Source organism: Acidovorax facilis, from assembly GCF_023913775.1.
Lineage (GTDB): Bacteria > Pseudomonadota > Gammaproteobacteria > Burkholderiales > Burkholderiaceae_C > Acidovorax > Acidovorax facilis.
Map to the genome: position 1 here is coordinate 1 of NZ_JAMXAX010000020.1, position 56,221 is coordinate 56,221.

At 65.6% G+C, this 56,221-nt stretch carries 52 protein-coding genes, 1 other RNA gene and 2 pseudogenes (1 of these 55 cut by a window edge); 28 read left to right on the forward strand and 27 right to left on the reverse strand.

Features of this window, described 5'->3' with window-relative positions; all coding sequences use genetic code 11:
* Positions 1-429 (forward strand): annotated as a pseudogene (locus NFX52_RS08815) (DUF1631 family protein); the annotation flags it as partial.
* A gap of 249 nt (positions 430-678) precedes the next feature.
* Here NFX52_RS08815 and NFX52_RS08820 read toward each other — a convergent pair.
* The 3 genes from NFX52_RS08820 to NFX52_RS08830 all read right to left on the reverse strand — a co-directional run bounded on the left by NFX52_RS08820 (position 679) and on the right by NFX52_RS08830 (position 3,280).
* Positions 679-2,106: a sensor histidine kinase gene (locus NFX52_RS08820; RefSeq protein WP_055398173.1), complete on the reverse strand. Its 1,428-nt coding sequence runs from the start codon at positions 2,104-2,106 to the stop codon at positions 679-681.
* Positions 2,103-2,777 (reverse strand): response regulator transcription factor, encoded by a 675-nt coding sequence (locus NFX52_RS08825; RefSeq protein ID WP_055398174.1) that lies wholly within the window; start codon positions 2,775-2,777, stop codon positions 2,103-2,105. Before NFX52_RS08825 ends, NFX52_RS08820 begins: the two co-directional genes overlap by 4 nt.
* Positions 2,778-2,902: 125 nt before the next feature.
* Positions 2,903-3,280 (reverse strand): PepSY domain-containing protein, encoded by a 378-nt coding sequence (locus NFX52_RS08830; RefSeq protein WP_055398255.1) that lies wholly within the window; start codon positions 3,278-3,280, stop codon positions 2,903-2,905.
* Positions 3,281-3,397: 117 nt separating this feature from the next.
* Here NFX52_RS08830 and NFX52_RS08835 point away from each other — a divergent pair, with 117 nt between their 5' ends.
* The 5 genes from NFX52_RS08835 to NFX52_RS08855 all read left to right on the forward strand — a co-directional run bounded on the left by NFX52_RS08835 (position 3,398) and on the right by NFX52_RS08855 (position 7,956).
* Complete coding sequence (locus NFX52_RS08835) at positions 3,398-3,811, forward strand: DUF1924 domain-containing protein (RefSeq protein ID WP_055398175.1); 414 nt, start codon at positions 3,398-3,400, stop codon at positions 3,809-3,811.
* 11 nt (positions 3,812-3,822) lie between these two features.
* A complete protein-coding gene (locus NFX52_RS08840) occupies positions 3,823-4,347 on the forward strand; it encodes a diheme cytochrome c (RefSeq protein ID WP_055398256.1) in 525 nt (174 codons plus the stop codon).
* Positions 4,348-4,363: 16 nt separating this feature from the next.
* Positions 4,364-5,128 carry a cytochrome b/b6 domain-containing protein gene (locus tag NFX52_RS08845; protein WP_055398176.1) on the forward strand — a complete coding sequence of 255 codons (765 nt, stop codon included), beginning with the start codon at positions 4,364-4,366 and terminating at the stop codon, positions 5,126-5,128.
* Positions 5,129-5,159: 31 nt separating this feature from the next.
* Positions 5,160-5,324 carry a rubredoxin gene (locus tag NFX52_RS08850; protein WP_055398177.1) on the forward strand — a complete coding sequence of 55 codons (165 nt, stop codon included), beginning with the start codon at positions 5,160-5,162 and terminating at the stop codon, positions 5,322-5,324.
* Positions 5,325-5,424: 100 nt separating this feature from the next.
* On the forward strand, positions 5,425-7,956 hold the full coding sequence (locus tag NFX52_RS08855; RefSeq protein ID WP_055398178.1) for a cation-translocating P-type ATPase: 2,532 nt from the start codon (positions 5,425-5,427) through the stop codon (positions 7,954-7,956).
* Here the strand turns inward: NFX52_RS08855 and NFX52_RS08860 are convergent.
* Positions 7,953-8,573 (reverse strand): TetR/AcrR family transcriptional regulator, encoded by a 621-nt coding sequence (locus NFX52_RS08860; protein WP_055398179.1) that lies wholly within the window; start codon positions 8,571-8,573, stop codon positions 7,953-7,955. The genes NFX52_RS08855 and NFX52_RS08860 overlap by 4 nt on opposite strands.
* A gap of 136 nt (positions 8,574-8,709) precedes the next feature.
* On the opposite strand from NFX52_RS08860, the gene NFX52_RS08865 reads away from it, so the two are divergent.
* Positions 8,710-9,531, forward strand: coding sequence for a metal-dependent hydrolase (locus NFX52_RS08865; RefSeq protein ID WP_055398180.1), 822 nt, complete (start codon positions 8,710-8,712; stop codon positions 9,529-9,531).
* 22 nt (positions 9,532-9,553) lie between these two features.
* On the opposite strand, the gene NFX52_RS08870 is transcribed toward NFX52_RS08865, so the two are convergent.
* Both NFX52_RS08870 and NFX52_RS08875 read right to left on the reverse strand, forming a co-directional pair.
* On the reverse strand, positions 9,554-10,435 hold the full coding sequence (locus NFX52_RS08870) for a bile acid:sodium symporter family protein (RefSeq protein WP_055398181.1): 882 nt from the start codon (positions 10,433-10,435) through the stop codon (positions 9,554-9,556).
* A 16-nt stretch (positions 10,436-10,451) separates the two neighbouring features.
* A complete protein-coding gene (locus NFX52_RS08875) occupies positions 10,452-10,976 on the reverse strand; it encodes an Mpo1 family 2-hydroxy fatty acid dioxygenase (RefSeq protein WP_055398182.1) in 525 nt (174 codons plus the stop codon).
* A 133-nt stretch (positions 10,977-11,109) separates the two neighbouring features.
* Between NFX52_RS08875 and NFX52_RS08880 the strand changes: the two genes are divergently transcribed.
* The 7 genes from NFX52_RS08880 to NFX52_RS08905 all read left to right on the forward strand — a co-directional run bounded on the left by NFX52_RS08880 (position 11,110) and on the right by NFX52_RS08905 (position 16,930).
* Entirely contained in the window at positions 11,110-11,814 is a 705-nt protein-coding gene (locus NFX52_RS08880; RefSeq protein WP_055398183.1) for a Crp/Fnr family transcriptional regulator, read from the forward strand.
* A 104-nt stretch (positions 11,815-11,918) separates the two neighbouring features.
* Complete coding sequence (locus tag NFX52_RS08885) at positions 11,919-13,352, forward strand: aldehyde dehydrogenase family protein (protein ID WP_207401949.1); 1,434 nt, start codon at positions 11,919-11,921, stop codon at positions 13,350-13,352.
* Between the two features lie 89 nt (positions 13,353-13,441).
* Entirely contained in the window at positions 13,442-14,068 is a 627-nt protein-coding gene (locus NFX52_RS08890; RefSeq protein WP_055398184.1) for a DUF2889 domain-containing protein, read from the forward strand.
* Positions 14,069-14,127: 59 nt separating this feature from the next.
* Positions 14,128-14,889 carry an SDR family oxidoreductase gene (locus NFX52_RS08895; RefSeq protein ID WP_055398185.1) on the forward strand — a complete coding sequence of 254 codons (762 nt, stop codon included), beginning with the start codon at positions 14,128-14,130 and terminating at the stop codon, positions 14,887-14,889.
* A gap of 116 nt (positions 14,890-15,005) precedes the next feature.
* Entirely contained in the window at positions 15,006-15,131 is a 126-nt protein-coding gene (locus NFX52_RS30860; protein WP_255572555.1) for a hypothetical protein, read from the forward strand.
* Positions 15,132-15,248: 117 nt separating this feature from the next.
* Positions 15,249-16,253: a hypothetical protein gene (locus tag NFX52_RS08900; RefSeq protein ID WP_082437435.1), complete on the forward strand. Its 1,005-nt coding sequence runs from the start codon at positions 15,249-15,251 to the stop codon at positions 16,251-16,253.
* Positions 16,250-16,930 (forward strand): hypothetical protein, encoded by a 681-nt coding sequence (locus NFX52_RS08905; RefSeq protein ID WP_082437436.1) that lies wholly within the window; start codon positions 16,250-16,252, stop codon positions 16,928-16,930. Before NFX52_RS08900 ends, NFX52_RS08905 begins: the two co-directional genes overlap by 4 nt.
* Before the next feature lie 28 nt (positions 16,931-16,958).
* On the opposite strand, the gene NFX52_RS31080 is transcribed toward NFX52_RS08905, so the two are convergent.
* Complete coding sequence (locus tag NFX52_RS31080) at positions 16,959-17,468, reverse strand: type IV pili methyl-accepting chemotaxis transducer N-terminal domain-containing protein (RefSeq protein WP_252635610.1); 510 nt, start codon at positions 17,466-17,468, stop codon at positions 16,959-16,961.
* 512 nt (positions 17,469-17,980) lie between these two features.
* Here NFX52_RS31080 and moaA point away from each other — a divergent pair.
* From moaA to NFX52_RS08940, 6 genes are all read left to right on the forward strand, one after another.
* Positions 17,981-19,120, forward strand: a complete 1,140-nt coding sequence (gene moaA / locus NFX52_RS08915; protein ID WP_055398187.1) for a GTP 3',8-cyclase MoaA — start codon at positions 17,981-17,983, stop codon at positions 19,118-19,120.
* A 61-nt stretch (positions 19,121-19,181) separates the two neighbouring features.
* A complete protein-coding gene (locus NFX52_RS08920) occupies positions 19,182-19,556 on the forward strand; it encodes a nucleotidyltransferase domain-containing protein (protein WP_162239769.1) in 375 nt (124 codons plus the stop codon).
* Positions 19,557-19,582: 26 nt separating this feature from the next.
* Positions 19,583-20,221: a molybdenum cofactor guanylyltransferase MobA gene (gene mobA, locus NFX52_RS08925; protein ID WP_055398188.1), complete on the forward strand. Its 639-nt coding sequence runs from the start codon at positions 19,583-19,585 to the stop codon at positions 20,219-20,221.
* Between the two features lie 15 nt (positions 20,222-20,236).
* Entirely contained in the window at positions 20,237-20,782 is a 546-nt protein-coding gene (locus NFX52_RS08930) for a GNAT family N-acetyltransferase (protein WP_055398189.1), read from the forward strand.
* Between the two features lie 19 nt (positions 20,783-20,801).
* The gene (gene moeA, locus NFX52_RS08935) at positions 20,802-22,160 is read left to right on the forward strand and encodes a molybdopterin molybdotransferase MoeA (RefSeq protein WP_055398190.1); all 1,359 of its coding nucleotides are present in this window, start codon (positions 20,802-20,804) and stop codon (positions 22,158-22,160) included.
* A 165-nt stretch (positions 22,161-22,325) separates the two neighbouring features.
* Entirely contained in the window at positions 22,326-22,658 is a 333-nt protein-coding gene (locus NFX52_RS08940; RefSeq protein WP_055398191.1) for a thioredoxin family protein, read from the forward strand.
* Positions 22,659-22,743: 85 nt separating this feature from the next.
* Here NFX52_RS08940 and NFX52_RS08945 read toward each other — a convergent pair whose 3' ends face one another.
* The 4 genes and pseudogenes from NFX52_RS08945 to NFX52_RS08960 form a co-directional block, all read right to left on the reverse strand.
* Complete coding sequence (locus tag NFX52_RS08945; protein WP_252635611.1) at positions 22,744-25,902, reverse strand: efflux RND transporter permease subunit; 3,159 nt, start codon at positions 25,900-25,902, stop codon at positions 22,744-22,746.
* Between the two features lie 22 nt (positions 25,903-25,924).
* Positions 25,925-27,385 (reverse strand): efflux RND transporter periplasmic adaptor subunit, encoded by a 1,461-nt coding sequence (locus tag NFX52_RS08950; protein WP_055398193.1) that lies wholly within the window; start codon positions 27,383-27,385, stop codon positions 25,925-25,927.
* Between the two features lie 203 nt (positions 27,386-27,588).
* The gene (gene rnhA / locus NFX52_RS08955; protein ID WP_055398194.1) at positions 27,589-28,038 is read right to left on the reverse strand and encodes a ribonuclease HI; all 450 of its coding nucleotides are present in this window, start codon (positions 28,036-28,038) and stop codon (positions 27,589-27,591) included.
* Positions 28,035-28,884 (reverse strand): annotated as a pseudogene (locus NFX52_RS08960) (class I SAM-dependent methyltransferase). The gene rnhA and the pseudogene NFX52_RS08960 overlap by 4 nt, the downstream one beginning before the upstream one ends.
* A 19-nt stretch (positions 28,885-28,903) precedes the next feature.
* Between NFX52_RS08960 and gloB the strand changes: the two are divergent.
* Positions 28,904-29,680, forward strand: a complete 777-nt coding sequence (gene gloB / locus NFX52_RS08965) for a hydroxyacylglutathione hydrolase (RefSeq protein WP_055398196.1) — start codon at positions 28,904-28,906, stop codon at positions 29,678-29,680.
* Positions 29,677-31,197, forward strand: a complete 1,521-nt coding sequence (locus tag NFX52_RS08970; RefSeq protein WP_055398197.1) for a transglycosylase SLT domain-containing protein — start codon at positions 29,677-29,679, stop codon at positions 31,195-31,197. The genes gloB and NFX52_RS08970 overlap by 4 nt, the downstream gene beginning before the upstream one ends.
* 51 nt (positions 31,198-31,248) lie before the next feature.
* Here NFX52_RS08970 and NFX52_RS08975 read toward each other — a convergent pair whose 3' ends face one another.
* From NFX52_RS08975 to dnaX, 6 genes are all read right to left on the reverse strand, one after another.
* On the reverse strand, positions 31,249-31,401 hold the full coding sequence (locus NFX52_RS08975; RefSeq protein ID WP_082437438.1) for a DUF3096 domain-containing protein: 153 nt from the start codon (positions 31,399-31,401) through the stop codon (positions 31,249-31,251).
* A 201-nt stretch (positions 31,402-31,602) separates the two neighbouring features.
* Positions 31,603-32,658, reverse strand: a complete 1,056-nt coding sequence (locus NFX52_RS08980; RefSeq protein WP_055398198.1) for an ABC transporter substrate-binding protein — start codon at positions 32,656-32,658, stop codon at positions 31,603-31,605.
* A gap of 188 nt (positions 32,659-32,846) precedes the next feature.
* Positions 32,847-33,272, reverse strand: coding sequence for an MAPEG family protein (locus tag NFX52_RS08985; protein ID WP_055398199.1), 426 nt, complete (start codon positions 33,270-33,272; stop codon positions 32,847-32,849).
* Between the two features lie 99 nt (positions 33,273-33,371).
* Positions 33,372-33,962 (reverse strand): recombination mediator RecR, encoded by a 591-nt coding sequence (gene recR / locus NFX52_RS08990; protein ID WP_055398200.1) that lies wholly within the window; start codon positions 33,960-33,962, stop codon positions 33,372-33,374.
* Positions 33,963-34,210: 248 nt separating this feature from the next.
* Positions 34,211-34,543 (reverse strand): YbaB/EbfC family nucleoid-associated protein, encoded by a 333-nt coding sequence (locus NFX52_RS08995; protein ID WP_055398201.1) that lies wholly within the window; start codon positions 34,541-34,543, stop codon positions 34,211-34,213.
* Positions 34,544-34,773: 230 nt separating this feature from the next.
* Positions 34,774-36,786 carry a DNA polymerase III subunit gamma/tau gene (dnaX, locus tag NFX52_RS09000; RefSeq protein WP_252635612.1) on the reverse strand — a complete coding sequence of 671 codons (2,013 nt, stop codon included), beginning with the start codon at positions 36,784-36,786 and terminating at the stop codon, positions 34,774-34,776.
* Between the two features lie 98 nt (positions 36,787-36,884).
* Between dnaX and ffs the strand changes: the two genes are divergently transcribed.
* Positions 36,885-36,981: signal recognition particle sRNA small type (gene ffs, locus NFX52_RS09005), an RNA gene on the forward strand.
* Positions 36,982-37,105: 124 nt separating this feature from the next.
* Here ffs and NFX52_RS09010 read toward each other — a convergent pair.
* The 3 genes from NFX52_RS09010 to NFX52_RS09020 are packed head-to-tail and all read right to left on the reverse strand — an operon-like array spanning position 37,106 to position 44,616.
* The gene (locus NFX52_RS09010; RefSeq protein WP_369801347.1) at positions 37,106-38,476 is read right to left on the reverse strand and encodes a TIGR03862 family flavoprotein; all 1,371 of its coding nucleotides are present in this window, start codon (positions 38,474-38,476) and stop codon (positions 37,106-37,108) included.
* 57 nt (positions 38,477-38,533) lie between these two features.
* Positions 38,534-42,013: a UvrD-helicase domain-containing protein gene (locus NFX52_RS09015; RefSeq protein ID WP_055398203.1), complete on the reverse strand. Its 3,480-nt coding sequence runs from the start codon at positions 42,011-42,013 to the stop codon at positions 38,534-38,536.
* Entirely contained in the window at positions 42,010-44,616 is a 2,607-nt protein-coding gene (locus NFX52_RS09020) for a PD-(D/E)XK nuclease family protein (RefSeq protein WP_055398204.1), read from the reverse strand. The genes NFX52_RS09015 and NFX52_RS09020 overlap by 4 nt, the downstream gene beginning before the upstream one ends.
* A gap of 109 nt (positions 44,617-44,725) precedes the next feature.
* Here NFX52_RS09020 and trxA point away from each other — a divergent pair, with 109 nt between their 5' ends.
* The 5 genes from trxA to NFX52_RS09045 all read left to right on the forward strand — a co-directional run bounded on the left by trxA (position 44,726) and on the right by NFX52_RS09045 (position 50,317).
* The gene (gene trxA / locus NFX52_RS09025; RefSeq protein ID WP_008906761.1) at positions 44,726-45,058 is read left to right on the forward strand and encodes a thioredoxin TrxA; all 333 of its coding nucleotides are present in this window, start codon (positions 44,726-44,728) and stop codon (positions 45,056-45,058) included.
* Positions 45,059-45,319: 261 nt separating this feature from the next.
* Positions 45,320-46,582, forward strand: a complete 1,263-nt coding sequence (gene rho, locus NFX52_RS09030; protein WP_055398205.1) for a transcription termination factor Rho — start codon at positions 45,320-45,322, stop codon at positions 46,580-46,582.
* A gap of 273 nt (positions 46,583-46,855) precedes the next feature.
* A complete protein-coding gene (locus NFX52_RS09035; RefSeq protein ID WP_008906759.1) occupies positions 46,856-47,110 on the forward strand; it encodes a type B 50S ribosomal protein L31 in 255 nt (84 codons plus the stop codon).
* 106 nt (positions 47,111-47,216) lie between these two features.
* Positions 47,217-48,917, forward strand: coding sequence for a hypothetical protein (locus tag NFX52_RS09040; RefSeq protein ID WP_055398206.1), 1,701 nt, complete (start codon positions 47,217-47,219; stop codon positions 48,915-48,917).
* Positions 48,918-48,949: 32 nt separating this feature from the next.
* Entirely contained in the window at positions 48,950-50,317 is a 1,368-nt protein-coding gene (locus NFX52_RS09045; protein WP_055398207.1) for an MATE family efflux transporter, read from the forward strand.
* Here the strand turns inward: NFX52_RS09045 and phoR are convergent.
* From phoR to pstS, 7 genes are all read right to left on the reverse strand, one after another.
* Entirely contained in the window at positions 50,271-51,614 is a 1,344-nt protein-coding gene (gene phoR / locus NFX52_RS09050; RefSeq protein WP_055398208.1) for a phosphate regulon sensor histidine kinase PhoR, read from the reverse strand. The two genes, NFX52_RS09045 and phoR, sit on opposite strands and share 47 nt — an antisense overlap.
* Before the next feature lie 117 nt (positions 51,615-51,731).
* On the reverse strand, positions 51,732-52,439 hold the full coding sequence (phoB, locus tag NFX52_RS09055) for a phosphate regulon transcriptional regulator PhoB (RefSeq protein WP_029412769.1): 708 nt from the start codon (positions 52,437-52,439) through the stop codon (positions 51,732-51,734).
* 21 nt (positions 52,440-52,460) lie between these two features.
* Positions 52,461-53,162 (reverse strand): phosphate signaling complex protein PhoU, encoded by a 702-nt coding sequence (gene phoU, locus NFX52_RS09060; RefSeq protein WP_055398209.1) that lies wholly within the window; start codon positions 53,160-53,162, stop codon positions 52,461-52,463.
* An 11-nt stretch (positions 53,163-53,173) separates the two neighbouring features.
* On the reverse strand, positions 53,174-53,956 hold the full coding sequence (gene pstB / locus NFX52_RS09065; RefSeq protein WP_055398210.1) for a phosphate ABC transporter ATP-binding protein PstB: 783 nt from the start codon (positions 53,954-53,956) through the stop codon (positions 53,174-53,176).
* A 57-nt stretch (positions 53,957-54,013) separates the two neighbouring features.
* Entirely contained in the window at positions 54,014-54,868 is an 855-nt protein-coding gene (gene pstA / locus NFX52_RS09070) for a phosphate ABC transporter permease PstA (RefSeq protein ID WP_055398211.1), read from the reverse strand.
* A 42-nt stretch (positions 54,869-54,910) separates the two neighbouring features.
* On the reverse strand, positions 54,911-55,900 hold the full coding sequence (gene pstC, locus NFX52_RS09075; protein WP_228897760.1) for a phosphate ABC transporter permease subunit PstC: 990 nt from the start codon (positions 55,898-55,900) through the stop codon (positions 54,911-54,913).
* Between the two features lie 111 nt (positions 55,901-56,011).
* Positions 56,012-56,221, reverse strand: partial view of a phosphate ABC transporter substrate-binding protein PstS gene (pstS, locus tag NFX52_RS09080; RefSeq protein ID WP_055398213.1) — the final stretch only. The gene runs 813 nt beyond the window's last position; 210 of the gene's 1,023 nt are visible here — the last part of the coding sequence; the start codon falls outside the window, past its right edge; the stop codon is at positions 56,012-56,014.

The window sequence follows — 56,221 nt, forward strand, 5'->3', positions numbered from 1 at the left end:
CTGGAGGATGACGATCCGTGGGTCGCCCCGTCCGAGGCCAAGGAATCCGGCTATGTGGACATCTCACAGTCCCCGGTATCGGAGAGCGCCGAGCTTGTGCCCGAATCCACCAGCACCACCAACGGCCTGGCCACTTTGCCCCACCTGGCCTCAAGCGCGCCCTTGGCCCCATTGGCTGTTGGGACCTGGGTCAACCTGCAAGTGGCAGGCCAGTGGGAACGCACCCAGCTGTCCTGGATCGGCTCGCAAGGCCAGCTTTTCCTCTTCACCAGTGCCTCGGGCCGGACCCAATCGATGACCCTGCGGCTGCTGGAGCGGCTCTTCCACCAGGGCGCCGTGCAGGTGTTGACCGAGCAGACCGTGGTGGACGGCGCCCTGGATGCCGTGGCCCAGGCGGCCATGCGCAACAGCGTGGAGAGCAGGCTATGAATTTACTCCTAAAAACATAGCTTATAACGCTTGATGGATAAGCGCTAGAGCCCATTTTCAATCAAAACTAATATCCCATCTCCTTGGCCATCCGGCCAAGGCCCGCCACCTTCGCGGCACACCCTGGTGTTCCCCGGGTAGTCAAACTCCAACGGGGGTGCTACGCTGGGGGCGTCCAGTCCAAGGCTTTGCGACATTCGAGAGATTGAAGGGATTTGTCAGGGCCTTAGCCCGCTTCGGCGGGCTTTTTTACGCCGTCTCGAGCGCCGCGGGTAACACAAGCACCACCCGCAGGCCGCCCAGGTCGGCAGGCTCCAGATCCAGCCGCCCGCCGTACAGGGCCGCCAAGTCCTGCACGATGGCCAGGCCCAGCCCCGTGCCCGGCACCGTTTCGTCCAGCCGCACGCCACGCTCCACCGCCTGCGCACGCTGTGCCGCACCGATGCCGGGGCCGTCGTCCTCGACACTGACGACCATCTGGGGCGGCTGCCCGCCAAGGACCTGCGCTTGCAAGCGCACGGTGGACTGCGCCCATTTGCAGGCGTTGTCCAGCAGGTTGCCCAGCATTTCCTGCAGGTCCTGCGCTTCGCCCGCAAAGAACAGCGGGGCATCGGGCAGCGCCACCGTGATGTCCACCCCGCGCCCGGCATGCACCTTGTTCATCACGCGCACCAGTCCGCCCACCACCGGCTCCAGCGCCGTGCGCTGGCCGGGCAGGTGTGCCGATGCAGCCACGCGGGATCGCGCCAGGTGCCAGTCGATGTGGCGCCGCGCCACCTGCACCTGCTCGCGCACCGATGCAGCCAGCGCTGCGCCATCACGGGGTGCTGGCGCGCAGGCCGCGTTCTCCAGCACCGAAAGCGGGGTTTTCAAGGCATGCGCCAGATTGCCTGCCTGGGTGCGCGCGCGCTCCACCACTTCGGCATTGCGGGCCAGCACGGCGTTGAAGTCATCCACCAGTGGCTGCATCTCGGCAGGGTATGCGCCCTGCAACCGTGTGGTGCGTGCCTGCTGCACATCCTGCAAGCCCCGCTGCAGCGCCTGCAAGGGCTTGAGCCCTACGGCCACCTGGGCCCAGGCGGCTGCGGCCAGCAGCACCAGCAGGGCCGCCAGCGACAGCGCCAGTACGCGCGTGAACTGCGCGGTGGCCGCTTGGGTGGCCTGCAGATCGGCCGCCACGATCAGCCGCCAGCGTGCCGCATCCGTGCCCTCGGCACGCACGGTGCGCTCCAGCACCAGCAAGGGCGCGCCCTGCGGGCCTGCCACTTCGTGCACATGCACGGCACCGTCAGCCAGCGCATCCACCTGCAGGGTCAGGCTGGTGTCCCACAACGAGCGCGAGCGCAGCACCCCCGCTCGGCCGCGCCCATCGGGCGCCATGGCGTCCACCTGCCAGTACAGGCCCGAATAGGGTTTGAGCCAGCGCGGGTCCGACAGCGCCTGGGCAGCTATCCCCGGCTGGCCCTGGGCATCAAACTCCAGCCGCGCCGTGACCTGGTCCAGCTGCTGCACAAGGGCCGCCTCGAACTGGCGCTGCACATGCTCGCGGAACAGCCCACTCAGCACCAGGCCCGCCAGCACCACCGCCACCGTCAGCCCCGCCACGGTCACGGCCAGTAGCCGAAACCGCAGGGAACGTGACCAGTGCAAACCGCCGCGGTTCGCGCCCCGGTTCATGGCGGCACCAGGCGGTAGCCCATGCCACGCACCGTCTCGATACGAGCGGCGTGGACCGAAGCCGACTGCAGCTTCTTGCGCAGGCGCCCCACAAACACTTCGATGGTGTTGGAGTCCCGGTCAAAGTCCTGCGCGTAGATGTGTTCGGTCAGCTCGGCACGTGACACCAACACGCCAGGCCGGTGCATGAGGTAGTCGAGCACCTTGTACTCGTGCGCCGTGAGCGCCACGGGCTGTCCTGCGCAGGTCATGCGGCCGCTGCGGGTGTCCAGCGACCAGTCGCCACACTGCAGCACCGCAGACGCCTGCCCGCTGGCGCGGCGGATCAGCGCACGCAGGCGTGCCAGCAACTCTTCGAGGTGAAAGGGCTTGGTCAGGTAGTCATCGGCACCCGCATCAATGCCCGCCACCTTCTCGTGCCAGTTGTCCCGCGCGGTGAGGATCAGCACCGGCATGTTGCGCCCCTCGGCCCGCCAGCGCTTGAGCACCGTGAGCCCATCCACCACCGGCAAGCCCAGGTCCAGCACCACGGCATCCACAGCCTCGGTGTCGCCCAGAAACTGCGCGTCGCGCCCGTTGTCGGCCTCGTCCACGGTGTATCCCGCGCCTTGCAGCGCGGTGCGCAACTGGGTGCGCAGCTGCGTGTCGTCTTCTACGAGGAGGATGCGCATGGGCTATAGAACCTGTTCAGTGTCTTTTTAGGGTCGCACAAGTACCTTGCCCGAAGGGTTGGAGCGAAATCGGGCGATTGGAAGCCTCGTCTGCTTGCATGGGCACGAGCCCACGCAGGGCAGTCTTAGCGGTGTTCTCGGCCGGTACGTTGATCGTCGCGCGATTTGACGCGCAGCACCTCGGCCGTGCGTGCATCGAGCTTGACCTTGGTCAACTGCCCCGCAGGTGTGAGCAGCTTGATCTCGTAAATCCAGCGATCCCGCTCCTGCTCCAGCTCCACTTCGAGCACCTGGCCGGGCACTTCGCGCTGCAGGCGCTCCAGCACTGCAGGCAGCGGCAGCACCTGGCCCGCCTGCACGGCCTGCCGGGCGCGGTCGTGGTCGTCCTTGCCGCTGGCCAGGGCGTTTGGCGTGATTACCGCTGCCGCCCACAGCAGACAAGCCGCCGCGCCCCAGCGCATGGCGTGGCAGCGCTCTGAAGCATGGTGGGGGGAAAAAAACATGGGTGCATTGTCCCGCGCAGTGTCTGAACGGCCGATGAACAGCCCTTTCACGCGCCGTTCAGGCTGGGGTTTCAACAATGGCTGCATAGGACAACCAACACCCACAAGGACACCACGATGACAACCGTTCGCACCCTGGCCCTGGCTGCACTGTGCCTTTGGGCCGCAGCCAGCCCCAGCCACGCCGCCGACACCACCGCCGCCCAGCAGCTCGCGCACTGGAGCGCACAGGCAGGCAGCCCCGGCAACGCCGACAAGGGCAAGGTGTTCTTCACCACCCGGCACGGCGGCGAGTGGTCTTGCGCATCCTGCCACGGCACGCCGCCCACCGCGCAGGGCAAACACGCCAGCACCGGCAAGTCGATAGCGCCCCTGGCCCCTGCCTTCAACCCCAAGGCATTCACCGACACCGCCAAGGTGGACAAGTGGTTCCGCCGCAACTGCAACGACGTGCTGAGCCGCGAATGCACGGCCATGGAAAAGGCCGATGTGTTGGCCTACGTTAGCGCCTTCAACGCACTCAAGCCTTGAATCTCAACACCATGAAAAAACTTGCCCCCATTCGCCCCGCCGCCATGGCCGCAGCACTGTGCATGCTGGCCCTGCAGGCGCTCCCCAGCGCCCATGCAGACAGCGGGCGCGCCATGCCCCGCAACGTGCCTAGCGCCTACACGCAGGAATGCGCCGCCTGCCACACCGCCTACCCACCCGGGCTGCTGCCCGCCGCGTCGTGGAACCGCGTGATGACGGGGCTCGACAAGCACTATGGCACCGACGCATCGCTGGACGCGGCCACCGTGCGCCAGCTCAACCAGTGGCTGCAGTCCCACGCCGGCACCTACAAGCGCGTGAGCGAAGAGCCTCCCGAGGACCGCATCACCCGCTCGGCCTGGTTTGAGCGCAAACACCGAAAGATCGAGCCCGCCGCCTGGAAGCTTGCCAGCGTGAAAAGCGCCGCCAACTGCGCGGCCTGCCACACGGGTGCCGACCAAGGGCAATTTGACGACCACGACCTGCGCATGCCCGCGGGGCTGGATGCCCGATCACGCCGCGCCTGGAACGACTGAACCCAAGGAAAACACAATGCAAACCACCCCCTCCTTCGACCCGGTCAGCGCCACAGCGCAGCCAGCGACTGCCCAAACGCCCAGCCGCCGGGTCACCGACGCGCCCACGCGCATGTTCCACTGGCTGTTTGCGCTCTGCTTTGTGGGCGCCTACGCCACGACCGATGGCGAGCACTGGCGGCTGCTGCACGTCACGTTGGGCTACACCATGGCGGGCCTGCTGGGCTTTCGCGTGCTGTACGGAATCTTTGGCCCTCGCACTTCGGGCCTGGGCCTGCTGTGGCGCAAGCTGGCCGGGGCTCCCGCATGGCTGCGCACCCTGTCCCAAGCACGCTCTGCCAGCCAGGTGAGCCAGGTGAACTGGCGCCAGGGGCAAAACCTGCTGATGGCACTGGCGGTGCTGCTGCTGCTGGTCCTGGTCGTTCCTATCACCTTGAGCGGCTATGCCACCTACAACGATTGGGGCGACGTGTTGGGTGGCGACTGGATCGAAGAAGTGCACGAGTTCTTCGGAGAAGCCATGCTGTTTGTCGTGCTGGCCCACCTCGCATTGATTGCCAGCCTGAGCATGCTGCGGCGCAAGAATCAGGCGCTGCCCATGGTGACCGGGCGCGTGGAAGGCCCAGGGCCCAACCTGGTGCAGAAAAACCGCACCTGGCTGGCGGCCGCGCTGCTGCTGGCAGTGCTGGCCTTTGGCGCATGGGAGTGGCAGCAATCGCCCAATGGTTTGATTGCCAGCGGCACGACGAGCGAGCGCAGCAGACACCACGATGACGACTGAAGCCCATCAAAACAACTTTCAGGATCAACCCATGAAAATCTATATGTGCGTGGTCTGCGGCTGGATCTATGACGAAGCTGCAGGCTTGCCCGATGAGGGCATTGCGCCAGGCACCCTGTGGGCCGATGTGCCCGACGATTGGCGGTGCCCTGAGTGCAATGTGGGCAAGGCAGACTTTGTGCTGTGCGAGGTGTGAGTTGCAAGGTGTGATCTGGGAAACATCAGCACCAGCGCACGGACACTTTCACCGATCAAAGGTATAAGAAAGATCGTCTCAAGACTCCCCACGCCCCCAGATGCCTGCACAACCCCCACCGACTGGCCTTGACCCGGCCGTTGCCGCCCAACGCCTGCGTGAAGAAGGCCCCAACGAACTGGGCATCAGCCAGCGCCGCACGCTGCGCGACATGGCCTGGGACGTGGTGCGCGAGCCCATGTTCTTGCTGCTGCTGGGTGCAGGCGGCATCTACCTGGCGATGGGCGACGCGCACGAGGCCCTGATCCTGCTGGGGTTTGTGGTGATCATCATGACCATTACGGTGCTGCAGGAGCGCCGCACCGACAACACCCTCAACGCCCTGCGCGACCTCTCCAGCCCCCGCGCGCTGGCGCTGCGAGGCGGCACCATGGTGCGCATCGCAGGCCGCGATGTGGTGCGCGAGGACCTGCTGATGATTGCCGAGGGCGACCGCATCCCGGCTGACGGCACCCTGCTGCAGGCGCACGAGCTGGCCACCAACGAATCGATGCTGACCGGTGAATCCGAGCCCGTGGCCAAGCAGATTGCCGACAAGGTATTTGCAGGTACGCTGGTGGTCAGCGGCCAGGGCCTGCTGCAGGTGACGGCCGTGGGGCGCCACACCGAGCTGGGGCGCATTGGCCAGTCGCTCGACACCATTGCGCTGCAGGCCTCGCCTTTGCGTGAAGAAATGGCACGGCTCACCCACAAGCTCGTGCTGATCGGCCTGTCGCTGTGCGTGCTGCTGGTGGCCCTGTTCTGGGCACTGCGCGGCGACGCGTTGCAAGCAGTGCTGGCAGGCATCACCCTGGCCATGGGCATCCTGCCGCAAGAGCTTCCGGTGATCATGATCGTCTTCCTGGCCCTGGCTGCACGGCGGCTGGCGGCGCAGCAGGTATTGACGCGGCGGCTCAACGCCATCGAAACGCTGGGGCAGACCACAGTGCTGTGCGTGGACAAGACCGGCACCCTCACGCAAAACCGCATGGCCGTGGCCGCACTGTGCATTGCGGGCGAGGAGCTGGATGTGCAGAACCTGCCCGAAAAAGCAGCCGAAGCAAGTGGCACGGCGCTGCCAGAGGCCTTTCACGAACTGCTCGAATACGCCGTGCTGGCCAGCGAGATCGAACCGCACGACCCCATGGAGCAGGCCTTTCACCGCATGGCGGGGAATCATCTGGCAGGCACCGAGCACCTGCACCCCGCCTGGTCGCTGGCGCGCGAATATGAGCTCTCGCCCCAGCTGCTGGCCATGAGCCACTTGTGGCGCGACGGCACATCCGCGCACGACACCGTGGCCACCAAGGGTGCGCCCGAAGCCGTGGCCGACCTGTGCCACCTGCCTGACGCCGAGCGCGCCACCGTCAGCGCCCAGGCCGCTCGGCTGGCCGATCGGGGCCTTCGAGTGCTGGGCGTGGCCAAGGCCCGGCACCGCGTGCAAGACGACTGGCCCGGCATTCAGCACGACTTTGACTTTGAATGGCTGGGCCTCGTGGCCCTGGCCGACCCCCTGCGACCCGAGGTGCCCCAGGCGATTGCAGAGTGTCACCAGGCGGGTATCCGCGTGGTGATGATCACGGGCGACCACCCCCGCACCGCACGCGCGATTGCAGCCCAGGCGGGCATCGCCCACGACGAAGTCGTCACCGGCGATGACATGGCCTTGATGTCCCCCGATATGCTCACCAGCAAAGTCCGGCAGGTCAGCGTGTTCGCACGCATCAAGCCGCACCAGAAGCTCGCGCTGGTCGAAGCCCTCAAGGCCCAGGGCGAGGTGGTGGCCATGACGGGCGACGGCGTGAACGACGCCCCTGCCCTCAAGGCCGCCCACATCGGCATCGCCATGGGCCAGCGCGGCACCGACGTGGCGCGCGAGGCTGCAGCGCTGGTGCTGCTGCAGGACGATTTCGCAGCCATTGTTCAGGCCATCCACCGGGGGCGGCAGACCTTTGCCAACCTGCGCCAGGCCATGGTCTACACGCTCGCCGTGCATGTGCCCATCATCGGGCTGGCGCTGCTGCCGGTGCTTTTTGGGCTGCCGCTGGTGCTGGCACCGCTGCACATTGCGTTTCTGGAACTGGTCATCGACCCCGCCTGCTCCATCGTCTTTGAGGCCGAGGAAGGTGCGGCCGACCTTATGCAGCAGCCGCCGCGCCGCGCCGATGAACCCTTGCTTTCAGCCCGCCACATCCTGCTGAGCCTGGCGCAGGGCGGCGTGGTGACGGCTGCCGTGGTGAGCCTCTATGCCTGGCTGCTGGGCCAGGCCGCGCATGCTGCCACGGCCAGCACGGCCGCCTTCGTGGTGCTGGTGGCTGCCAACGCAGCACTCATCCTGCCCAGCCGCAGCAACCAGACCAGCTGGCGCAGCCTGTGGGCGGGCCTCACACCCGTCAGCCTGTGGGTGCTGGGCGGCACACTGGCGGCGTTGACGGCTATCACCACCGTGCCTTGGCTTGCCGCAGCGTTCAGGTTCGCGCCGCTGTCATTCCCTCAGTGGTTGGCGGCCCTGGGCGCCGGGTTGGCTTTGGTAGCGGTTTTTCAAGGCTGCAAACGCTGGCTCCACGTCGCCACCACACCCCGCCACAGTTAAAACTCCGCCGCAATCGCAGCCCGCAGCAGCGCCGCAGCAGGCTTCACCAGTTCCTGCAAAGCCCCAGCCCGACCTTGCTCGATGGACTGCAGCACCATCTCATTGATGCCTCCCACCACGGCCATGGCCATCACGGGCTTCAAGGGAAGATGGCGTTGGCCCTGATCGCCAGTACGGGTGTTCACCACCTCCAGCATCAGGTCCACCAGGTGCTGATTGGCCCGCCGCCGCGCGGCCAGGCCGGGCATGCCCAGGCCCAGGATTTCAATGAACAGAGTGCGCAGCAGAACCGGATTGCAGGCCAGCGCACCAAAGTACGCCGACAGCGCCTGCTCCACCTGGGCCTGCCAATCGCTTTGGGGGTTGATGGCGCCACGCAGCACCGCCAGTGCGTTGCCGCTTGCCGATTCGTACAGCGCTGTCAGGCATTCGGCCTTGTCGGCAAAGTTCTCGTAGAAAGTACGCCGCGAGACGCCAGCCTCGCGCACGATGTCTGCAATCGTGGTGTCGGCATAGCCTTTGGTCGCCACGGCGCGGGCCATGCCCTGCAGCAGGCGATCCCGATGCTCCTTACCCTCGGTGGCGCCAGGTCGGGGGGCGGCTTGCAGTGCGGTCATGCTGGCAGATTCCCTTGGGGTTAACAGGTACTTGACAGTACCACATGCGCACTCCATGATTCCTCACCACTGGTACTACAACGTACCAAACCACAAAGACGTTATCTTTTTACCGAGCTCCCGGAGATCCATCCCCATGACCGAACTCGTCGTGCGACGCCTGCTCATTGACCTGGAAACGCCTTTTGACCGCCACTGGTGCGGCGGCGATGCGTTTCGCACGGCGTTCTTCAATGCGCTGTCGATGAGCTTCCCGGTGGGGGAGCAGTTCTTCATCGACGCTGTGAAGGGCGGGCACAAAGCCATGCCGCCCGAGCAACACGCGCAATTTGCCGACGAGGTGCGCGGCTTCATCGGACAAGAGGCCACTCACCGCCGCATCCATGCGCTGTTCAATGGGCACCTCGAAAAGCAGGGCCTGGTCAACGAATGGGCGTCCCGCGCGCAGGAGCGCATGAAGCTTTTTGCCGGAGCCGACCCACGCCACCCCCTGGCCGTGACGGCTGCCAACGAGCACTTCACCGCGCTGCTGGCCGAATGGCTGCTGGCCCACCCCGAAACACTGGCGGGAGCCGAACCCCGCCTGGCCACGATGTGGCAATGGCACTGCGCCGAAGAGGCCGAGCACAAGAACACGGCGTTCGACATCTACCAGGCGCTGGGCGGCAACCACGAGTGGCGCATCACCTGGTTCCGCCGCATCACCCTCGTCTTCTTGGGCGACGCCTTGCGCCAGACGGTGCTGAACCTGCGCCGCGACGGAACCCTGTGGAAATGGACCACCTGGGCCAGTGCGGCGCGCACGCTGTTTGGCAAGGGCGGCCTGGTGCGCGAAACCTGGCGCCCATGGCGCGAATACCTGCGCCGCGACTTTCACCCCAGCCAGCACGGCACGGACCTGTCACAGCAATGGCTGACCCAGCACAGCGACGCCTACGTGCCCGTGGGCGCACGCTGAGCCACAACGCCAGAATGCTGTTTCAGGCGCTGACGGCGGCCGCTGGCTGGGCACCACGCCGCAGCACCAGCCCACCAAACAGCGTCGCCAGTATGTACATGCTGACCGAGTAGATGGCCGCAGGCAGTGCCAGCTGAAAGTTGCCCAGCACCGACAGCGCGATGAAGATGGCCAGCGTGGAGTTGTGGATGCCGATCTCGAAACTGATGGCCGTGGCCATGGACTTGTCGAGCCCCGCCGCCCGCGACAGGTAGTACCCCGACGCAAGACTGATCGCATTGAACAACAACACGGCCGGACCGATGCCCGCGAAGGACTCGACCAGCGCCGTCCACTCCTTGGCAATCGCAATCAGCGCAAAAGCGGCCAGCACCACGGCGCTGAAAATCTTCATGGGCTTTTCCATGCGGGCGCTGAAGGCCGGCGCGCGCCGGTGCACCGCCATGCCCAGCACCACCGGCACGAGCACGATGACGATCACCTCGACCACCTTGCCAAACTGCAGTGGCACCACCTGGCCCGTGTGCGCAAAGGTGTTGATCGCCCAGTTGGTGATGAGCGGCAGGCTCACGATGGACAACACGGTGTTGATGGCGGTGAGCGAGATGTTCATCGCCACATTGCCACCAAAAAGATGGCTGAACAGGTTGGCCGACACCCCACCCGGTGAAGCCGCCAGCAGCATCAGTCCCACCGCGTAGAGTGGCGCCACGCCCAGCAGCACGATGAGGGCGTAGCACGCCGCTGGCAGCACCAGCACCTGCAGCACCAGAGCCAGCACCACGGCACGCGGATGCTGCAGCAGGCGCTTGAAGTCGCCCACCGTGAGCGAAAGGCCCAGGCCGAACATGACCAGCCCCAGGGCGATGAACAACAAGGTGGGAAGTATGGAAACAAAGCTCATGGGTCACGCGCGGGGCTTATGCAGGTGCCTGGCCGGTGCGCAGTCGCACCGGGCCGCTGCGCCGCTCGATCGCCGCCTGCACTTCCTTGCGCAAACCCAGCGCAAAGGCCCACTCGGCCACCACAAACAGCGGGCCGACGATCAGGCCCACCAAGTCGTCCACAAACGCGGGCTTGCGACCTTCGTAGTAGTGGCCCACGAACTGAATCACCCAGCCGACGGCAAACAGGCCGATGCCCGTGGCCAGCCACACCGCCATGCTCTGCAAAGCTACCCACTGCCCCCCCACCAGCATGGCCGCCAGCAGGGTCGCCATGGCCAGGCCAAAACGCATATCCAGCCGGAAGTAGAAGACGCTGGCCGCCAGCGCAGCGAACAGCGCAGGGCTCAGCGGCAACGCGCCCGCCATCCAGGTCGGGCGCGACAGCAGGATGACCACCGCAAACATGATCATCGGGACGCCCACAAAATGGGTGTGGATGTTGCGCGGGTCGCGGTGGTAGTCGGCGTACTGCGCAAGGTGGTCGATCAGGGTTTTCATGGGTGTCTCCGGCTGTTGTTTTGAGCAGCATCAATACTCGCCCCGGGGCATTGCCAGCGTCTGTCGTGCAGACGACAAAAAGGCACACTCCCACGGCACCGCCCCACCCTGCCTCGCGCCCAATCTGCACTGCATGACCGACCCCGCCACCTATCTGCCCGTCCTCCAGTCCGGCCGCTGGTTTGCCCACCTGCCGCCCGACTTTGCCCAGCCGCTGCTGGCCATGGCACAGGTGCGCCATTTGCAGACGGGCGAAGTGCTGTTTCTGCGCGGCGATGCGCCCTGCGGGCTGTATGCGGTGGTGCGCGGCGCGGTCAGCATCTCGGGCACTGGCGGCCGGGCCGACGAGGCGCGGGCCGCGCTGCTGATCCGCCTGGAGCCGCCACACTGGTTTGGCGAAATCTCGGTGTTCGACAACTCCGCACGCACGCACGACGCGCAGGCCACCGAGCCCACCACGCTGCTGCACATTCCGCACGAGCGGCTGCAGGCGTGGCTGCAGGCCCACCCGCAGCACTGGCATGCGCTCGCGCTGCTGCTCACCGACAAGCTGCGCTCGGCCTTTGTGGCCATGGAAGAGCTGGCCCTGTTGCCTGCGCCACAACGCCTGGCGCGCCGCCTGGTGATGATGGCCGAGGGCTACGGCCAGTGGACGGCCGAGGGGCGGTCGCGCCGCGTGCTGTCCATCTCGCAAGAGCAGTTGTCGCTGATGCTGGCCATCTCGCGCCAAACCACAAACCAGATCCTCAAGGACCTGGAATCGCGCCACCTGGTGCGCGTGCAACGCGGCGAGCTGGAGATTCTGGACCTGGCGGCACTGCGCGCCACCTGCTATTGAATTGCTATTAAATATATAGCTACCAGCGCTTTACCAACAAGCGCCAGAAGCATTTTTTACTTAAATAATAAGCACACATTTCATTTCCGGGCAAAATGACGGCCATGCAACTGAACTACATCGCCAACGCCTCGGTGCCGTCCGCCTCGGGCCGCACGATTGCCATGATCGACCCGTCCGACGGCCAGCCCTTCGACGAGATCCAGCGCAGCAACGCCGACGACATCGACGCGGCGGTGCATGCGGCCCGCCAGTGCTACCACGCGGTGTGGCAGAAGCTGGCGCCGGTGGAGCGCGGCCGACTGCTGCAAAAGCTCTCGGCCAAGATCCTGGAGCATGCGGACGAGCTGACGGCGCTGGAGCAGCGCGACTGCGGCAAGCCCACCAAGCAGGCACGCGCCGACGCGATTGCGCTGGCGCGCTACTTCGAGTTCTACGCCGGTGCGTGCGACAAGTTCCACGGCGAGACGATCCCCTACCCCGACGGCTACAGCGTGCTGACCTGGCGCGAGCCCCACGGCGTGACGGGCCATGTGATCCCCTGGAACTACCCCATGCAGATCTTCGGCCGCAGCGTGGGCGGCGCGCTGGCGGCGGGCAATGTGTGCGTGGTCAAACCCGCGGAAGACGCCTGCATGTCACTGATCCGCGTGGCGCAGCTGGCGGCCGAGGTGGGCTTTCCCTCCGGCGCGCTCAACATCGTCACCGGCTACGGCCACGAGGTGGGCGACGCGCTGGCGCGCCACCCCGGCATCGACCACATCAGCTTCACCGGCAGCCCCAAGATCGGCACGCTGATCCAGCAGGTGGCTGCCGAGCGCCACTGCCCCGTGACGCTGGAGCTGGGCGGCAAGAGCCCGCAGATCATCTTTGCGGATGCGGACCTCGATGCCGCCATCCCCGTGGTAATCAACGCCATCGTGCAGAACGCCGGGCAGACCTGCTCGGCCGGCTCGCGCGTGCTGATCGACTCGCTGATTTATGAACCCCTGCTGGAGCGCCTGGGCAAGGCGTTTGAAAAGTTGCGCGTCGGCCCCGCCGCCATGGACCTGGACGTGGGCCCGCTTATCCGCCAGACGCAGCAGCAGCGCGTGTGGGACTTTCTGTCGGACGCGCAAGTGGCCGGCATCCCCATGGTGGCCCAGGGCGTGGTAGTGGACGAAGCGCCCGAGACCGGCTACTACCAAGCCCCCACCCTGCTGCGCGATGTACCCGTGGGCCACCGCCTGGCACAGGAAGAAGTCTTCGGCCCCGTGCTGTCGGCGATGGCCTTTCAGGACGAAGACCATGCGGTGGAGCTGGCCAACGCCACGCAATTCGGCCTGGTAGCCGGTATCTGGACGCGCGATGGCGCCCGCCAGTTCCGCATGGCCAAGCGCGTGCACAGCGGACAGGTGTTCATCAACAACTATGGCGCTGCGGGTGGTGTGGAGCTGCCGTTTGGCGGCGTCAAATCCAGCGGCTACGGGCGCGAAAAGGGCTTTGAGGCGCTGTACGGCTTCACCACCCTGAAGACGGTCGCCATCAAGTACGGTTAATCGCGCTTCAGTGGTGTCACGCCTGCGCACGACGGCGCGGCCGTGCACCGCTAATCTCTGATCCTCTGTACGACGATTTTTCTTTTGCCATGCCCCTGAGCCCCCCCGCACCCCGCACCCTCAAGCATGTCCGCCGGGTCAACTACCAGGGCTTTGAACGCGACGATGGCCTGTGGGACATCGAAGGCGAGCTGCACGACAGCAAGGCCTACGACGCCCCCTCGCACCGCGACCCGACGCGCACGCGCCTGGCGGGTGAGGCCATCCACCACATGTGGCTGCGCGTGACCGTGAACCGCCAACTGGTGGTGCAGGCGGTGGACGTGTCCATGGACTCGCACCCGCTCAAGGGCTGCACCGAGGCCCAGGCCGCACTGCAGCGCATGGTGGGCTGCGGCATGGCACGCGGCTGGCGCCAGGCCATCCAGAAGCACCTGGGCGGCGTAGAAAGCTGCACGCATTTGCGCGAACTTCTGTTCAACCTGGCCACGGCGGCCTTTCAGTCAGTGCCTGCCGTCTTTTCGTCCAGCAACCCCGACGAACCGCCACGCCACCTGGGCCAGTGCACGGGCTGGGACTTCAACGGCAGCGGCGTGAAGGAATACTTTCCGCAGTTTTATGGCCGGGTGCCGCAGGCGCCTGCCGCCATGGCCACAGACACCTCCCCGCAGTCACCCACCACCGAAATATCCGTCAAATCAGCCTCTAGCGCTTGATAGACAAGCGCTAGCAGCTATCAAATTTGATACTACCCAACAAACCCATCGGAGAGCCCATGCGCGCACAGAACAAATCCATCATCGTCACCGGCGCCGGCAACGGCATTGGCGAAGGCATCGCCAAGCGCTTGGCCGCTGAAGGCGGCAAGGTCATCGTCAACGACATCAACGAGGCCGGGGGCCAGCGCGTGGTGGCCGAAATCGCGGCAGCCGGCGGCACCGCCGCGTTCTTCAAGGCCGACGTGACGAAATCCGCCGAAGTGAAGGCCATGGTCGACGAAGCCGTGCGCCTGTACGGCCGCCTGGACGTGGTGGTAAACAACGCAGGCTGGACGCACCGCAACCGCCCCATGCTCGAAGTGAGCGAGGACGAGTTCGACAAGGTCTATGCCATCAACATGAAGAGCATCTACCTGAGTGCCATCCACGCCGTGCCCGCGCTGCGCCAGTCCGGGGGCGGCAGCATCATCAACATCGCGTCCACCGCCGGGCTGCGTCCGCGCCCAGGCCTGACCTGGTACAACGGCTCCAAGGGCGCCGTCATCATCACCAGCAAGTCCATGGCCGCTGAGCTGGGCCCCGACAACATCCGCGTGAACTGCATCAACCCCGTGTTCAACCCCGACACCGGCCTGGCCGCCGAGTTTGCGGGCGGCCCGGTGGACGATGCGCGCCGCGCCAAGTTCCTGGCCACCATTCCGCTGGGCCGCTTCTCCACCGCGCTGGACGTGGCCAACGCGGCGCTGTACCTGGCGAGCGACGAGGCGTCGTTCATCAGCGGCGTGTGCATCGAGGTGGATGGCGGACGCTGCGTGTAAAGGCCCCGAGCGCGCTCGCAAGCCACCATCACTTGCGTTTGCGCGCGCGCCCAATCCGCACCAAGGCAGTGCGGATTGATTTGACGGTCTTGAAACCGCTGCCTATAGTGCCGCCGATGTTTGCGAGCCACTCCACCGCCACGACCGCCAGCGCCACAGCGCCGCTGCGCCGTGCCGCGCGCTCGCAGGCCACGCTCCAGGCCGGTGACCACCAAGTCTGCACCCTCGCTGCAGATTCCTGAGCCCGGCGACACCCCCTCCCCTCCGCATTCTTTTCGCGCACCTCCTGTCGCCGGGCCCCACGCCCAGCGCCAGCTTGCGCCTTGGCCACGGCCGGGGCGCGGACGTCAGGAGTGTCCATGCCCCCGTTCCCTTCGGGCGAGATTTCGCTCGCCCCGCGCGCACCCGCGCATCCACTTGCTACCGCTGCGCTCGCGCGCGACGGTTCTGCCGATCAGGCCGTGGCCCACGCAGCCGCCGCCACTGCCGACATCACCCGCCACTTCATCCGTGCCAAGCAGCCCTGCGCCGACGGCTATCGCTGGTACCTGCGCCGCCAGGAGGGCGCCAGCAACTACCAGGCGCTGCTGGACGACCTGGTGCGCGAGGGCCGTGTGGAAGACGCTTGCTGGATGCTGGACCAGTTCGGCCCCACCAACGATGTGCTGGAGGTGGACCACCTGGAGGCAGACGCGCTGGTGTTTGCGGGTAGCGTGCGCTGCCGGGGCCACGCCGACGTAGGGGGAGTGGTGCGCACGGGCCGCAGCCTCAGCGTGCTGGGCGGCCTGCGGGTGGGTGGAGCACTGCGCGTGGGCGAAGACCTGCGCGTGGCGGGCGCAGTGCGCTGCGAAGGCAGCGCGCGGCTGCACGGCGATGCGCGCGTGGGCTGGTCGCTGACAGTGGCGCAGCGGCTGCAGTGCACAGGCAGCCTGCGTGTGGGCGGCGAGCTGGACTGCGGGGCTACCGCCCACGTCGGCGGCCACTGCCGGGTGACCCAGGATCTGCGGGTGGTGGGCGACCTGGGTTGCGACGGCGGCATCAAGGTGGGTGGCCACCTGCAAACCGATGCTGCCGTGCAGGCTGCCCGGGGCGTGTGGGTAACGGGCGACGTGGACTGCAAGGGCCACCTGCAAGTGGGCTGGGGTGTGCGGGCCGGTGGGCACATTCACGCCGGAGGGGCCATCCGTGCGGGCGAAAGCCTGTGGGCGGGCGAAACCATTACGGCGGGTGAGGCCTACGGCGTATACGCAGGCCTGGTGGTGCCGCTGCCCGACTGGCCCCACAGCGCCCAGGTGTGCGCCCGCGAACAGCCTGCACGCCTGCTGAGCGGCTGCTGGACCGATGGCCAGGGGAACACGCCATGATGGCCATCGCCTGCAGCCTCTGCGACCCACGCGACGCCACCGTCATCGCCAACACGTGGCCCGGCCAGGGCTTGCTGGGCCAGTGGGCCCAGCGGCTGACCGAACTGCGCATCGACGTGGATCTGTCGGGCCGCGACATCCAGCGCGAGTTCGAGGCGCTGTACGACCGCATCCGCACCAACCACCGCACGCGCGATGCGATGCAGCCGTTGCCCTTGCATCTGCATGGGCTGGTGTTTCGCCTGCGCGAGGCCGACGGCGAATACTTTGTGTATGCCATCGACCCGCAGCGCAACCGCATCGTGGCCTACACCGTGTTCAACCGGCTGGTCGAAGTGGACCGCCGCACCGACCGCCACCTGCGTGCGCCCCACACCAAGGTGGTGGACGGCTACCGCCGCATGGGCATTGCATCAGCCATCTACCGATGGTGGCTGGACTCAGGGAGGAGCCTGATAACAGGCGCACGCCAGTCGGCCGGCGCCCATGGCCTGTGGATGGCCCTGGCACGCGACTACGAACTGGCAGCGGCGCGCATCGACACCCACAAACGCGTCCAGCAGCTGCCGCTTCCACCACCCCCAGGGTTTTTCAACGCGCTGGACACCCGGCTGGTGCTGGTGGGGCGCGATTGCCGCCTGGCGGACTTCATGCAGCATGCGGGCTGGGGCGGCTGATCGGGTGACCCCGGCCGCTCCCTGCCTCTCAGCCCAGCACCTCGCGCAGGGCAGCGTCGTACAGGCCGGTGAGCTTGTCCATCACCCCCAGCAGGCGTTCGCTGGTGGTGGCCACGGCGTTCAGCCCCGCGTCATCGGCCGGGCGGCGCAGCGCGGATTCAAAAAACAGCCACTGTGAGTCGGCCAACTCCAGCTCGTTGCGGATGGACGATGTGGACACGGGCGCCGCCTTCAATGTCTGCAAGGCCTGGCGGAAGTCCGCCGCATCGGACGCCAGCTGCGCCTGCACCACCTTGGAATCCACCTTGGCAGCACTCAAAAAGTAGTTCTTGGCCAGGCGCTGCGACAGCATGCGCTGGCGGCCCGCCAGGTTCACCAGGCGGGCACTGGGGGCCTGTGCCAATTTTTCGATGGCCTCGGTCACGGCCTGCGCAATGAGCAGCGTTCGATCGGCCTGTTCCGATGCCGCCGCTACCAGGGCCGTGGTGGTGGCGGGCGCCGAAGTCATCTGGTTGAGCAGGGCAAACTGCTTTTGCACTTCTGCCAGCTGCCCCCCCGACTTCTGCAGGCCACTGGCCCGACTGCATGCCTCGGGCCAGTTCGCCGCTGCCCGTCTGCACCATCTTGCGCGCCAGCCCCATCACATCCACCGCCGCAGCAGGCAGCACTTGCAGGTACTGCTGGCAATAGGCCTTGGCCATGCGCTGCGACAGTGCGCGAAACCAGCCCGCATAGTTGATGGCCCCCGACAACCCCATCTGCGCCTGGGCTCCAGTCGCCCAAGTTGCCCAGGTGGGCAGCAGAACACCCGCCGCCACCCACTGAAGGGCCACACGGCGCTGGCATGGCGTGGCATCGGCAGAAAATTCGCGCGTCAACATGGGAATCCCCTTGAAATCGAATGGGCAGATTGTTGCAACGCAGCAACCAGAACGCCCTGCGCCATGTCAAAGGCGGGCCATACCAGCGCCTGGGCAAAACTTGACCGCGATCAACTCCGCGCGCAGGGGCTTGCCCCCTCTGCAGGCCCCCTTGCGGCAAAATCACGCCATGGCCGAACGTGTGATTCCTCTGGTGGACCAACGCATCGCCGCTCTGGCGGCGCGGGTGCCCATACACCCCGTGGCCCCCACAGGCCTGCTCACCGACACCCGGGGCCGCCCGCTGCGCGACCTGCGCATCAGCGTGACGGACCGCTGCAACTTCCGCTGCAACTACTGCATGCCCAAGGAAGTGTTCGACAAGGACTACCCTTACCTGCCCCATGGCGCGCTGCTGAGTTTTGAAGAGATCACGCGGCTGGCAAAGCTCTTCCTGGCGCATGGCGTGCGCAAGATCCGCCTGACCGGTGGCGAGCCCCTGCTGCGCAAGAACCTGGAAGCGCTGGTGGCGCAGCTGGCCCAGCTGCGCACGGTTGACGGGCTGGCGCCCGACCTCACGCTGACCACCAACGGATCGCTGCTGGCGCGCAAGGCCAAAGCGCTGAAAGACGCGGGCCTGAACCGCGTGACCGTGAGCCTCGACGGCCTGGACGACGCCGTGTTTCGCCGCATGAACGATGTGGACTTTCCGGTGGTCGACGTGCTGGCGGGCATCGAAGCGGCGCACGCCGCCGGGCTGTCGCACATCAAGGTCAACATGGTCGTCAAGCGCGGCACCAACGACCACGAAATTTTGCCCATGGCCCGCCACTTCCGGGGCTCGGGCACCACGCTGCGTTTCATCGAATACATGGACGTGGGCGCCACCAACGGCTGGCGCATGGACGAAGTGCTGCCCTCGGCCGAGCTGATCAAACGCCTGCGCGCCGAGTTGCCGCTGGTCCAGCTCGACCCCAGCAGCCCCGGCGAAACCGCCGAGCGCTGGGGCTATGCCAATGCCGCAGGCCAATATGACCTCGCCCTGGGCGAGGTGGGCGTGATCAGCAGCGTGACCCAGGCGTTTTGCCACGACTGCAACCGCGCGCGCCTGTCCACCGAAGGCAAGCTTTACCTGTGCCTATTTGCCTCCGAGGGCTACGACCTGCGAACCCTGCTGCGCGGCGGCGCCAGCGACGAGGCGATTGCCTCGGCCATCGCGCCCATCTGGCAGCAGCGCAGCGACCGCTATTCGGAGCTGCGCAGTAGCCTGCCTGCGGATACCACGCCTGGTGGCGCGCGGCGGGTGGAGATGAGCTACATCGGGGGCTAGCGCTATGGGCCTAGATGATCTAGCGCCAGATGTGCAGGCGTTTGTCCTTACGGTATGCGGTTTGACGCATCGCCCGGCATCTGTTTGGCTCATCGGATCGCAAGCTAACGGACGAGCTACCGAGCAATCCGACTGGGATCTTTTGATCTTCGGTTCTTCATTTTTGATCGACGAACTCAAGCGAGACATCGCCGCCCCTCTCAAGATCGACGCCCTGGTCGTACACAACGGAAACGACTACTGCGATCCTTGGCAAAACAAGCGCGGGGCTCTTAAGAATCTCCAATGGCGCTTGGAATCAGCAACAGTAGCAAGCTACGAAGGCGTTCGCTGGATCGCTGATAGCGAGTCTGAGGAAGACTACTCGCCAAGCTCAGGCAACATGCTAGTTTTGAAAGAGAGAGCATTGTGCCTATGGGCAGCGCCGCCTCTCTAGCAATCTCATTCCCGACAGGACTTCAATTGATCAATCAGCAAGACATCACCGGCTTGGTCCTCGCCGGTGGCCGTGGCTCCCGCATGGGCGGCGTCGACAAAGGCCTGCAGAACTTTCGGGGCCTGCCCCTGGCCCTGCACACCCTGATGCGACTGCAGATGCAGACCGGCGCCACCATGGTCAACGCCAATCGCAATCTGGCCGCCTATGAGGCCTTCGGCGCACCGGTGTGGCCCGACGTGCTGAGCGACTATGCCGGGCCGCTAGCAGGTTTTTTGACAGGACTGGAGCGTTGCGAAACGCCCTGGCTGCTGACAGTGCCCTGCGACACCCCGCTGTTCCCCCTGGACCTGGCCCAGCGCCTGGCGGCGGCGGCTGACGCCCAGGACGCCGACATCGCCATGGCCGCAGCGCCCGAGGACGATGGCACGGGCCGCACCACCGTGCGCACCCAGCCGGTGTTCTGCCTGCTGCGCGTGGACCTGCTCGAAAGCCTGGTCGCTTTCACCCAGGCCGGTGGCCGCAAGATTGATGCATGGACGTCACAGCACCGCTGCGCCATCGTGCCGTTTGACCAGCCCGGCGACGACCCCAAGGCCTTTTTCAACGCCAACACGCTGGCTGAGCTGCACGCGCTGGAAAGCGCGAGCGCACCGCAGGCCTGATCACACACCGCTGCGATGAACGCGCACACGCCTGCGGTCGCCCGTGCAGTGTTGATCCGCCCGTTGGTCGCATCGGACGCTGTGGCCTACAAAGCCCTTCGCGACGAGGCTTTGCGCACCGCGCCGGATGCGTTCACGTCCGACTACGAATCCTCGGTGGGCCGCGATGCCAGCGAATACGTGGCGCGTTTTGGCGCGCCGGAGTCGGGTCAGTTCTTCCTCGGCGCCTTCGATGCCGCAGGCCAGCTGGTCGGCTGCCTGGGCTGTGAGCGCGAGCAGCGCACCAAGCAGCGGCACCTCGCCACGCTGGTAGGCATGATGGTTGCGCCACAAGCCCAGCGCCAGGGCATCGGCCAGCAGCTGGTAGCCGCCTGCGTAGAGGTCGCCAGCCGCGTGCCCGGGCTGACCCAGCTGGTGCTGACGGTCACGGCCTCCAACACGCATGTCGTGCGCCTGTACGAGCAGGCCGGGTTCCGCGCCTGGGGCCTGCTGCCCCACGCCATCGTGGTGGACGGCGTGGGCTTTGACAAGCTGCACATGGTGCGCGTGCTGCACGACTGATTGAAAGTTACTGAGACCCATGAAAACCATTGCCCAGATTGCCGCCAAACTGCAAGGCTACGACCCGCAGGCCCTGAGCGCCGCCGACGTGAACACGTTTCTGGAACGGCTGGTCGAGCCTGTGAGCGCCACCGAAGACTTGCCCCTCTTCAGCGCCCTGGGCCGTGTGCTGGCGCAGGACGTGGTCTCGCCCATCAGCGTGCCACCACACGACAACTCGGCCATGGACGGCTATGCGTTTGCGGGCGACCAACTGGTCGCAGGCCAGCCTCTCACGCTGCGCGTGGTGGGCACGGCGCTGGCGGGCAAGGCCTGGGTGGGCACCGTGGCGGCGGGCGAGTGCGTCAAGATCATGACCGGCGCGATCATGCCCACGGGCCTCGATACCGTGGTGCCGCAGGAGTTCACCACAGCCGCCGCAGCTGACGGCCACATCACCATCGCGGCCGATGTGCTCAAGACCGGCGACAACCGCCGCTTCAAGGGCGAAGACCTGATGGAGGGTAGCGTGGCGCTGGCCAAGGGCAGGCTGCTTGCGCCTGCTGCGCTGGGCCTGGTCGCCAGCCTGGGCCTGTCCACCGTCACGGTGTACCGCCGCCTGCGCGTAGCGTATTTCTCCACCGGCGACGAGATCCTGAGCCTCGGCGAGCCACCCCGCGAAGGCGCCGTGTACGACAGCAACCGCTACACCGTGTTCGGCCTGCTCACGCGGCTGGGTGTAGAGGTGATCGACCTGGGCGTGGTCCGCGACGAGCCGGAATTGTTGGAAGCCGCATTTCGCAACGCAGCGCAGCGCGCGGACGCCATCATCACCAGCGGCGGCGTGAGCGTGGGCGAGGCCGACCACACGCGCACCATGATGAAAAAGCTGGGCGACGTGGCCTTCTGGCGCATTGCCATGCGGCCGGGCCGCCCTATGGCGGCGGGGCGCATTGCCACCACAGAAAATCAAGCAAAATTGGCCTCCATCGCTTACCCATCAAGCGCTAGCAGCTATCAAAATGATACCAACCAACCCCACAGCGGTGCGGTGTTGTTCGGCTTGCCGGGCAACCCCGTGGCGGTGATGGTGACCTTCCTGGCCTTTGTGCGCCCCGCCCTGCTGCGCATGATGGGCAGCACCCACAGCGCCCCACCGCTGCTGCGCGCCACCAGCACCGAAGCCATGCGCAAGAAGCCTGGCCGCACGGAGTACCAGCGCGGACTGGTGACCACGGCCGCCGACGGCACGCTGCAGGTGCGCACCACGGGCAACCAGGGCTCGGGTGTGCTCAGCTCGATGGTGCAGGCCAACGGACTCATCGTGCTGCACCACAGCCAGGGCAACGTGGCCGCGGGCGACACGGTGGATGTGATGGTGTTTGACGGCGTTATTTGACCCCCTGAGTCGCTTCGCGCCTTCCCCCCAGGGGGACCGACGCCTTCACTGCGGGGCGGCCCTTGCTACGCATCCCCCACAGGCGCCGCGCCCGTGGCACCCCGCGCGGGCGAAGCGCAGCACAATGGCTCTTTTCATTTGCACCCGTTTGGAAATCTTGCGCCTATGCCCTACACCGCCCAGCACCTTGCGCAACCCCCATCCCGTGACGAGGTGGACCGCCTGACAGGCGCCGCCGTTGTGGAATTTGGCACCCCCTGGTGCGGCCACTGCCAGCGCGCGCAGCCACTGATCGAACAAGCGCTGAAGGACCGCGCAGACGTAGCGCACATCAAGGTGGAAGATGGCCCCGGCCAGCGCCTGGGTCGCACGTTCGGCGTCAAGCTGTGGCCCACGCTGGTGTTCTTGAAGGACGGCAAGGAGGTCGCTCGCCTGGTGCGGCCGCAGGGGCAGCAAGACGTTCTGGACGCCGTAAACACCGTCTCGGCACCTGAATGAGGCACGCGTCCGACTCCGAATAGTAAGAAGCCCCATCGGGGCTTCTTATTGGGTCGCAACGCTCCGCCGTTGGGGCTCCGCATGGCTACTTGGCCACGTAATCGTGCGGCGGGTGCAGCGGATGCTCAGGCTCCTCGGCAGCCACGGCCGTGTTCGCCCCCGGCACTGCCTTGCGTGCAAACAGGGTGTACATGGTGGGCACCACAAAGATCGTGAGCAGCGTGCCCAGCGACATGCCCCCCACAATCACCCAGCCGATCTGCGTGCGCGTCTCGGCGCCCGCGCCTGAAGCCAGCGCGAGCGGGATGGCTCCCAGCACCATGGCGCCGGTGGTCATCAGGATGGGGCGCAGGCGCTGGGCCGAGGCCTTGACGAGCACATCCACCATCTCCATGCCTTGCTCGCGCAGCTGGTTGGTGAACTCCACGATCAAGATGCCGTGTTTGGTGATGAGCCCCACCAGCGTGATCAGCCCGATCTGCGAATACACGTTGAGCGAGCCGCCACTCCACTTGAGGGCCAGCAGCGCACCAATCATCGACAGCGGCACCGAGACCATGATGACCAGCGGGTCGATGAAACTCTCGAACTGCGCGGCCAGCACCAGGAAGATAAAGACCAAAGCCAGTACGAAGACGATGCCCAGCGCCCCCTGCGAGCTCTTGAACTCGCGCGAGGTGCCGTTGAGTTCGGTGGTGTAGCCGGGCTTGAGCACTTTCGCCGCCGTGGCATCCATGAAGCTCAGCGCCTCGCCCAGCGAGTAGTCAGGCGACAGGTTAGCTGTGATGGTGGCTGAGCGGCGTTGACCAAAGTGGTTCAGCTCGCGCGGGCTCACGCTTTCGCGCACGTTGACCAGGCTGGACAGCGGGATCATGGCTTCGTTGCGGCCGCGCACGTAGATGGTGTCGATGTTCTCGGGCGTGGTGCGGCCCCTGGCCTCGGTCTGCACGATCACGTCGTACTGCTCGGCATCGCGCTTGTAGCGCGTCACTGTGCGCCCTCCCAGCATGGTCTCGATGGCCTTGGCCACCACGTCCACGCTCACGCCCAGGTCGGCGGCGCGTTCGCGGTTGACTTCGATGCGCAGCTCGGGCTTGTTCAGCCGCAGGTCCACGTCGGGGCCGACGATGCCGGGGTTCTGCGCGATCTCGGCCATGAAGGCGTTGGTGACGGCGTTGAGGTTTTCGTAGCTGTCCGAGGTCTGGATCACGTAGGTGAGCGGACGCGAGCGAAAGCCCTGACCCAGTGACGGCGGCGTGATGAGAAAGGCGTTGACGCCGGGCAAGCCCGACACCTTGGGCTGCAGTTCGCGCGCCAGCTCCAGCGTGGTGCGGTCACGCTTCTCCCAATCCACAGTGCGGTAGATCACGCTGCCCTGGGCCACAGTGGGGTTGCCGATGTTGGCGAAGATGCGGTCGAACTCGGGGTAGTCCTGGCCGATCTTTTCCAGCTCCAGTGCGTAGCGGTTTGTGTAGTCCAGCGTGGCGCCGTCGGGGGCGGTGACGCTGGCCAGGATGGTGCCTCGGTCTTCCAGCGGCGAAAGCTCTTGCCGCATGCTGGGGTACACCACCACCAGCGCCGCACCACTCACCGCCATCACCGCCAGCACGATCCAGCGGGCCTGGAAGATGGCGCCGCGCACGCCCCCGCGCTCGCTGCCCTTGGCCGACCAGCGGGCCGTCACCAGCCACCGCAAAAGGCGGCCATAAGCGTCTGACAGCGCCGTGAGCCAGCGCTCCATCGAGCGGTCGAACCAGTTGGGCTTCGGGTTGTGCTTGAGCAGTAGCGAACACATCATGGGTGACAGCGTCAGCGCCACGAAGCCGGACACCACCACCGCGCCCGCCAAGGCCAATGCGAATTCCACAAACAACCGGCCCGTGCGGCCCGGGGTAAAGGCCAGCGGGGCATACACCGCCACCAGCGTGAGCGTCATGGCCACGATGGCAAAGCCGATTTCGCGCGCGCCCTTGATGGCGGCTGAGAACGGGTCCAGCCCTTCCTCGATGTGGCGGTAGATGTTCTCCAGCATCACGATGGCATCGTCCACCACCAGGCCGATGGCCAGCACCAGCGCCAGCAACGTGAGGGTGTTGATCGAAAAACCCGCCAGCGACATCAGCGCAAAACTGCCCACCAGGCTCACCGGGATGGTGATGATGGGAATGATGGACGCGCGGAAGGTACGCAAGAAGACAAAGATCACCAGGGCCACCAGCACCACGGCCTCGGCAATGGTGGTGTAGACGCTTTTGATGGACCGGTCGATGAACAGCGAGTTGTCGTTGGCAATGTCGATGCCGATGTCCGGTGGCAGGTCGGCCTTGAGCGTGGGCAGCATGGCGCGCACGCCCTGCGACAGCTCCAGCGGGTTCGCGGTGGCCTGGCGGATCACGCCCACGGAAATGGCTTCGCGCCCGTTCAGGCGCACGCGGCTGCGGTCGCTGGCGGCGCCCTCTTCCACCCGCGCGACGTCGCGGATACGGACCGGGAAGCCGTTCACGGTGCGGATCACCACCTCGGAAAACTGCGACGGCGTGGCCAGGTCGGTCTGCGAGGTGACGCTGAACTCGCGCTGCTGCGACTCGATGCGACCTGCGGGCAGCTCCAGGTTGTTGCGGCGGATGGCGTCTTCCACGTCCTGCGTGGTCAGGCGGTAGCCCGCCAAACGCTCGGGGTCCAGCCACACGCGCATGGCGTATTTCCGCTCGCCGTAGATGGGCACATCGGCCACACCGGTCACCGTCTGCAGCCGGGGCTTGACGATGCGGTTGATGAGGTCGTTGATCTCCAGCGGTGTGCGTGTCTCGCTGCTGAAAGCCAGCCACATCACGGGCGAGGCATCGGCCTCCACCTTGGCGATCACGGGCTCATCCACAGCATCGGGCAGGCGGTTGCGCACCCGCGCGGTGCGGTCGCGCACCTCGGCGGCGGCGTTGTCGGCGTCTTTTTCGAGGCGAAAGCGCACGCTGATCTGGCTTTGCTCGGCCCGGCTGATGGAGGTGATGACGTCCACCGCGTCAATGCCCGCAATGGAGTCTTCGAGCGGCTTGGTGACCTGGGATTCGATCACCTCGGCCGACGCGCCCGCATAACGCACGCTGACGGTGACCACGGGTTCGTCGATCTTGGGGTATTCGCGCACCGACAGGCGCGTGAAGCTCACGGCGCCGATCAGCAGCACCAGCAGCGAGAGCACGGTCGCAAAGACCGGTCGGCGTATCGATATTTCAGCGAGTTGCATGGCAGTCCTGGAACTTCATCGATCACGCAGGATGGCGTGGGCTGCCTTGTGGTGCGCGGCCGGGCCTGCCCGCAAGCTGGCAAGGATTAGGGCCGGGCAACGGCGCCACTACGGCATTGGCCGATGCTGCAGTGGCAGTGGCAGCGGCGGCGGTAGCAGCATTGGCAACGGGTGCGGTTGCCATCGGCTGCGCCGCTGCCCGGGGGCTGCTGGCGCTGCCAGCCCCGGTGGGCGCTGGTGCATCGGTTGGTGCCACGGCACCTGCAGCACGGTCTGCACCTGCCGCCCCGGCCGAGGCGGCTGCGCGCGCTGGTGATGGCGCACCGCCATTGCTCTGTTTGCCTGGCTTGCCCAGTTCCACCACACGCACTGGGGTGCCATCCTTTTGGATGCGCTGCTGGCCTGCAGTCACCACCACATCTCCCATGACCAGACCATCCACCACTTCCACAAACCCGGGGGTGCGCGCACCCAGCTTGACAGGTGTGCGCCGCGCCACGCGGCTGCCAGGCTCCTTGCCATCCACAATCTTGAACACATACGGGCTGCTGCCGTCGGGCACGATGGCTTCCTCGGGGATCACCCGGGCATCGCTGCGCTCTGAAAACACGGCCGTCACGCGCGCAAACATGCCGGGGCGCAGTTGCAGGCGCCGGTTGTCAATGCAGCCGCGCACCACCACCGAGCGGCCATCGGCGTCAATCTGGGGGTTGATGGCCTGCACCACGGCGCTGTAGCGCACGCCGGGCAAGGCGTCGAACGCCACCTGGGCGGTCTGGCCCGTGCGGACCTTGCTCTGCAAACGCTCGGGCAAGCGGAAGTCCACATACACCACATCCAGGTCTTCGACATTGACGATGTCGGCACCGTCCTTGAGGTAGTCGCCCACGTTCACCCCGCGAATACCGGCGATGCCGTCAAACGGCGCCACGATCTTCAGGCGCGAGGCCGTGGCCTGCGCCAAGGACAATTTGGCCCGCGCCACTTCGAGGTTGGCGGCACTTTCATCGACCGAACGCTGGCTAATGAAGCCCTGGGCCACCAGTTCCTGATTGCGTTTGTGGTTGGCCTGGGCGATGGAGAGCTCGGCTTGGCTCTGCTGCACCTGGGCGCGGGGCAACTGGTCGTCAAACTGCACCAGCACCTGCCCGCGCCGCACGCGCTCGCCGTCGCGAAAGTTGAGCGCCGTGATGCGACCGCTCACCTCGGGGCGCAGCACCACGCTCTGGCGCGACCGCAGACTGCCCACGGCCTCGGCATCGTCGCGCAAGGCCATCTGCCGCACGGCCACGGCCTCTACCGCCACGGGGCGGCCTGCGCCCCCACCCTTGGCCGCCGCACCAGCCGGCGCGGCGCTACCCCTGCCGTCGGCAGGCGCCTCGCTGCGCACGGACTGGGCCGGCTTCTGAAGCCACCAGGCTGCGCCCGACGCGGCAGCGATGCCGATGACAGCGAAAACGATGTATTTGTTCTTGGACGCCATGGATCAATGAAGCGGGTGATGTGGGGAAGGCAGCCAAACAATGTATCAGTGCGTGTCTTGCGCTGCAGCAAACCTTGGCATACCCACAAGGGCAATTGCGGCAGATTTACGCAGGCTTTACATGCTGCAGAGACAAAAAAAGCCCCGGAGGGGGCTTCTGATGCCGTGGTGCACAGACGCTGCGCACCGATAGATGCCCACCGTCACCCACGCCCCAGGGCTTTTTCGACACCCCGGTTGGCCAGTGCATCGGCCCGCTCGTTGCCTGGATCGCCCGAATGCCCCTTTACCCAGCGCCATTCGATGCGGTGGCCAGCCGTGCTCACCAGCGCGTCCAGCCGCTGCCACAGCTCCACGTTCTTGACCGGCTGCTTGGAGGCCGTGCGCCATCCCTTCGCCTTCCAGCCGTGAATCCACTCGGTGATGCCCTTGCGTACATATTCGCTGTCGAGGTACAGCGTCACGGCGCAGGGGCGCTTCAAGGCCGACAGCGCCTCGATCACGGCCATCAGCTCCATGCGGTTGTTGGTGGTGCCCAGCTCACCCCCAAAAAGCTCTTTTTCTGTCGATCCCGAACGCAACCATGCACCCCATCCCCCAGGGCCGGGGTTGCCCTTGCAGGCGCCATCTGTGTATATCTCTACCTGGTTCAAACTGTGTTCCTGTCTCTGTCGTCGCTGTCTGTGAATATGCGCGAGGTGCTGCCCGTTGCACCCGCCGGGCCTGCCCGGTTGGCAATGGGCACTGTGGAGGCGGCACGCTGTCGGCTGGACCGCCAGGCGGGCTCCAGCAACCGCATGCCGTGAACCCGCTTGACCGCCACCAGAAAATAGGCCGCGCCAAAAATAGGCCACCACCGCTCGCCCAACGGGTCCATGAAGCCAAAACGCTCCAGCCACTGGGTGCTGCGCACCGCCGGACGATAACAGCCAAACCGGGCCGACTCGACCTCAAAACTCAAAAGCCTGAGCCAGTCGCGCAAGCGCCGGTAGCCAATGAACTCGCCCACATCCGGCAGGTACAAAGTGCCCCCCGCCCAGACGCTGGATCATGCGGGCACGCCACTGGCGCAGCCCCCACAGGCTGGTCGGGTTCAGCCCGCTGATGACCACCCGGCCCTCGGGCACGAGCACGCGCTCCACTTCACGCAGGGCGGCGTGGGGGTCAATGCTCAACTCAAGGGTATGGGGCAGCACCAGCAGATCCAGGCTCGCTGCCGCAAACGGCAAGGCCACGGGCTCTGTCAGCAGATCCACCGCGCGGCGCTGCAGGGGGGCATCGCCATTACCGGTCTCCAGAAAGGCGATGGAACCCCGCACCGCCTCCTGCCCCAGCGCCAGCCATTGGTGCGGCATGCGGTTGGTGCGAAGGCCATCCAGCAAGGGCATTCCAAGCTGCAGGCTGTGGTAGCCAAAGATATCGGCCACCGCCTCATCGAAGCGCGCCTGCTCCCACGCCAGCAGGTACCGGCCCGGCGGGGAATCGAACCAGTGGTGCAAACCTATAATTTGATCGCTCATGAACTTGCTGCCGCTGCCCGCCTTTACCGACAACTACATCTGGATGCTGCACGACGGCCGCCAGGCGATCGTTGTGGACCCGGGAGATTCCGCGCCTGTGCTGCAGGCCCTGCAGCACCTTGGCGTGCAGTTGAAGGCCATTCTAGTCACGCACCACCATGCCGATCATGTCGGCGGTGTGGATGCCGTGCGCAGCGCCACCGGCGCCGTGGTCTACGGCCCCGCACGCGAGAAAATCCCCGAGCCGCTGCACCGCCTAGCGCACGGTGATGCCGTGGAAACCATGGGGCTTCGGTTCGAAGTCATTGATGTGCCCGGCCATACCGCTGGCCACATTGCCTACTACTGCCCCGACATCGACGGGGAGCCCCTGCTGTTCTGCGGCGACACGCTTTTTTCGGGCGGCTGTGGCCGGCTGTTTGAAGGCACGCCTGCCCAAATGCTGAACTCCCTGGACCAGCTGGCGGTGTTGCCCGGCAACACCCGCGTATGCTGCACCCACGAGTACACCCTCTCCAACCTGAAATTTGCGCGGGCCGTGGAACCCGGCAATGCGGCATTGCTCCACTACAGCAGCCAATGTGAAGCACTGCGGGCCCGCCACCAGCCCACACTGCCGTCGCGCATGGCCCTAGAGCAAGACGTCAACCCCTTCCTGCGCGTGCGACAGCCTGCAGTGGCCCAGGCGGCCCATGGCTACGACGCAAAGGTGAATCAAGACGATGCCGTGGCGGTACTGGCCGCACTGCGTCAATGGAAAAACGAGTTTCGATGAAAATTTTGCACATCGCCTGCCTGGCGTGCGCGCTCTGGCTCACGGGCTGCGCCACCACCGGGCCTTCGCAGAACAGCGCGGCCGACAGCGCACCCTCCACGTCCACCGGTGCACCACCCCGGACCGCCCACACCCCCGTCATTCCCAACGGCCCGCTCCGGCCCATCACCGCCGCGCAGGCCTCCAGCGGCGAGGTCGCCTCGCTCTCGGCCCCCGCCGACCTGTGGGACCGCATCCGCCGGGGCTTTGCCATGCCCGACCTGCAGCACGAACTGGTGCAGGACCGCGAGCAGTGGTACGCCACGCGACCCGACTACATGCAGCGCATGACCGAGCGCTCCAGCAAGTACCTTTTCCATATCGTTGAAGAGTTGGAGCGACGCGGCATGCCCACCGAGCTGGCGCTGCTGCCCTACATCGAAAGCGCGTTCAACCCGCAGGCTGTGTCCAGCGCCAAGGCGGCCGGCATGTGGCAGTTCATGCCCGCCACGGGCAACTATTTCGACCTCAAGCAGAACGCCTTCCGCGACGACCGCCGCGATGTGCTCGCATCCACGCGCGCTGCACTCGACTACCTGCAAAAGCTCTACGGCATGTTTGGCGACTGGCACCTGGCCCTGGCCGCCTACAACTGGGGCGAAGGCAGCGTAGGCCGGGCCATTGCCCGCAACCAGAAGCAGGGGCTGGGCACCAGCTACACCGACCTGAACATGCCGGCCGAAACCCGCATGTATGTGCCCAAGCTGCAGGCCGTGAAGAACATCGTAGCCAACCCCGAGGCCTTCCGCACCGAGCTGCCCCTCATCGAAAACCACCCCTATTTCCAGACGGTGGACATCACCCATGACATCGACGTTGCGCTGGTGGCCACGCTGGCAGGCATTCGCGAGGAAGATTTTCGCGCGCTGAACCCGTCGTTCAACAAGCCTGTCATTCTGGCTGCCGGTACGCCACAAATCCTGCTGCCCTGGGACAACGCCAAGGTGTTCCAGCGCAACCTTGAAGCGCGCCGCGAGGGCCAGTATGCAAGCTGGACCGTGTGGTCCGTGCCCTCCACCATGACGGTCTCCGAAGCCGCACAGCGGGCAGGCATGAGCGAGAACGACCTGCGCAGCATCAACAACATTCCTCCCCGCATGCTGATCAAGGCAGGCTCGGCGTTGATGGTCCCGCGTTCATCCGCCATCCGGCAGGACGTCTCTTCGCACCTGGCAGACAACGGCCAGGTCGCTTTCTCGCCAGAGATCGTGACCCGCCGCACCACGGTGCGGGCCCGCAAGGGTGAAACCGTGGCCAGCATTGCCCGGCGCTACAAGCTCAGCGCTGCCAGCGTGGCCGACTGGAACGACGTGCGCGCCAGTGCGGCCTTCAAGCTGGGCGAGCAGGTGGTCGTGTACCTGCCCGTGCGACAAGCCACGCAGGCGCGTGGCACGGTGGCCCGCTCCGGTTCTGGCAAGCGCTCCGCTGCTGCGCCTGTACGCCGAGGGGGAACCCCCTCCAAGGTCAAGCGCCGCTAAAACGCCATTGAAACGCCGCGAGCAACGCGCAAGAAGGCGTCACCAGGCGCCTCAGAACTTCAGCGAGTGCATGCCCAGCAGCCCGAGAATGCCCATGATGATGAGGTACAGCGCCACGATGGTGCTGAGCAGGCGGGGCATGACGAGGATGAGAATGCCCGCGATCAAAGAGACAAGCGGGCCGATGCTGAGGGTAAAAGACATGGAGCAATCCTGGTGAGGTAGATGACGGGTAGGCCGAGGCTACGGCAAACCGAACGCCGACGAATGTAAGCCATCTTCCCGACCCGGATGCCGAGGCATTGCGACAGTGCGCGGCATCCACTGATCAATCTGGGTCGTGCACTGCCACCGCTCCCCTGCGGTTACCCCAAAAGTGGCCCAGCGGGTATCCGGCGCGCAAGCTCAGACGTTGAATTTCTGCCGCGCCTTGCGCACGAAATCGTTGGTGTAGGTGCGTGCCAACTCCACCTTGAAATCCGCCAACTCGGGGTGCACGCGCGAGAGCACGCGCAAGGACGTGGCTGCGCCATCTTCGGGCATCATCCCGTGGGTCGAATAGGTCTCGCGCACCCGGCTGAAGGCCGCCAGGTACAGCCCCCGGTCTCCCATCAGGTAGCCCGGAGGCACCGCCTTGACGAGGTCTGCCGGGGCAGCGGTCTGCAGCCATTTGAGGGCATGCACGATGCCGTTGGCCAGTGCCTGGGCCTGGGCGGCATGTTTTTGCAGGAAGGGCTGCGGCGCATAAAGACAGCTGGCTGGCAGGGCGCCGCCAAACATCTCCTGCGCGGCCTTGAGTGAGCGCATGTCGCCCGCAATGCGTGTGTCTGCCTTTTGCTCCAGCAGCGTCATGATCGGGTCGGCATGGCACAGCGCATGCACCTGTCCGGAACGCAGCGCATTCATCGCGGCCATGCCAGAGCCCACGCCCACAAACGCCACGTCGCGCGGCCCCATGCCCGCTCGGGCCAGCACCACGCTGGCCGCCAGTTGCGTAGACGACCCCACCGATGACACGCCAATGCGCCGTCCCTGCAGATCCGCCAGATCCTTGTACGCAGGCAGCGAGCGTTGCGAAACCCCCAGCGCCAGTTGAGGCGCACGCCCCATCACCACCAGCGAGCGGTAGGACTGGCCACGCACCTGCTGCCGGATGGTGTGCTCGAAGGCTCCGGCACAGACATCGGCCCCACCCTCCTGCACCGCCTGCAGGGCCAGGGCGCCGGCCGAAAAATCGCGCACCGTCACGTCCAGACCTTCCGCCTTGAAGTAGCCCAGTTGGTCGGCCAGCGCCAGCGGCAGGTGGTAGAGCACGCCCTGTCCGCCCACGGCAATGGTGACGTTGCCCAACGCTGCTGCACCCTCTGCTTGCGCCCGCACAATGGCAGGCGCAAACACCCCGGCCGCCGACAGGGCGGAGACGGCGCCAAAGGCGCGGCGGGTGAGCAATGGGCGGGTCATGAAAATCCGTGAGAATCAGTGGAAGCAGCAATGCTGCATTGCAACAATCGTGCCCCAGAGCCCACAAACCCGCATCAGGGGGAATCCCTGCGGGTTTCTACGTACCAGGGTTAAAAGAAACTGGAGCCCGACCGGCAGCCCCCGAAAGAGTGGCGCCAGCCCTTCTTCAAAGGCCGGGCTGGCAAAGATCAGCGGTAGCCGACGAACAGGATGCCGATATTGACCAAAAACGCTGCGGCCCAGACCACACTGCGCACGGTGGGCATGTCGGACACGTACATCATGATGTAGAAGATGCGCAGCATGACGTACAGCAGCGCCAGCATGTCCAGCAACGTCTGCCCCGCCCCAAGCAGGTGCGCAATGATCACGGCACCGATGAAGAACGGCAAGGCCTCGAAACTGTTGGCCTGCGCCGCATTGGCGCGGGCCCGCCAGTCGGTCTGCCGAGCCATCCAGGCGCGGGGGTCGCGGTTGTCAAAGCCACCGTCCTTGCGCGACTTGCCGAAGCTGCCGCTCTTGGCCAGCCAGGCGCAGCCCATGGGAAGCAGCGCTGCGATCAGCACGCACCAGTAGGCCACTGTGAACCGTGCGACATGCATGGTGGTATTCATTTTTAAGCCTTTTTTGGCTCCAGCGCTTGATACACAAGCGCTAGCAGCTATTAAATTGTGAGTATTCTAGCCGCCGCAGGCACAAGTTTCGCGAACAACCTAGCGTCGATCCACCAGCGCATGCGCAATCGTGCCCAGGTCCACGTACTCCAGCTCGCTGCCCACGGGCACGCCACGCGCGAGCCGTGTCACGTGCAGCCCCCGGCTCTTGAGCGCCTCGCTGATCACATGGGCCGTGGCCTCGCCTTCGGCATTGAAGTTGGTCGCCAAAATGACCTCCTGCACGGTGCCATCGGTGGCCCGGTCCATGAGCTTTTGCAGGCCAATTTCCTTGGGGCCAATGCCATCGAGGGGGCTCAGCCGCCCCATCAGCACAAAGTAAAGCCCCTTGAACGCCCCCGTGCGCTCCAGCGCCGACTGATCGGCCGGTGTCTCGACCACGCACAGCCGCGTCGCATCGCGCTCAGGGTCCAGGCAGGTGCTGCACACCTCGGCCTCGGTGAACGTGTGACAGCGCGCGCAATGGTGCACGGTGCCCACCGCATCGCCGAGCGCCCGCGACAAGGCCAGCGCCCCCTCCCGGTCATGCTGCAGCAAATGAAACGCCATGCGCTGCGCGGACTTCACCCCCACCCCCGGCAAGCGGCGCAGCGCCTGGATCAGAACGTCGAGGGAGTTGGTGGTGGACATGGACAGACTAGAGGCGATGCGCGTGACGTTGTAGGGAGCGGCGGAGCCAGGCTTCGACAAGCTCAGCCCAAACGGATGTAGGGAAGAACAACAGGTGCTCGCCCTCTGCCTTCACACCCCACCCTCAAGGGCGTAGCGAGCGGGATGAGCTGCTAGGCGGACGGAGCACAGGAACCGGAACGTACTTCCTGTACGTGAGGATTCCGAGCACCGCCCAACGACGCAGATCGCCCGCTCGGTAGCCACCCTCAGAAAGGGAATTTCATGCCGCCGGGGAGGCCTGGCATGCCTTGGGTGAGCTTGCCCATCTTCTCCGAAGAAGTCTCTTCCGCCTTGCGCACCGCAGCATTGAACGCCGCCGCAACGAGGTCTTCCAGCATGTCCTTGTCTTCGGCCAGCAGGCTCGGGTCGATGGTGATGCGCTTGACGTCGTGCTTGCACGTCATCACCACTTTCACCAGGCCCGCGCCCGATTCACCCTCCACCTCGATGAAGGCCAGCTCGTCCTGCGCCTTCTTGAGGTTGTCCTGCATCGCCTGGGCTTGCTTCATGAGGCCTGCAAGTTGTCCTTTGTTGAACATGGTGTGATTTCCTTTGCTTTCTTTCTGGTTGATCGATTCCCACGAAGGGACAGAGATTCGGTATCCGAGATGCACGGTATTGTGCTGTGCAATGTCAGCGGCCGTCGAAACTGGCACACGCCAATCCCGTGCACTCGTGGAGCTGGCTTTGCCAGGCCACCGAGTGCGTCCCCCTACCGCAAAGCGAGAGAGGTGGAAGGCGCCGCAGGCGACTCAGGGGGCGCTTCATCTCACGCAGGCTTGATGCTGCCCGGCACGATTCTCGCGCCATAGTCGCGCACCAGCGACTGCACATAGGGGTCGTTGTTCACAATCTCCTCAGCACGGCGCTGCCGCTCTGCAGCGGCAGCGGCATTGCGGCGGGCGGGGCTGTCGATGACGTGGCCCACCTCCACACTGATCTGGGTGGCGTGGCCAGCAGCCTCCAGCGCGGCGCGCAGGCGCTCGCGTGCAGTAGGCTGGTTCAGCGACTCACGCTCCACACGCAGCAACCAGTGCCCCCCATCGCGCGCCACCAGTTGCGACTGCAGGGCCAGTTCGCGCACCAGGGCGGTAATCGATTCTGCCGCCACCATCTGCTGCACGGTGGCATGCCAGACATCGCCCTCCTCGGTGGGCGTGTAGCGCGCAGAGACGGGCGTGGGCGCAGAAAGCGGCAACGGTTGCAAACGCTCCCCTGGTTCGGGCGATTCACGCACCGGGATTGCTACATATTCAGGAGCACCTTGCGCTTTCTGGAATTGCGCTGGGTGCTGATTTTGTCCAAATCTCTCGGGCGTACGCACCGGCAGTGCCGTGGCGGCGGAGTTTGCAGGTGACCCAGCACCCGGCGCTTCCGAGCCAGGCCAGGGCGGCGGTTCCGATGAGTCCACGGGTTCGGCGGCTTCTGCAGAAACCTCCGGCGCCAACACTGGCGACACACCTGCTGCAATCGCTGCGGCAGGCACAGCCGGTGGCACGCTGAGAACAGGCGCAGGAGCCACCGCCGTTCGAGCCACGGGCGCTGGCACGGCCGGAACAGCCACCGCAGCGGCTGCGGGAGCCGCAGAAACCGCAGCTGGCGGGCCTAAAAGCGCCGCTTCAGCCCGCGTCAGAGTTTTTTTTTCAGCCGATTCGCCAACGCCGCCAACACCGCTTACAGGCTTGAACGCCAGCAAGCGCAGCAGCACCATGGTCAGTGCCGCGTACTCATCGGGCGCCAGACCCAGTTCACCGCGCCCGTGCAGGCACAAACTGTAGAGCAGCTGGGTTTCGTCAGCAGGCATCAGCGCGGCCAGGCGGGCCGTTTCTGCGGCCTCGGGGTCGTCGGTATCCACGGCGCCTGCCATCTGGGGCACGGCCTGGAACACCGCCATACGCTGCAGCACGGCGCTCATTTCTTCGAGCGTGGAGGCGGCAGACAGGCCATTGAGGCGCAGCGTGTCCGAGGTTTCCACAACGGTCTTGCCATCGCCCTCGGCCAACGCTCCGATGAGGCGAAACACGTAGGAGCGGTCCACCGCGCCCAGCATCTGGCGCACGGCGGCTTCCTGCAACTGGCCGCTGCCAAAAGCGATGGCCTGGTCGGTGAGCGACAGTGCATCGCGCATGGAGCCCCGCGCGGCGCGCGAGAGCAGGCGCAGTGCCTGGGGCTCGGACGATACGTTTTCCGATGCCAGCACCCGCGTGAGATGGCTCAGGACCGTCTCGGGCGCCATGGGCCGCAGGTTGAACTGCAGACAGCGGCTCAGCACCGTGACAGGCACCTTCTGCGGGTCGGTCGTGGCCAGCACGAATTTGAGGTATTCAGGAGGCTCTTCCAGCGTCTTGAGCATGGCATTGAACGCCGTGTTCGTGAGCATGTGCACTTCGTCGATCATGAAGACCTTGAAGCGGCCCTGCACTGGCTTGTAGACCGCCTGCTCCAGCAGGCTCTGCACCTCGTCCACACCCCGGTTCGATGCAGCATCCAGCTCGGTGTAATCCGGGAAGCGACCACTGTCGATATCCGTACAGGCCGAGCACACGCCACAGGGTGTGGCGGTGATGCCGCCCTGACCGTCGGGCCCCTGGCAATTGAGCGATTTGGCCAGAATGCGCGACACCGTCGTCTTGCCCACACCCCGCGTTCCTGTGAACAGGTAGGCATGGTGCAGGCGCTGTGTGTTGAGCGCATTGGTGAGGGCCTGCACCACATGCTCCTGCCCCACCATTTCGGTGAAATTGCGGGGGCGGTACTTGCGGGCGAGCACGAGGTAGGACATCCGGCAGATTCTACGGGCTGTGCCGAGTGTCCTTCCAGCGTCCACGGCAACGGGGCTGTTCAGAAAAGTGCGCCCGCATCCGTCGTACAATCGCCGGTGACGGGCCTCCTCGCATGGTGAAGCGGCCAACCGGGTCAGGTGGGGAACCAAGCAGCCCTAACTGTGGAGTCAGTGCCGGGGGTAAGGCTCGTCAACTTCTTTTTTTGCGCTGTCGCGCAGCCCCGCTCCCAGCGGCGACATCCTTCGCGATGTCCTCATGCCTGGCAAGGCCAGGCCCTTCGCCTCAGGCGCAAGCCCCTTTCGTTCAGCATGTTCAAGTTCAGGCAGCTTGGCGCAGCCAGTGCAGCGCGCCCAACCCCGCCACGCGGCCACTGGCCAAGCTGGCCGTGAGCAGATAGCCCCCGGTGGGCGCCTCCCAATCGAGCATTTCGCCCGCGCAGAACACGCCCGGTAAGGCACGGGCCATGAGGTGCGTGTCCAGCGCCTCAAAAGCCACACCACCGGCGGTGCTGATGGCTTCGTCGATGGGCCGTGTGGCCACGACCGTGATGGGCAGTGCCTTGATGGCGTGTGCCAGAGCCCCCGGGTCGTTCATGCCGTCCTTACCCAGGTGTTCATACAGGATGCCCGCCTTGATGCCATCGAGCCCCAGACGGCTCTTGAGGTGGCTGGACAATGAACGTGATCCGCGTGGATGGCGCACTTCCACCAGCACGCGTTCCGGCGTGTGGTCGGGCAGCAAATCCAGATGAAAAGTGGCATGGCCGTGGGCCTCGATCTCGTCGCGCAGCAGGTGCGACGCGGCGTAGACCAGGCTGCCCTCGACGCCTGTCACTGTGGCCACGAATTCACCCCTGCGGCTGAACGTGCGGCCCTGGCTGTCGGTAAAAGCCAGCGCCACCGTCTTGAAGGGCTGGCCTGCAAAACGCTCGACAAAATGGGGCGTCCAGCCCACAGCGGGAACGGGGGTCCGGCCGATCAGCTCCTGCAAGAACGCGCGGCGCGTCTCACCCGCCGGCGCATCGGCGCGCAGCACGTCAAAACCACAGTTGGAGGGCCGCAGCGGCGCCACGGCCACACCGCGCTGCGCCAGCAGCGGCACCCAGGCACCATCCGACCCAAGGCGTGCCCAGCTACCGCCGCCCAGCGCCAACACCACCGACTTGGCGGCCACTGGCACCTCGCCTGCAGGGGCTGCAAAACGCAGGGCACCGTCGTCCGACCAGCCCAGCCAGCGGTGTCGCATGTGGAACACCACGCCCTGCCCGCGCAGGCGCTGTAACCAGGCGCGCAGCAAGGGCGCGGCCTTCATGTCGGCGGGGAACACGCGGCCGGAGGTGCCCACGAAGGTCTCTACACCCAGGCCTTGCGCCCAGGCACGGACCTCGGGCCCGCCAAATTCCTGCAGCAAAGGTTCGAGCTGAGGCTGGCGCTCTGCATAGCGGCTGACAAACGGAGCATGGGGCTCGGAATGTGTGAGGTTGAGCCCGCCCTTGCCCGCCAGCAGAAATTTGCGCCCCACCGAAGGCATGGCGTCGAACAGATGAACGGCCACCCCCGCCTGGGCCAGCACCTCGGCCGCCATCAGGCCCGCCGGGCCACCGCCGACGATGGCCACATCGCACCGCAAAGTCCCCGCAGACAGGGCTGGTGCGACGGGTGAATCGGAAGGAGAAAGGGTGTGAGACACGGGAGAACCTTGCTAAAAAATGGGGGCGTTGCGCGGATTGGAAGCCCTGGGTGCGGGTCAAAACAAAGAGCCTTGCGCAGAATCTGCAGGCCCCGGCGCGGGGCGCGGACGCTCGGGCTTTGCCGGGGCATCCGGCGCAGCGGGGGCGAGAGTATGCCCGACGGCGGCAGGGGTGGGCCCGCCCCCTGCCCGCACCAAACGCCCATCGCCTGTGAGGAAGGCCGCGTGCACGGCCTCGCCCGGCATCAGGGCCCGTACGGCTTCTTGGTAGCGCTGCAGTTGCGTCACCAGCGCTTGCTGGCGCTGAGGCTGGGCGGCGCTTTTGTAGTCGAGCACCCACCAGCCTGCCACGGCATCATCTGCAGACAGGGCACGGCGCAGCACCAGCCGATCGATGCGCAGGCTTTGGCCCTGGTAATGGAGCGGGGCTTCGTTGATGGCGGTCTGCACCTGCTCCGGGTCCCACGCCCAGGCGCCCTCGCCCGCCAGGATGCCCTGTGCCATGCGGGCTGCCAACTCGGCCGCTGCAGGGGCAATGTCGTGGTCGCTGGCCAGCCTTGCAATGCGCGCAGCAGGCCAGCCGTGGGTGCGCAGGTCGGCCAGCGGGGCACCGGCCACACCGGCCTGCTCCAGCAGCTGGTGCATGGCATCGCCCTGGCGTGACAGGGGCGTGGAGTCGCCATCGCCTGGCATGCCCACGGGCGTGGCGCCACTGGGATCGGCGGCTGCAGCACCCGGTTTGGTGCGGGCGCTTTGCAGGGCCTCGGGCAAGGGTTGCAGCGCGGCGATGGTGAAGGTATCGGGGGCCGCCCCGGCCCCGGCGGCAGGTGCCGGGGCCGTGCCCGCGTCTACCTCGGTGACCAGTGGTGCCAGCCGGTTCCACCAACTGCCCGGCGCCGAATTGCTGGGCAACACGGATGACAGCGCCAGGCAGTGTTTGGCGCGCGTCATCGCCACGTAAAGCATGTTCAATTCCTCGCGGCTGCGGGCCTGCTGCTCGGCGGCCAGCGCGGCTTCGGCACTGGGCGGGGGGGTCGATTCGCTGGCCAGAAAGACGAAGGCTGCGGGCACGGTCTGCTCGCCGGGCCAGTCCACCAGCACGCCCATGGTCTCGGCTTTTTGCGGGCGGGTGTCGGTGTCCAGCAGCAGCACGCAGTCGGCTTCCAGCCCCTTGGCACCGTGCACCGTCAGCAGGCGGATGGCTTGCGCATCGGCCCGGCCGGGCGCGCGCACGCCCCCCTTCTTCATGGCCCGCACAAAGGCATAGGGCGTGAGGTAGCGGCCGCCGTCGTGCTGCAGCGACGCGGCCAGCAGCGCGCGCAAGTTGGCCTGCACCGCCTGGCGCTGGGTGACCAGGGCGGCGGCGGCAAAGCGGGCCAGCACATCGCCATGTTCGTAGATGGCATGCAGCGCATCATGCGGCGGCAGGCTGCCCACCCAGGCCTGGTATTGGGTCAAAACAGCCCCCACCGCCTGATGATCACGCCCTGATAGCTCACTTTTTGATAGCAAATCAAACCAGCTGCTGCCCGCATGCTCGCTCTGGCGGCGCAGCGTGGCCAGGGCCACCAGGGCCTCGTCGCCCAGGCCGAACAGGGGCGACTTGAGCGCGCGGGCCAAAGACAAGTCATGTGTGGGCGAAACCAGCACGTCAAGCAGCGCCACCATGTCCTGCACCTCGGGCGCGTCGAACAGGTCGGCTTTTTCGGGCTGCACACAGGGCAGGTGCAGGGAGCGCAGGGCGTCTTGCATGCTGGCCAGGCGGTCGCGCTTGCGGGCCAGCACCAGCACCTCTTTGGGCGGCGTGCCGCTGGCAATCTGCGCGGCCACCCAGGCGGCGGCCTGGGTGCATTCGCGCATGCGCTGGGTTTCCTCGGCCTCGTGGCGCGGTTCGGTCAGGCTGTCGCGCCAGGCCAGGGGGTCGCGGCCTGCACCCAGGGTGTCGTCGTCCGCATCGGTGATGGCGGGCAGGCGCAGCAACTGGCCTGGGTGTTTGGATTCGGTGGTGTGGTCGCGGAATCCGCTGGTCTCTTGCTGCGCCTGGGCCTGGCCCATGACGGCGTTGACGGCGCCGATCACACCCTGCGCATTGCGGCGTGTGTGGTCGCAGCTCAAAAGGTCACCGCCCAGCCCATCGCGCACAAAAGCCTGCGCGGCGATGAACACCTGCGGCTCGGCGCGGCGAAAGCGGTAGATGCTCTGCTTGGGGTCGCCCACGATGAACACACTGGGCGCGGCCGCCCCACCGCCCGAGCCCGCGTAGCCCGACAGCCACGCATGCAGCGCCTGCCACTGCAGCGGGTTGGTGTCCTGGAACTCATCGACCAGCAGGTGGCGGATGCGGGCATCGAGCCGCTCCTGCACCCAGCCACTGAGCACCGGGTCGGCCAGCATGACCAGGGCCGTGCGCTCCACATCGTTCATGTCCACCCAGCCGTGCTGCTGCTTGACGGCCACAAACTGCGCAATCAGGCAGCGCGCCAGCCGGGCCATGCGCTGCTGGTGCTGCCAGGCCTCGTGCTGGCGGCGAGCGGTGAGCAGGCGCTGCAACTCGGGCTCGGCCTCCTGCGCGGCGGGGAACTTCTCCAGGTTCTTGGAGAGGCGGTCTTCCTTGGCCACAAACATCGCTTTGCGCAGCATGTCCAGGCGCTGGTTCAGGTCGGTGCAGGCCAGCGCCTCGATGATGGCGTCCGCCGCCTTCTGCGGGGTCTTGTTGGCCTCTGCGCCCAAGGCGCCGGCGCGGCTGCGCCAGCGTTGCAGGGCGGCGTCGGTCTGCAGGGCCTCGGCGGGCTCGGCCAACGCGGCCAGATCGGGGTACGCGAGCTGGAAGGATGGCACCGACGCATCCACCACGCCTGCCTCGTCGGCCAGATCAAACTCCACCCGTTTGGCCAGCGCGGCCGCTAGGGCCTTGTGGGTTTGCGAGCGGCCGTGGCGAGCCACCACGGCTTCGTAGTCAGCGCGCAGGCTGGCGCTTTCGGCCACGGTCTGCAAGAACGGGGGCCAGACCTCGCGCACGGCCTCGGCATCGTCTTCGAGCAGCTCAAAGTGCGCGGGCAGGCCCTGTTGCTGCAGCAGCGCCAGCGGGGCTGTGCCCAGCAGCGCGGCAAACCAGCTGTGGAAAGTGCGGATTTGCACCGGGCGGCCCGCTTCGAGCAGCTGGCGGTATAGATTTTGTAGCGCCTCGCGCTTTTCCAGCGCGCCTTGGGGGCTGATTCCACGTGCAATCAGCTCGGCCGTAAGCTCTTCCAGCGGCTTGTGGCTGAACTGCTCCAACCATTCTTGCAGGCGCTGGCGCATCTCGCCCGCGGCCTTTTTGGTGAAGGTGATGGCCAGGATCTCGTGCGGCGCGCAGCCGTCGAGCAGCGCTCGCAACATGCGCGAGACCAGCATCCAGGTCTTGCCCGCACCCGCGCAGGCCTCCACCGCCACGCTGCGTGCGGGGTCGCAGGCAATGGCATAGAAGGCCTCGCGCGAGACGGGGCGGCCGTTGTGTTCGTAGGCGGCCTGGGTGGGTTGTGGAATGCTGACGGTCATGGCGTCTCTTGCGCGGGCAACGCCTGTTCAGCGTCCGCCCAGTAGTCTTTGCGGCACAGTCCGCGCACGGCGCAGAACTCGCACACCGAGCCCTCGCCCAGCGCGGGCAGCGGCGCACCGGCGGCGATGCGGGCCATGTCGTGTTGGATGCCTTCAACCAGCACATCGCGCAGGTGCACCACCTCGTCCTGTTCGTGCATTTGCGTCTCGCCGCGCTCGCCCACGTTGACGTAGGCAGCGCGCAGGGTATCGTGGCTCAGCAGGGCGGCGTAGAAGGCCAGTTGCGTGTCCTCCGCTCCGCTCTTGATGCGCTGGCGGGTCACGCTGTCGCTTTCGGTTTTGTAGTCAATGACCAGCACCGTGGGCTCGCCAGTGGACGAGACACCATCGATGCGGTCGAGGGTGCCAACCAGCTCCAGGTCGCCCAGCGGCTGGCGGGCCTTGACCTCGGCCTGGCGGAAGGTGGCGCCCTGCTGCTCGTGCCCTGCCAGCCATTGCAGGTAGCCGTCGCGCAGTTGCGCCCAGCCTGCGGCAAAGGGCAGAAAGTCTCCGTCTCGCAGCCGTTGCTCGCGGGTGACAGCCTCGGCGGCGGCGTCCATGCGGGTGCGGCGCTCGTCCGGGTGGTCGGTGGGCTCAGCCTGCAACGCCTCGTGAAAGTGCTGCAGCACGGCGTGCAGCCAGTTACCAAAGTCGCGCTTGTCCACTTCGGCATCCAGTTCGTCGGCCTCGCGCAGACCCAGTTGGCGCTGTGCAAAGAAGCGGTACGGACAATGGCGCAGGTCGGAATACGCGGTGGACGACAGGTGCGCCACCGGCAACGCCTGGCCCACGGGCTGGGGACGCAGTGTGGGGGTGGCGGCCACTGCACGGGCCGCACGGTCGTCCGTGCCGGGTGTAGCGGCGCCATCCAGTTGCAGGGCCAGCACCAGGGCGCTGGCCAACAGGGGCTCGCCGCCCTCGTCGCCGGTGCGCCACAGCACGTCCACCACGGGCGTGCGCAGGGCGTGGGCCCAGGCGGCCCGCTGGGCGGCCTCCAGCGACTGGCGTGTGGGCAGGCGCCAGGCCTCGCGCTGAGCCTGCGACCAGTCGCCTGATGGCTCAGGTGCGGCTTGCAAACGCTTTTCATCGCAGCCCGGCAGCACGGCGGCGGCAAAGGGACGGGCCAGCAGTTGCTGTAGGGGCACCACCACCACGGGCGCATCGGCGGCCTGTGCGGCCACGTAGCGCCCGGCTTCGAGCACGTCCTTGGCCCATCGGGTGAATTCGGCCAGCGTCATGCGCCGGCCCGCGCTGTCACCCCAGGCGTCCAGCTCGGCCTGCTGGCCGTCTTGCAGGCGCAGGGCAGCCAGCACACGCATGCCGGCCGGGTCGGCCGAGAGTCCTTGCCACTGGCCCGCCTGCTCCAGCACGGCGCGCAGGGCGGGCAGCCACTGCGCCAGCGGGCGAGCGGTGCGCAGGGTGTCGCGCCAGACCTCCACGGTGGCCACGGTGCGGGCCAGGTGGGGCTGCGCACTCAGATCCCGCGCGGTGGCGGCGCTCCAGTGCTGCACCACGCCCTTGCGCAGCCATTGCTCCAGGCGGTTGACCTCGCCCGGCATCAGCGCGGGGGTGTGTTTGACCCAGTCCAGCACCTCGTTGGACGAGGCATTCCACGCAGCGGCCTGCAGCGCGGCCATGACCCGCGAAGCAGCGCGTGTGGTCGAGAGAATCCAGCCACTTTCATCGCGCACCAGCACGCCGCTGCTGTCCAGGTGAGCGAGCACGCGGCGGATCAGTGCGCGGTCGGTGGCGGCCAGCGCGACGGGCACCCGGCCATCTCGCACATGGGCCAGCACGCAGGCAGCGGCGCGGTGGGCTTCGTCTTCGGCATCGGTGGCGGCATGCAGAGAGCGTTTTGGCGGCGCGGGAGCTTCATCGACCAATGCTGGCAGCGCAACACAAGCCCCCTGCTCGCCCCAATGGGCCAGCAGGGCCTGGGGCAGCGCGTCGGATTGAAAGCCTTCGAGCACCACCAGCGCATCCACCGCCGCGCGCACACCGGGCTCGAACAGCACATCGGTGGCGTGGCGTGAGGCCAGCACCCATTCCAGCGCCAGGCGCGTCACCAGGGCCTCGTAATGCAGGCTGCTGCCCTCGTCGGCGGTGGCCAGCAGTTTGCGGGCCTCGTCGCCCCAGGCCGCGCGCTGCGCGGGGGGCACAGCGGCCACGGCGGTGGCCAGTTGGGCGGCGGCTTCTTGCAGGGGCGTGGCCAGCATCTCGCGCTGGGCGCCCTGCCCCACACGATCGAGCAAGGCGCGGGCCGTGAGGGTGTCGCGCGCCACGTCGCCCGCAAAGTCGTCGGCCGAAGGCTCAAACACCTGCAACTGGCGAGCCCAGTTGCGGGTGGTTTCAAAGCGCGGCGCAAAGCCTTGCGGAAACTGCAGCGCCCAGTGGCGCTGGGCCCAGGGCATGAGCTGGGCGTAGGGCACCAACACCACTGTGCGCGCCAAATGGGCGCCATGGGCCTGGGCATGTGCGGCAACCTGGGCCAGAGCACGTTGCCACAAGGCGGTGCTGGCGACAGCAAACCCACTGGTTTGATCGCTTTTCGCTATGACTGTCATAGCGTCGCAAGGCCCGGCCACACCGGTGAACGTGGGATTGGTTTCTGTCACAATGCCCAGACTTTAAACGTACACCGGTCACAACCCGCTCAAAATCAAGGAATCCGCCATGGCCAGCGAACTCATCAAACATGTCTCTGACGCCAGCTTTGAAGCCGACGTGCTGCAACCCGGCTCCGCCGTGCTGGTGGACTACTGGGCCGAATGGTGCGGCCCCTGCAAAATGATTGCCCCCATCCTGGACGAAGTGGCAGGCACCTACCAGGGCAAGCTGCAGATCGCCAAGATGAATGTGGACGAAAACCGCGAGATCCCCGCCAAGTTCGGCATTCGCGGCATTCCCACACTGATGCTGTTCAAGGACGGCCAGCTGGCCGCCACCAAGGTCGGCGCCATGAGCAAGGCACAACTGACCGCCTTCATCGATCAGCAACTGGCCTGATCCGCACCCACAACCCCGCGCCTGCCCATGCACGCGGGGTTGTTTGTTTTCACGACACCACTTGCAGCGCCAGACACAGACCGAATTCGGATCCCGTGAATCTCCCGCTTTTTTTCCTGTCATAATTCCTTCAGATCACCGGCCTGCACGCATTGGCAGCCGGACCGAGATCCCCGGCGAGCCAGACCTGCAAACAGCAGCCCATCTGGCACCAGCCCTCCTCCCCCAAGATTCATACCAGCTCCGCCAAGGAGTCATTCCATGCACTTAAACGAACTCAAGGCACTGCACGTGTCTGAAGTCCTGAAGCAAGCCGAAGAACTCGAAATCGAAAATACCGGCCGCATGCGCAAGCAGGAGCTGATGTTTGCGATCATCAAGAAGCGGGCCAAGACCGGGGAACAAATCATTGCCGATGGCGTGCTGGAAATTTTGCCCGACGGTTTCGGCTTCCTGCGCAGCCCGGACACGAGCTTTACCGCCAGCACGGACGACATCTACATCAGCCCGAGCCAGGTGCGCCGTTTCAATCTGCACACCGGCGACATGATCGAAGGTGAAGTCCGCACACCCAAAGATGGTGAGCGCTACTTCGCCCTGAACAAGCTCGACTCCGTCAACGGCGGCCCGCCGGAGCAGAACAAGCACAAGGTGATGTTCGAGAACCTGACGCCCCTGTTCCCCAAGGAACAGATGAAGCTGGAGCGCGACTTCAAGGGCGAAGAAAACATCACAGGCCGCATCATCGACATCATTGCGCCCATCGGCCGTGGCCAGCGCGCGCTAATCGTCGCCCCGCCCAAGAGCGGCAAGACGGTGATGATGCAGCACATCGCCCACGCCATCACGGCCAACAACCCCGACGTGCACCTGATGGTGCTGCTGGTGGACGAGCGCCCTGAAGAAGTGACCGAAATGCAGCGCACGGTGAAGGGCGAGATCATCGCCTCCACCTTCGACGAGCCCGCCGCCCGCCACGTGCACGTGGCCGAGATGGTGATCGAGCGCGCCAAGCGCCTGGTCGAGCTGAAGAAGGACGTGGTCATCCTGCTGGACTCCATCACCCGCCTGGCGCGCGCCTACAACAACGTCGTGCCCTCCAGCGGCAAGGTGCTTTCGGGCGGTGTGGACGCCGCCGCACTGCAGCGCCCCAAGCGCTTCTTCGGCGCCGCGCGCAAGGTCGAAGAAGGTGGCTCGCTCACCATCATCGCCACCGCGTTGGTCGACACCGGCAGCCGCATGGACGAAGTGATCTTTGAAGAGTTCAAGGGCACGGGCAACTGCGAAATCCACCTGAACCGCCGCCTGTACGAAAAGCGCGTGTTCCCCGCCATCGAGCTCAACAAGAGCGGCACGCGCCGCGAAGAGCTGCTGCTGGCGCCCGAGATCCTTCAAAAGACCCGCATCCTGCGCCAGTTCATGTACAACATGGACGAGATCGAGTCGATGGAGCTGATGATCAAGAACATGAAGGCCACCAAGACCAATGTGGACTTCTTTGACATGATGCGAAGAGGAGGGTGACAACCCTCTGAGGCGCTTTCGCGCCTTCCCCCCTTCTCTCGAATTGCTACGCAATTCAGGAAGGGAGACACCGCCAGCGCGGCGGGGCGGCCCTTGCGCGGCGGTTCTGGCCAAGGCCTTGCCAGTTTCAGCCGTTACGGGCCGTCGCGAAAATGCCATCAAACCGCCTGTGCAATAATAGAGGGCTTTTTCTGCGGAAAGTACGTTGGATGTTCCACGGCGCAAAGGTTGCTCCGGGTTCAGCGCGGCTCCCGCACTTGACAAGGATTGATCATGAAAGAAGGCATTCACCCCAACTACCGCGAAGTCCTGTTCTCGGACCTGTCCAACGGCTTCAAGTTCGTGACCCGTTCCTGCGTGAACACGAAGGAAATGGAAACCTTCGAAGGCAAGGAATACCCGCTGTTCAAGCTGGATACGTCTTCTGAATCGCACCCCTTCTACACCGGTACGCAAAAGTCGGTGGACAACATGGGTGGCCGCGTGGAGCGCTTCCGCAACCGTTTCGGCAAGACCGCAGCGAAGTAATTCGCCCTTGCGTTCCCGCCAAAAAGGCAGCCCGGGCAACCGGGCTGCCTTTTTCCGTTGGTTTTGCCCTTATTCTCGGTGGCTTCGCTTTGCCGCCCTCTGACGCGTGAATCCACCGACCCCCGCCATCGTTACCCAGAACGCTGTCAGCCCCCTGCCACGCTGGGCACTGGTACTGCTGTGTATTGCCTATGTCGTGCCCGGCTTCGTCGGGCGCGACCCGTGGAAAAGTGCGGATGTCACGGCGTTTGGCTACATGCTGGAGCTGGCCCACGGGCACACGCCCTGGCTGAGCCCCCTGCTGGGCGGCATGCCCCCGGAAACCGAAGGACTGCTGCCGTACTGGCTGGGCGCTTGGGCAATTCAGCTAGCGCCCCAGTGGGTTTCTGCCGAGATGGCGGTGCGCCTACCCTTCGCACTCCTGCTGGTCATCACCCTCATTGCCACGTGGTACGCCGTCTACTACCTCGCACGCAGCCCCGGCGCCCAGCCTGTGGCCTTTGCCTTTGGGGGCGAAGCCAATCCACCCGACTACGCCCGCGCCATTGCCGATGGCGGGTTGCTGGCCCTGATTGCCTGCCTGGGCCTCGCGCAGCTCTCGCATGAGGTCACCAGCTATCTGGTGCAGCTCAGTTGCACGGCGCTGATCTTTTTTGCGGTTGCAGCCATGCCCCACCGCACCGTAGCCCCTGCCGTGGCGCTGGCCACAGGCATGGTGGGGCTCACGCTGGCAGGCGCGCCGGCGCTTGCAGCATTGCTGGGACTGGGCAGCATGGTGGTGGTGGTGTATGCGCCAGGCAGCCAGACAGACCATCGCCTGCGCTGGGCCCTGGCCCTCGGGGCAATCACGTTGGCAGCGGCGCTGATCGCCTGGGGGCTCGATCTCTGGCGCTGGCGAATTGTGGATTCCGGCTCAGGCGGCAAAGAGTGGCAGAGCCTGGCGCGGCTGCTGCTGTGGTTTGGATGGCCCGCCTGGCCCCTGGCCCTGTGGACGCTATGGCGCTGGCGCAAGCAGATCATCAGCCGCCAGGGGCACAGGCACCTGCTGCTCCCGCTGTGGTTCTCGGCAGTCTCCATTGCCGCCACCATCACCACCCAACCTGCAGACAGGGCCCTCCTGCTCGGTCTGCCGGCCCTGGCGGCACTGGCAGCGTTTGCACTGCCCACGCTGCGGCGCAGTGTGGGGGCGCTGATCGACTGGTTCACGCTGCTGTTCTTCACCGTTTCTGCGCTGGCGATCTGGGTGATCTGGATTGCCATGCAAACGGGCGTTCCCGCCAAGCCTGCAGCCAATGTGGCCAAGCTGGCCCCTGGTTTTGTGCCGCAGTTTTCCGCACTGGCGCTGGTCGTGGCCCTGGCGGCCACCGTGGGCTGGTGCAGCCTAGTGTGGTGGCGCGCCGCGCGCAACCGGGCGCCCATCTGGAAGAGCCTGGTGCTGCCAGCCAGCGGCGCTGCGCTGGGCTGGCTGCTGCTGATGACTTTGTGGTTACCGCTACTGGACTACGCCCGCAGCTATCGCCCCCAGGTTCGCAGTGTGATGGCCGCACTGGGCCCATCCCCGGGCTGTGTGCAGACGGTAGGGTTGAACCGTGCCCAGGTGGCGGCTCTGCAGTACCACGGTGGCCTCTCGCTTCAGAGGGCGGGCCTGCAGGACGAGTGCGACTGGCTGGTGGCTGACATCGCCTCCTGGCCTCCGTCCGAGCGCATGGTGAATGTGGCACGCTGGGAAGCCCGTGCCACCATTCCACGCCCCACTGACAAGAATGACCACCTCCTGGTCTTTCACCGTGCAGGGCCTGCACGCTGATGCTCGAATGATGCCCGAATGATGCCGGAGTAATGTCGGAGCTTTCGACCATCTCGCGCCACGCCATCACGGTGCTGGCCGGGCAACTGGCGGTGATGGCGTTTGGCGTGACAGACACCATCGTCGCCGGGCGCCATGGACAAGCCTCGCTGGCGGCACTCTCGGTGGGCAGCGCCATCTTCATCAGCGTGTATGTGGCGCTGATTGGCGTGCTGCAGGCGCTGCTTCCGGTGTGGGCCGAGTTGCGCGGCGCCCGGCAGACCGACAGCCTGGGCCGGTCTCTGCGGCAGTCGCTGTACCTGTGCGGCGCGGCCTCGCTGGTGGGCATGGCCATCCTGCTGTCCCCCGCACCCCTGCTGCGCTGGACTGAGGTGCCGCCAGCCCTGCGCACCGAGGTGGAGAGTTACCTGGCCGTGCTGGCCCTGGCACTGCTGCCTGCCCTGCTTTTTCGCATCTACAGCACCTTGAACCAGGCACTGGGCCGCCCCAAGCTGGTGACCTGGCTGCAGGTGGGCTCGCTGTTCATCAAGCTGCCACTGTCGATCTGGTTCACCTTTGGCGGCGCAGGGCTGCCTGCGCAAGGTGTGGTGGGATGCGCGTGGGCCACCCTGGTGGTCAACGGCAGCATGCTTGCGCTGGCAATCTGGCTGCTGCGCACGCAGGACATCTATGAGCCTCTGCGCATCTGGCGCCGTATGGAGCCCCCGCACTGGCCCACCATTGCGGGCTTTGCCCGCCTGGGCATCCCGGCCGGTCTGGCTGTGATGGTGGAGGTGACGTCGTTCACGCTGATGGCGTTGTTCATTGCACGCCAGGGCACCACCGCATCGGCGGCGCACCAGATCGCGGCCAATGTGGCGGCTGTGCTCTACATGGTGCCGCTGTCGCTGGCCATCGCCACCAGTGCCCGCGTCAGCTACTGGCTGGGCGCTGGCGATCCCGCACGCGCGCGCAAGGTGGTTTTTATAGGTTTTAGGCTTTCAGCGCTTATTGGTATTGCGCTAGCAGCTATATTATTAATAGCAAAGAATCACATTGGCGGTTTGTACTCCACCAACACCGGCGTGCTGGCCCTGACGGGCGGCGTCATCGTGTGGGTCGCTGCGTACCACGCAGCCGATGCACTACAGACGCTGTGCGTGTTTGTCTTGCGCTGCTACCGCATCACCGTGGCGCCGCTGGTGGTGTATTGCGTGTTGCTGTGGGGTGCGGGCTTGGGGGGCGGCTACCTGCTGGCCTACCGGGGCCTGGGGCCTTGGGCAGCGGAGCCATCGCCCACACCCTTCTGGGCCGCAAGCGCGGTGGCGCTGTGGCTCACTGCCGCGCTGTTCCTGGCCATGCTGTGGCGTGCGGTCAGACCGGCAGCGAAAACCCGCGCAACCGGTTCGCAGGGAAGGTGACCGAGAACACCGAGCCCTTGCCCAGGGTGCTGGCAATGTCCAGCGTGGCGCCGTGCCGCTGCAGCACATGCTTGACGATGGCCAGCCCCAGGCCGGTGCCACCGGTCTCGCGGGAGCGGCTGCGGTCCACGCGGTAAAAACGCTCTGTCAAACGCGGAATGTGTTCGGGTGCGATTCCCGGGCCTGTGTCCTGCACCGAGAAAACTGCGCAGCCATCTTCCATGCGGTGCCACGCCACCGTGATCACCCCACCCGCAGGCGTGTAGCGCACCGCATTGCTGATGAGGTTCGACAATGCGCTTTGCAACTCGGTGGGCACGCCTGCAATGTCGCCCTCAGCATGCAACGCGTCCTTCGACGGAAACACCATGACATGCTGGCGCGGCTGGTTTTGCGAGAGCACGGCCGACAGTGCACGCCCCTCCTCCTCGCACCGCTGCATGAGCGCCTGCACGGGCGTCCACTCCGCCATCCCCGGTGGCGGACTGCCCTCCAGGCGCGACAGGGTCAAAAGGTCTTGCACCACACTTTGCATGCGCAGCGCCTGCTGGGCCATCATGCCCAGATAGCGCGAGCGCTCGTCGGCACTCAGGGGCAAGGTCTGCAGCGTTTCGACAAAACCGGTCAGCACCGTCAGGGGTGTGCGAATCTCATGGGACACGTTCGCCACGAAGTCGCGCCGCATGGCCTCGGCCTGCTCCAGCGCCGTGACATCGCGCGACAGCAGCAGGGTGCGCCCGTCGCCATAGGGGTGCAGATGCACCGAGATGCGCACCGGCCGCGATGGCGTGCTGAAGCGCCCCTCCAGCACCACATCGTGGCTGAAATCCTGGGCGGCATAGTAGGCCGTGAACTCTGGATCGCGCACCAGATTGCCGATCGACTGCATCACATCGCGCTGGGCGTCAAAGCCGAACTGGCTGGCGGCCATCTGGTTGCACCACTCGATGCGGCCTTGCGCATCCAGAAGCACCACCCCATTGGGCGTGGCCTGCAGCGCAGCCAGTATCTCCTGCAGCCGGTCCTGGCTGTCGCGGATCTGGGTCTCCTGTCTGCGCAAAAGGCGCCGCGCACGGTCTGCCGCCTCACCCCAGATGCCGCGCATGGCCGGGACTTCGGACAGGTCACCCGTGCGCAGCCAGCGCAGCACACGCGCGCCACGCAGCAGATCCCAGACAAACCAGGCCCACGCCGCCAGGGCGGCGCCCAGGGCTGCGCCCCAGGGACCACCCTGCCACCATCCCAGCCCGCCACCCGCGATCTGCCAGAGCAGGAAATACGAAATACGCCACAGCATGCGGTCAGCAACGCCTTCTCAGAAAAACAGGGGCGCATCCTGTGCGCCCCATCGACAACATCAGGCCCGCGTCCTCAGCACCTGTTCACTCTATCGCTGAAGATCATCACCAGGCTCTCAGGCCTGCAACTGCACCTGGGGCTGGGCGGTGAGCCGGTAGCCCGCGCCACGCACGGTTTCCACCATCACGGAGGCGGCGCCCAGGGCTTCGCGCAGGCGCTTGACGTGCACATCCACCGTCCGCTCCTCGATGAAAACATGGTCACCCCACACCTTGTCGAGCAATTGTGAGCGGCTGTGCACACGTTCGGCGTGTTTCATGAGGAAATGCAGCAGCTTGAACTCGGTGGGGCCCACCTTGAGCGGCTGCCCCTGGAAGGTCACGCGGTAGGTGCCGGCGTCGAGCACCAGCTCGCCAATGGTCACGCTGTCGCTGACCTGCTCGGGAGCACGACGGCGCAGCACGGCACGGATCCGCGCCAGCAGCTCCTGCGTGGAGAACGGCTTGGTGATGTAGTCGTCGGCACCCGCATCGAGCCCGGCGATCTTGTCGGGTTCATCGCCCCGGGCCGTCAACATCAGGATAGGGATCGGCTTGGTGCGGCTGTCCGCACGCCACTTGCGTGCCAGCGACAAGCCGCTTTGCCCCGGCAGCATCCAGTCGAGCAGGATGACATCCGGCAGCACGGCATCCAGCTCGCGCTGGGCCGAGTCACCATCTTCCGCCCAAAAGGGCTGGAATCCGTTGTGGCGTAGATTGACTGCAATCAACTCGGCAATCGCAGGTTCGTCCTCAACGATGAGGACGCGTGGGAGCTTTCTCATAGTTTTGCCAAAGCTCTTTTTTTACAGAACGGCTGACTCGATCTCATCGAGGGCAGTGTGGCGCACATCCTTGCCCTTGACCAGATAGATGATCAACTCAGCCACGTTCTTGGAATGGTCGCCGATGCGCTCAATCGCCTTGGCCAGGAACAGCAGGTCCAGGCTGGGGGAGATGGTGCGCGGGTCTTCCATCATGTAGGTGATGAGCTTGCGCACGAATCCATCGAATTCCTTGTCGATCAGGTCGTCTTCCTTGAGGATGGCCACCGCCGCCTTGACGTCCAGGCGCGCAAAAGCATCCAGCGTCTTGCGCAGCAGGCCCGACGCCAGCTCGGCTGCCGTGCGCAGGTCGCTCGACGGCAGCGAGCGCGGTGCACCACTCTCGATGATGGAGCGCACCATACGGGCCATCTTATTGGCCTCATCACCCATGCGTTCGAGGTTGGCTGTGGCCTTGGAGAAGGCCAGCAGCAGGCGCAGGTCGCGCGCCGTCGGCTGACGGCGGGCGATGATGGACGACAGCTCCTGGTCGATCTCGACTTCCATCGCATTGATACGGGTTTCCATCGAGGCCACGGTCTCCACGGCCTCCAGGCTGAACTGCGACAGGGCGTATACCGCCTGGCGAATCTGCGATTCCACCAGGCCACCCATCTCCATCACACGGGCGGAGACGCTGTTGAGTTCGCTGTCGAACTGGGACGAAAGGTGTTTATCGGGCATCTGCTGTCTCCTTAGCCGAAACGGCCGGTGATGTAGTCTTCGGTTTCCTTGCGCTCGGGCTTGAAGAAGATCTGCTCGGTGGCACCGAACTCGATCATTTCGCCCAGGTACATGTAGGCCGTGTAGTCGCTGCAGCGGGCAGCCTGCTGCATGTTGTGCGTCACGATGGCAATCGTGTAGTCATGCTTGAGTTCGTCGATCAGCTCTTCGATCTTGGCAGTGGACAGCGGGTCCAGCGCCGAGGTGGGTTCGTCAAGCAGCAGCACAGAAGGCTTGACCGCCACGCTCCGTGCAATGCACAGGCGCTGCTGCTGTCCGCCGGAGAGCGACAAACCGCTTTGGTGCAGCTTGTCCTTCACCTCGGTCCACAAGGCGGCCTTGGAGAGCGCCCATTCCACGCGGTCGTCCATCTCGCTTTTGCTCAGGCTTTCGTAGAGCTTCACACCGAAGGCGATGTTGTCGTAGATGGACATGGGAAACGGCGTGGGTTTCTGGAACACCATGCCGATGCGGGCGCGCAGCAGGTTGATGTCCTGCTTGGGGTCCAGGATGTCCTGGCCGTAGAAGTTGATGGTGCCTTCGGCACGCTGGCCCGGGTACAGGCTGTACATGCGATTCAAAGTCCGCAGCAGGGTGGACTTGCCACAGCCCGAGGGGCCAATGAAAGCAGTCACCTTGTGCTCGGCAATGTTAAGGCTGACGTTGCGCAGCCCCTGAAACTTGCCATAGAAGAAGCTGAGGTTGCGAAGTTCCAGCGCATTCTTGCTGGGGGTGACGGTAGCGGTGGCGTTCATTGTCAAATCCTGAAAATGGAGGCTGTCTGGGTGGTGTCTGCGTAATGGGCCGACAGGTCAGGCACGGCTCTTCTCGCGCAGGAAAACCCGCGCCACGATGTTGAGGATCAGCACCGACAAGGTGATGAGCAAAGCCCCACCCCAGGCCAGGCGCACCCAGTTTTCGTAAGGGCTCAGGGCAAACTGGAAGATCACCACCGGCAGGTTGGCCATGGGGGCATTCATGTTGGTGCTGAAGAACTGGTTGTTGAGCGCCGTGAACAACAGCGGCGCAGTCTCGCCGCTGATGCGGGCAACAGCCAGCAGCAGGCCCGTCATCACGCCACTGCGCGCAGCACGCAGGGTGACCATGGTGGACACTTTCCAGCGTGGTGCACCCAGTGCAAAAGCAGCCTCGCGCAGACTGCCGGGCACCAGGCGCAGCATGTTCTCGGTGGTACGGACCACCACCGGCACGGCGATCAGCGACAAGGCCAGGCTACCGGCCCAACCTGAGAAGTTGCCGACCGTCGCCACGGCAATGGCATAGACGAACAGGCCCAGCACGATGGAGGGCGCGGACAGCATGATGTCGGTCACAAAGCGGGTGAGTTCGGCCGTCTTGCTCTGGTCGCCGTATTCCGCCAGGTAGACGCCAGCCAGTACACCAATCGGTGTGGATACCAGCACGGTAAAACCCACCATCATGAGGCTACCGACGATGGCATTGGCCAGCCCGCCGCCTTCCGATCCGGGCGCCGGCGTGGACTGGGTGAACATGTTCCAGTCCAGCGCAGCAAAGCCGTTGGACAGCAGAACGCTCAGGATCCAGAGCAGCACGAACAGACCCAGCACCATCGCCCCCAGGGAAAGGGTTAGCCCGATGGCGTTGGAGCGCTGGCGCTTTTTGTAGAGTTGTTGGTTGAATTCCATGGAGCTTGTCTCAAAAGAGGTTCATGGTCAGGGCATGAGGACTCAAAGGCCCTTGGCCTTTTCAGCACGCAACATCAGGATCTTGGCGGCCGAAAGCACCACAAAGGTGATCACGAACAGCAGGAAACCCAGCGCGAACAACGTGGAAAGATGGAAGTCAGCCGCCTCGCCGAACTCGTTGGCCAGCGTAGAGGCAATCGAGGTTCCCGGCGAAAAGAGGGATGTCGGCATGCGGTTGGCGTTGCCGATCACAAAGGTCACGGCCATGGTCTCCCCCAGAGCGCGGCCCAGGCCCAGCATGATTCCGCCTATAACGCCCTTCTGGGTGTAAGGCAGCACCACGCGGCGCACCACTTCCCAGGTCGTGCAGCCCAGGCCGTAGGCAGACTCGCGCAGGATGGGCGGAACAATCTCGAACACGTCGCGCATCACTGCCGCCACAAACGGCAGCACCATGAACGCGAGCACGATACCGGCCGCCAGGATGCCAAAGCCGTTGGTGCTGCCGCCAAACAGAAAGCCCACCAGCGGCATGGAGCCCAGCAGCTTTTGCACCGGCATCTGGAAGTAATCAGCAAACAGCGGGGCAAACACGAACAGACCGAACATGCCGTAGATGATCGAGGGGACGGCCGCCAACAGCTCCACAGCGGTGCCCAGGGGGCGCCGCAGCCAGACCGGGCAAGTTTCCGTCAGAAAAAGGGCAATGCCAAAAGCCAGAGGCACCGCAATCAGCAGCGCAATGCCAGCACTGGCCAGGGTGCCGACGATGGCAATCGCAGCACCGAATTCTTCATTGATGATGTCCCATTCCACGCGCCAGATGAACTGGACACCGAACTTATGGAACGTCGGCCAAGCGTAGATAAACAGAGAGACGATGATCCCCAGCAACGCCGCCAACACCAGCAGCGAAAGACTTTGGGTCAACCGATGAAAAAAGATGTCCTGAAGACGCTGCCGCCTGGCAATCGATACCATCGACTCCGTAGGGGCGTCCGTCTTTTTGGCGGACCCGGGTTGCGAACTCATGGTGGTTCCCACGCTCATGTTGACTCCCATCTGGCTTCTGGAGATCCCCACAAACCAGCACCCATCGGCCAGCCAAGGCGGCCGATGGGGGGTATTCTGGGGCAGACTGACTTACTTCTTGATCTGCGACCAGACTTTGGAACGGATCTCGGCGGTCAGGCTGTCAGGCAGCGGCACATAGTCCAACTCCGTGGCCATGCCTTTGCCATTCTTGAACGCCCAGTCAAAGAACTTCAGCACTTCGGCCGATTGGGCCTTGTCTGCAGGGTCCTTGTACATCAGGATGAACGATGCGGTGCTGACGGGCCAGCTCTCTGCACC

Excerpts from the sequence above, each read along its gene's own strand:
- NFX52_RS08820 (WP_055398173.1), bottom strand. The coding sequence starts at position 2,106 with ATGAACCGGGGCGCGAACCGCGGCGGTTTGCACTGGTCACGTTCCCTG.
- NFX52_RS08825 (WP_055398174.1), bottom strand. The coding sequence starts at position 2,777 with ATGCGCATCCTCCTCGTAGAAGACGACACGCAGCTGCGCACCCAGTTG.
- NFX52_RS08830 (WP_055398255.1), bottom strand. The coding sequence starts at position 3,280 with ATGTTTTTTTCCCCCCACCATGCTTCAGAGCGCTGCCACGCCATGCGC.
- NFX52_RS08835 (WP_055398175.1), top strand. The coding sequence starts at position 3,398 with ATGACAACCGTTCGCACCCTGGCCCTGGCTGCACTGTGCCTTTGGGCC.
- NFX52_RS08840 (WP_055398256.1), top strand. The coding sequence starts at position 3,823 with ATGAAAAAACTTGCCCCCATTCGCCCCGCCGCCATGGCCGCAGCACTG.
- NFX52_RS08845 (WP_055398176.1), top strand. The coding sequence starts at position 4,364 with ATGCAAACCACCCCCTCCTTCGACCCGGTCAGCGCCACAGCGCAGCCA.
- NFX52_RS08850 (WP_055398177.1), top strand. The coding sequence starts at position 5,160 with ATGAAAATCTATATGTGCGTGGTCTGCGGCTGGATCTATGACGAAGCT.
- NFX52_RS08855 (WP_055398178.1), top strand. The coding sequence starts at position 5,425 with ATGCCTGCACAACCCCCACCGACTGGCCTTGACCCGGCCGTTGCCGCC.
- NFX52_RS08860 (WP_055398179.1), bottom strand. The coding sequence starts at position 8,573 with ATGACCGCACTGCAAGCCGCCCCCCGACCTGGCGCCACCGAGGGTAAG.
- NFX52_RS08865 (WP_055398180.1), top strand. The coding sequence starts at position 8,710 with ATGACCGAACTCGTCGTGCGACGCCTGCTCATTGACCTGGAAACGCCT.
- NFX52_RS08870 (WP_055398181.1), bottom strand. The coding sequence starts at position 10,435 with ATGAGCTTTGTTTCCATACTTCCCACCTTGTTGTTCATCGCCCTGGGG.
- NFX52_RS08875 (WP_055398182.1), bottom strand. The coding sequence starts at position 10,976 with ATGAAAACCCTGATCGACCACCTTGCGCAGTACGCCGACTACCACCGC.
- NFX52_RS08880 (WP_055398183.1), top strand. The coding sequence starts at position 11,110 with ATGACCGACCCCGCCACCTATCTGCCCGTCCTCCAGTCCGGCCGCTGG.
- NFX52_RS08885 (WP_207401949.1), top strand. The coding sequence starts at position 11,919 with ATGCAACTGAACTACATCGCCAACGCCTCGGTGCCGTCCGCCTCGGGC.
- NFX52_RS08890 (WP_055398184.1), top strand. The coding sequence starts at position 13,442 with ATGCCCCTGAGCCCCCCCGCACCCCGCACCCTCAAGCATGTCCGCCGG.
- NFX52_RS08895 (WP_055398185.1), top strand. The coding sequence starts at position 14,128 with ATGCGCGCACAGAACAAATCCATCATCGTCACCGGCGCCGGCAACGGC.
- NFX52_RS30860 (WP_255572555.1), top strand. The coding sequence starts at position 15,006 with ATGTTTGCGAGCCACTCCACCGCCACGACCGCCAGCGCCACAGCGCCG.
- NFX52_RS08900 (WP_082437435.1), top strand. The coding sequence starts at position 15,249 with ATGCCCCCGTTCCCTTCGGGCGAGATTTCGCTCGCCCCGCGCGCACCC.
- NFX52_RS08905 (WP_082437436.1), top strand. The coding sequence starts at position 16,250 with ATGATGGCCATCGCCTGCAGCCTCTGCGACCCACGCGACGCCACCGTC.
- moaA (WP_055398187.1), top strand. The coding sequence starts at position 17,981 with ATGGCCGAACGTGTGATTCCTCTGGTGGACCAACGCATCGCCGCTCTG.
- NFX52_RS08930 (WP_055398189.1), top strand. The coding sequence starts at position 20,237 with ATGAACGCGCACACGCCTGCGGTCGCCCGTGCAGTGTTGATCCGCCCG.
- moeA (WP_055398190.1), top strand. The coding sequence starts at position 20,802 with ATGAAAACCATTGCCCAGATTGCCGCCAAACTGCAAGGCTACGACCCG.
- NFX52_RS08940 (WP_055398191.1), top strand. The coding sequence starts at position 22,326 with ATGCCCTACACCGCCCAGCACCTTGCGCAACCCCCATCCCGTGACGAG.
- NFX52_RS08945 (WP_252635611.1), bottom strand. The coding sequence starts at position 25,902 with ATGCAACTCGCTGAAATATCGATACGCCGACCGGTCTTTGCGACCGTG.
- NFX52_RS08950 (WP_055398193.1), bottom strand. The coding sequence starts at position 27,385 with ATGGCGTCCAAGAACAAATACATCGTTTTCGCTGTCATCGGCATCGCT.
- gloB (WP_055398196.1), top strand. The coding sequence starts at position 28,904 with ATGAACTTGCTGCCGCTGCCCGCCTTTACCGACAACTACATCTGGATG.
- NFX52_RS08970 (WP_055398197.1), top strand. The coding sequence starts at position 29,677 with ATGAAAATTTTGCACATCGCCTGCCTGGCGTGCGCGCTCTGGCTCACG.
- NFX52_RS08975 (WP_082437438.1), bottom strand. The coding sequence starts at position 31,401 with ATGTCTTTTACCCTCAGCATCGGCCCGCTTGTCTCTTTGATCGCGGGC.
- NFX52_RS08980 (WP_055398198.1), bottom strand. The coding sequence starts at position 32,658 with ATGACCCGCCCATTGCTCACCCGCCGCGCCTTTGGCGCCGTCTCCGCC.
- NFX52_RS08985 (WP_055398199.1), bottom strand. The coding sequence starts at position 33,272 with ATGAATACCACCATGCATGTCGCACGGTTCACAGTGGCCTACTGGTGC.
- recR (WP_055398200.1), bottom strand. The coding sequence starts at position 33,962 with ATGTCCACCACCAACTCCCTCGACGTTCTGATCCAGGCGCTGCGCCGC.
- NFX52_RS08995 (WP_055398201.1), bottom strand. The coding sequence starts at position 34,543 with ATGTTCAACAAAGGACAACTTGCAGGCCTCATGAAGCAAGCCCAGGCG.
- dnaX (WP_252635612.1), bottom strand. The coding sequence starts at position 36,786 with ATGTCCTACCTCGTGCTCGCCCGCAAGTACCGCCCCCGCAATTTCACC.
- NFX52_RS09015 (WP_055398203.1), bottom strand. The coding sequence starts at position 42,013 with ATGACCGTCAGCATTCCACAACCCACCCAGGCCGCCTACGAACACAAC.
- NFX52_RS09020 (WP_055398204.1), bottom strand. The coding sequence starts at position 44,616 with ATGACAGTCATAGCGAAAAGCGATCAAACCAGTGGGTTTGCTGTCGCC.
- trxA (WP_008906761.1), top strand. The coding sequence starts at position 44,726 with ATGGCCAGCGAACTCATCAAACATGTCTCTGACGCCAGCTTTGAAGCC.
- rho (WP_055398205.1), top strand. The coding sequence starts at position 45,320 with ATGCACTTAAACGAACTCAAGGCACTGCACGTGTCTGAAGTCCTGAAG.
- NFX52_RS09035 (WP_008906759.1), top strand. The coding sequence starts at position 46,856 with ATGAAAGAAGGCATTCACCCCAACTACCGCGAAGTCCTGTTCTCGGAC.
- NFX52_RS09045 (WP_055398207.1), top strand. The coding sequence starts at position 48,950 with ATGTCGGAGCTTTCGACCATCTCGCGCCACGCCATCACGGTGCTGGCC.
- phoR (WP_055398208.1), bottom strand. The coding sequence starts at position 51,614 with ATGCTGTGGCGTATTTCGTATTTCCTGCTCTGGCAGATCGCGGGTGGC.
- phoB (WP_029412769.1), bottom strand. The coding sequence starts at position 52,439 with ATGAGAAAGCTCCCACGCGTCCTCATCGTTGAGGACGAACCTGCGATT.
- phoU (WP_055398209.1), bottom strand. The coding sequence starts at position 53,162 with ATGCCCGATAAACACCTTTCGTCCCAGTTCGACAGCGAACTCAACAGC.
- pstB (WP_055398210.1), bottom strand. The coding sequence starts at position 53,956 with ATGAACGCCACCGCTACCGTCACCCCCAGCAAGAATGCGCTGGAACTT.
- pstA (WP_055398211.1), bottom strand. The coding sequence starts at position 54,868 with ATGGAATTCAACCAACAACTCTACAAAAAGCGCCAGCGCTCCAACGCC.
- pstC (WP_228897760.1), bottom strand. The coding sequence starts at position 55,900 with ATGAGTTCGCAACCCGGGTCCGCCAAAAAGACGGACGCCCCTACGGAG.